This window comes from Serratia sp. FGI94 (assembly GCF_000330865.1).
Lineage (GTDB): Bacteria > Pseudomonadota > Gammaproteobacteria > Enterobacterales > Enterobacteriaceae > Serratia_B > Serratia_B rubidaea.
The window spans coordinates 3,321,180-3,376,788 of the sequence record NC_020064.1 but is presented as its reverse complement, the minus strand read 5'-3'; the positions used below and the strand labels follow the sequence as shown (position 1 = coordinate 3,376,788).

Sequence of the window (55,609 nt, the reverse complement as noted above, 5' to 3'; positions counted from 1 at the left end):
CCCATTGCAGTAGCAAGCGTGCAATTCCTTTTTAAAGTTGTGGTGATAAAAAAATGAGTAAGCCCTCGATTTTGCTTGATTTTGGTTTGCTGAAGACCAATCGGGCGTTCCGCGCCGTATTCTGCGCGCGCTTTATCTCTATTTTGGCGCTGGGACTGATGGCCATCGCCATTCCGGTGCAGATCCAGGCGCTGACCGGTTCGACGCTGCTGGTGGGTCTGGCGGTAACGCTGGCGGGCGGCGGCATGTTCGCCGGCCTGCTGATGGGCGGCGTCCTGGCCGATCGCTATGAGCGCCGCCGTCTGATCCTGTTTGCCCGCTCCACCTGCGGCGTCGGCTTTGTCGGCATGTGCCTCAACGCGGCGCTGCCGGAACCGTCGCTGACGGCGATTTACCTGCTGGCGGTGTGGGACGGCTTCTTTGGTGCGGTGGGCGTTACGGCGCTGCTGGCGGCGACGCCGGCGCTGGTCGGGCGTGAAAATATCGTGCAGGCCGGCGCCATCAGCATGCTGACGGTGCGCTTTGGTTCGATTCTATCGCCGGCGGCGGGCGGTCTGCTGATCGCGCACGCCGGGGTGGCGTGGAACTACGGGCTGGCGGCGCTCGGCACCTTGTTGACGCTGGTGCCGCTGCTGCGTCTGCCGCAGCTGCCGCCGCCGGAACAGCAGCGCGAGCACCCGCTGAAAGCGCTGGCCGGCGGTTTTGCCTTTCTGTTCCAGAACAAAGTGATCGGTATGGTGGCACTGATCGGCGCGCTGCTGACCATGGCCAGCGCGGTGCGCATCCTGTACCCGGCGCTGGCCGGCAACTGGGGCGTTGACGCGTCGCAACTGGGCTTTATGTATGCCGCCGTGCCGCTGGGCGCCGCCCTCGGCGCCTTCACCAGCGGCCGGGTGGCGCAGGTGGCGCGTCCGGGCTGGATGATGCTGTTGACCGCCATCGCCGCGTTTGTCGCCGTCGGCCTGTTTGGCCTGATGCCGTGGTACGGTCTGGCGCTGGCCTGTCTGGTGGCCTTCGGCTATCTGAGCGCGCTGAATTCTCTGCTGCAGTACGGGCTGATTCAGAACCTGACGCCGGATGCGTTCCTTGGCCGTATTAACGGCCTGTGGACCGCGCAAAACGTGGTGGGGGACGCGCTGGGCGCGCTGCTGCTGGGGGCGATGGGGGCGTTGATGCTGCCAGCGATGACCTCGACCGGTTTCGGCTTCGGCGCGGCGCTGCTGGGTGTGGTGCTGTTAGTGATGATGGGCAGTTTGCGGCAGGTTACGCGCAGCGAACCGGAGGCGACCCTCCAGCCCGCTGCGGCGCAGGCTAGCGGGAAGTAAAGCGTTTTTCCAACAGCGTCAGCAGGTTGCTGGCGCTGTAGTAATCCAGACGGAAGGTTCCGTTGCCGAGCGCATAAACCCGTTGGTTTTGCACCGCCGGCAGCTGCGCCAGGAATTTATTATTCATCAGACGCTGTACGTCGCTTTCGTCATTGGCGAACAGCAGCAGCGTCTGACCATTCAGCCCCGCCGCCAGACTCTCGCCCGACAGTTGAACAATATCTTCACGCGCCCCCTGGCTGGTGCTGGTGTGCAGGCTGGCCGGCGGTTGCGCCAGCGTGAAACCCAGCTGCTGCAGCATTTTTCCCTGTGAGGATTGGGCGGTCCACAGATTGGCGGCCTTGCCGTCCTGGCGGAACACCAGGGCGGAAACCGGCTGCGGCGGCAGCGTGATGCGCTGTTTCAGCGCCTGTTCGCGGGCGGCGAAGTCGGCGGTCAGTTTCTCGGCCCGGGCTTCGTGTCCGGTGGCGTAGCCCAGCTCCTTCGCCAGCTCCTGCCAGCTTTTATCGTCATAGTTGACCACCAGCACCGGCGCGATAACGGACAGCTGATCGTACAGCTGCAGCGCGGAGTCGCCGCCGGTGGCGGAGATAACGATCAGGTCCGGCGCTTCGCCGGCAATGCTTTCGGCATTCGGCTCGCCGACGTACAGACGCTTCACCCCGCGCTGTGCGGCAATCTCTCCCCACTGGAGGAAGAAGCCCTGCTTATCGGTAAAGCGGCCGTTGGGGTTGGTGGCGCCGCTGGCGATCACCGGGGCGTCAATCGCCAGCAGGGTGCCGGTCAGGGTCACGCTGGTGGAGACGATGCGCGTCGGGGGCTGTTTGAGGGTAATGGGGCCGTGAGAGGTGTTAATCGTGCGGGGCCACTGTGGGGAAGCCGCCTGTGCCGCGGAGAGGGTTAACAGCGCCAGCCCCAAAAGCAGGATCTTCTTCATCCGGATAATCCTTGTCGGTGTCATTGACGAGTTCGCCTCGCCGTTAAATGCAGAAAGCTTAATGGTTATCATTTATCTAGAGAATACCACAATGTTTATACCATGATTATCAGAGTAAAGAAGTGTTTACGTTTATTGACATAGCGGGAGACGGAGGGTAATTTAGCGCCACGAAACACAAATGATAATCATTATTATATTGGTTATTATTGTCGAATAACAGAGGGCGTACCCATGGATACAGCCGTGAATGGTGCTCAGCAGAAGGCACCGCACGTGAAAGAGAACGAACAGGCGCACTTCGGCGTAGATCCGGCGTCAGGCTTCTTTTTCACATCTCCGTTTCGCAGTCTGACGACGCAAGGGTGCTTTGCCAATATCACCCTGCCGGCCGCCGGTGGCGATGATATCGACGGCGAGTTTCAGCAGGCCGTGCGCCATGCTTTTGACGAAGCACGGCGGGCCGGTATCAAAAAGCCGGTGCTGTGCGGTGCGATCCCGTTTGATAGCCGCCAGCCGTCGTCGCTGTTTATTCCGCAACACACCCAGTGGTTTGAGCGCGAAGCCTTTATGGCGGCGCAGCCGGCGGCCAATAACGATGGCCCGGAAATAGGCGTGCTGAATGAACTGCCGGCGCAGGCGCCCTTTATGCAGATGGTCAGCGATGCGGTGGCGGAGATGACCGACGGCGAGCTGGACAAGGTGGTGCTGTCGCGTCTGCTGGAGATCGAAACCCAGGAGCCGGTTGACCGTCAGGCGCTGATGGCGCGCATTATCGCGCAGAATCCGAACGGCTTTCATTTCCATGTTCCGCTGGCAGACGGGGCGCTGTTGGGCGCCAGCCCGGAACTGCTGCTGCGTAAATCCGGCGGGCAGTTCTGCTCCAACCCGCTGGCCGGCTCCGCCCGGCGCGACGCCGATCCGCAGCGCGACCGCGAAGTGAGCGAGAAGCTGCTGGCGTCGAGCAAAGATAACGTCGAACACGGCTATGTGACCGAAGGCATGCGTCAGGTGCTGACCGGCCGCTGCCGTTATCTGAATATTCCGCACGCCCCCGAGCTGCTGAGCACCAGCACGCTGTGGCATTTATCGACGCCGATCGACGGCGAAGTGGACTGCCGCCGGGAGAATGCGCTGTCGCTGGCCTGTCTGCTGCATCCGACGCCGGCGCTGTGCGGCACGCCGACGCTGAAGGCGCGCGATCTGATTGCCGAACTGGAGCCTTTCGACCGCGGCCTGTTCGGCGGCATCGTCGGCTGGTGCGACGCCGAAGGCAACGGCGAGTGGGTGGTCACCATCCGCTGTGGCACCGTACAGGGGCGTCAGGTGCGTCTGTTTGCTGGCGCCGGCATCGTTAAAGATTCTTCGCCGGAGTCCGAATGGCATGAAACCGGCACCAAGCTCAGCACCATTTTGCGTGCGTTTGGACTGAACCAAGGATAACAACACCATGAGTATTGCATTTACCCCGTGGCCGGCCGAGTTTGCCCAGCGTTACCGCGAACGCGGCTACTGGATTGATAAACCGCTGACCGATATTCTCGACCGCCAGGCGGACAGCGACGCGACCGCGCTGATCGATGCCGAGAATCGCCTGAGCTACCGCCAGCTGCATCAGCAGTCGGATCGTCTGGCCGCCGCGCTGCTGCGCCGCGGCATTCAGCCGGGAGAAACCGCCCTGGTGCAGTTGGGCAATGTGGTGGAGTTTTATGTCACCTTCTTCGCCCTGTTGAAAATTGGCGTGGCGCCGGTTAATGCGCTGTTCAGCCATCAGCGCAGCGAGCTGCACGCCTACGCCGAGCAAATCAAACCGGCGGTGCTGATTGCCGACGCTCAGCATGCGCTGTTCGGCAATGACGATTTTCTGGCGACCTTCCGGGCGCAGCATCCGTCGCTGCGCGTGGTGGCGCTGCGCAGCCACGCGCAGGGCGAGCAGTCGCTGGCGGCGATGCTGGCGGAAGAGAGCGGCGATTTCCGCGCGACGCCGTCCGCGGCCGATCGGGTGGCGTTCTTCCAGCTGTCTGGCGGCAGCACCGGCACGCCGAAACTGATCCCGCGTACCCACAATGATTACTACTACAGCATTCGCCGCAGCGTCGAGGTGTGCCGTTTTGACCGCGAGACGCGCTATCTGTGCGCGCTGCCGGTGGCGCACAACTACCCGATGAGCTCGCCGGGCGTGCTGGGCGTGTTTTATGCCGCCGGTCAGGTGGTGTTTGCCGCCGATCCGGACGCCGGCCAGTGCTTCAGACTGATTGAACAGCATCACATCAACGTCACCGCGCTGGTGCCGCCGGCGGTCACGCTGTGGCTGCAGGCGATTGAAGAGTGGGGCAGCAACGCGCCGCTCGCCAGCCTGCAGCTGCTGCAGGTCGGCGGCGCCAAGCTGGGTGAAAGCCTGGCGGCGCGCATTCCGGCGGAAATCGGCTGTCAGCTGCAGCAGGTGTTCGGCATGGCGGAAGGGTTGGTGAACTATACCCAGTTGGACGATGACGATCGCCATATCCTCACCACGCAGGGCTGCCCGATGTCGCCGGACGACGAAGTCTGGGTGGCCGATGACGACGGCAATCCGTTGCCGGCCGGCCAGGTCGGCCGTCTGATGACCCGCGGCCCGTACACCTTCCGTGGTTACTACCAGAGCCCGGCGCACAATGCCGACGCGTTCGACGCCGACGGTTTCTACTGCTCCGGCGATCTGATCCGCATGACTGAAGACGGCTATATCTGCGTGGAAGGGCGGCAAAAAGATCAGATCAACCGCGGCGGCGAGAAGATCGCGGCGGAAGAGATCGAAAACCTGCTGCTGCGTCACGGCGCGGTGATTAACGCCGCGCTGGTTTCCATGCCGGATGCGCTGATGGGTGAAAAGAGCTGCGCCTATTTTATCGCCGGCGAGACGTTAAAGCCGGTGGTGCTGCGTCGTCATCTGCGTGAGCAGGGCGTCGCCGAATTTAAATTGCCGGACCGCTTTGTGCAGGTGGAGAGCCTGCCGCTGACGGCGGTCGGTAAAGTTGATAAGAAACTGCTGCGCCAGCGCCTGCTGGAGGCGCAGCAAGCCACCCAGGTCCAGGGAGATTGAACGATGGCCATTCCTAAACTCAATGATTATGCGCTGCCGGCCGCGGCTGAATTACCGGCCAATAAGGTTAACTGGACGGTTGAGCCACAGCGCGCCGCGCTGCTGATTCACGATATGCAGCAGTATTTCCTTAACTTCTGGGGTGAAGACAGCCCGATGATCAACCAGGTGGTGGAGAATATCGCCAACCTGCGTCGTTACTGTAAGGCTCAGGGGATCCCGGTGTTTTATACCGCGCAGCCGAATCAGCAGAGCGATGAAGACCGGGCGCTGCTGAACGATATGTGGGGGCCGGGGCTGAACAAACATCCGGAGCAGCAGGCGGTGGTGGCCGCGCTGGCGCCGGAAGAGGATGACACCGTACTGGTGAAGTGGCGCTACAGCGCCTTCCACCGTTCGCCGCTGCAGGACATTCTGCAGGAAACCGGCCGCGACCAGCTGATTATCTGCGGCGTGTACGCGCATATCGGCTGCCTGACCACCGCGATCGATGCCTTTATGCGTAACATTCAGCCGTTTATGGTGGCGGATGGGCTGGCGGACTTCTCGCGCGACGAACACCTGATGGCGCTGCGCTATACCGCCGGCCGCTGCGGCCGCGTGGTCAGCACCGCCGAGCTGCTGCTGCAAAGTAACGGCATCGCCAGCAAAGAGGCGCTGCGGGCGCTGATCCTGCCGCTGCTGGATGAAGATAGCGAAGACATGGGCAACGACGAGAACCTGATTGATTACGGTCTGGATTCGGTACGCATCATGGAGCTGGCGACGCGCTGGCGTAAAATCCGCGGCGATATCGACTTTATCGCGCTGGCCAAGAACCCGACCATTGACAGCTGGTGGGCGCTGCTCGCCGGAGAGCAGGCCGGATGAGCCGCTGGGATTTTAGCGGCAAACGCGTATGGGTAACCGGGGCGGGTGCCGGTATCGGCTTGCAGACCGCGCGGCAGTTTGCCGCCGCGGGCGCCGAGGTGGTCGGTTTTGATCTGCGGTTCAGCGAGGCGGAATATCCATTCCACACCGAAGTGCTGGATATCGCAGACGCCGAGGCGGTAGAGCGCGTATGCACGCGGCTGCTGGCGCAACACGGCGAGCTGGACGTGCTGGTCAACGGCGCCGGCATTCTGCGTATGGGGCTGACTGACGCCACCAGCAGCGCCGACTGGATGGCCTGCCTAAACGTCAACGCCGGCGGGGCGTTCAATATGTTCCGTCACACGCTGCCGGTATTCCGCCGCCAGCGTCGCGGTGCGATCGTCAGCATCGCCTCCAACGCGGCGCACGTACCGCGCGTCGGCATGGCAGCCTACTGCGCTTCCAAAGCGGCGCTGCGCAGTCTGTGCCAGACGGTGGGGCTGGAAATGGCCGAATTCGGTGTGCGTTCGAACATGGTGTCGCCAGGCTCGACCAATACGCCGATGCAGCGCGGCATGTGGCAGGATGAAACCGGCGAGCAGAAAACTATCAACGGTTTCCCCGAACAGTTCAAGCTGGGGATTCCGCTGGGGAAAATCGCCCAGCCGCAGGAAATCAGCGATGCCATTTTGTTCCTGGCGTCGGATATGGCCAGCCATATCACCATGCAGGATATTGTGATTGACGGCGGAGCAACGCTGGCGGCCTGAGGCTTGCCCGGGTAGTGACGACCAGATAGCGGGGCGCGGCGCAGGCTGCGCCCTTTTTTGTCGTGGCGACAGCGAGGGCAGAGTCAGTAGGGCAGAATATCGTGCGGAGCGCACATGCGAAAAAAGCGCCAAAAGGCGCTTTTTTCTAATATGGTGGGTCGTGCAGGATTCGAACCTGCGACCAATTGATTAAAAGTCAACTGCTCTACCAACTGAGCTAACGACCCATAGAAGTGGTGGGTGATGACGGGCTCGAACCGCCGACCCCCTCCGTGTAAAGGAGATGCTCTACCAACTGAGCTAATCACCCACTTCGGGACTTCCAGGTACTGCTTGAGCATGAAAATGATGGTGGGTGATGACGGGCTCGAACCGCCGACCCCCTCCGTGTAAAGGAGATGCTCTACCAACTGAGCTAATCACCCTCATTTTTCTTACTGCTCTCAACAAGATGGTGGGCGATGACGGGCTCGAACCGCCGACCCCCTCCGTGTAAAGGAGATGCTCTACCAACTGAGCTAATCGCCCCGTCTTGTTGGAGTCGCATTATAGGGATAGTTCAAAGTGAGTCAACGCTTTTTAAAATGATTTCAATCGTTCGCCGCAAATTTAAGCAGGATGCGATATTTATCGCCAGCAACGCCGATTCTTTGCGCATAATAGGATGAAATAGGACGTCGGCAGGGTGAAATAACCTTGGTGAACGCCGCGTCGGCGTTGAGGAATTAACGCGTAGTGATACAATGTTGCCCACTTTTTCCAATTCCGAGCAATTGTCGACACCCGTCGACGCGACGTTGCGTAATAAGGCAGTGATCCCAATGAAAATCAAAACCCGTTTTGCACCTAGCCCAACCGGCTACCTGCACGTCGGCGGCGCCCGTACCGCGCTTTACTCCTGGTTGTTCAGCCGTCATGCCGGCGGTGAGTTCGTGCTGCGTATCGAAGATACCGATCTGGAGCGCTCCACCCAGGATGCTATCGATGCGATTATGGATGGTATGAACTGGTTGAATCTGGATTGGGACGAAGGCCCGTATTACCAGACCAAACGTTTTGATCGCTATAACGCCGTGATCGACCAGATGCTGGAGCAGGGCACCGCCTACCGCTGCTACTGTTCTAAAGAGCGCCTGGAAGCGCTGCGCGAAAAGCAGATGGAAAACGGCGAGAAGCCGCGTTATGACGGCCGCTGCCGCGACAGCCAGTGCAGCCATACGGCGGATGAGCCGCACGTGGTGCGCTTCCGCAACCCGCAGGAAGGCTCGGTGATCTTTAACGACCAGATCCGCGGCCCGATCGAATTCAGCAACCAGGAACTGGACGATCTGATTATCCGCCGCACCGACGGTTCGCCAACCTACAACTTCTGCGTGGTGGTGGACGACTGGGATATGGAGATCACCCACGTGATCCGCGGTGAAGACCATATCAACAACACCCCGCGTCAGATTAATATTCTGAAAGCGCTGGGCGCGCCGGTGCCGGAGTATGCGCACGTTTCAATGATCCTCGGCGATGACGGTAAAAAGCTGTCCAAACGTCACGGCGCGGTCGGCGTGATGCAGTATCGCGACGACGGCTATCTGCCGGAAGCGCTGCTCAACTATCTGGTGCGTCTGGGCTGGTCCCACGGCGACCAGGAGATCTTCTCTATCGACGAGATGAAGGAGTTCTTCACGCTGGACGCCATCAGCAAATCCGCCAGCGCCTTCAATACGGAAAAACTGCAGTGGCTGAATCACCACTACATTAACCATCTGCCGGCCGAACAGGTCGCGGTGCATCTGGCCTGGCACGTTGAGCAACTCGGGATTGAAACGCGCAACGGGCCGGAGCTGAAAGATATCGTCAAGCTGCTGGGCGAGCGCTGCAAAACGCTGAAAGAGATGGCGGCGGCCTGCCGTTACTTCTATGCAGACTTCAGCGAGTTTGACGCCGACGCGGCGAAGAAACACCTGCGTCCGGTAGCGCGTCAGCCGCTGGAGACCGTACGCGCCAAGCTGGCGGCCATCAGCGACTGGACGGCGGAAAACGTGCATGACGCTATTCAGGGCGCGGCGGACGAGCTGGGCGTCGGCATGGGCAAAGTAGGGATGCCGCTGCGCGTCGCCGTGACCGGCGCCGGTCAGTCGCCGAGCATGGACGTCACGGTGCAGGCAATTGGCCAGCAGCGTTCTCTGCAGCGTATCGATATGGCGCTGGCCTATATCGCCGAGCGTGAAGCGCAAGCCTGATTGTACAGCTGGAAGCATTAACAACCCCGGGAGCGCTCCCGGGGTTTTTTTTCGCCCGAACTTAACGGCAATGCCTGCAAGCGGGAGAGGACAACGGTGCTGCCGCTATATAAAGCTCCGGCTTACCGCTGAGCCGGCCGGGCAGCGAAGGCAGCGCCCGATCGAATAACGGAACAAACGGCGCATTTTTGCCCGTAACGGTTAATCTTTAACTGCAAACGCGCTGATTTGGCGGCTTTTTCAGCGCTTGATCGAGGAATTCAATTTAGCCGTTGACAGCGTACGGCGGGTTTCATATTATGCGCCCCGTTCACAGCACAAAGTGATTGTGAGTCGGGGCTATAGCTCAGCTGGGAGAGCGCTTGCATGGCATGCAAGAGGTCGACGGTTCGATCCCGTCTAGCTCCACCAACCTTCTCCTCAGAAAGGTTGGCGAAGACACCGTAACGCCGGTTAATGCGTACCACATTTGTGGGGCTATAGCTCAGCTGGGAGAGCGCTTGCATGGCATGCAAGAGGTCAGCGGTTCGATCCCGCTTAGCTCCACCACCATTTAGAAAAGCCGACCTTTAGGTCGGCTTTTTGCTTTGCGCGTTTGGTACTATATCGCCCGTTATTCTGGCCAATAAAAAAGGCCGCCGTAGCGACCTTGTTTACCGCAGTGCGGCGTTTAGCTCAGCACCAGACCGGCGATAGAGGCGGACAGCATGCTGACCAGCGTAGAGCCGTACACCAACTTCAGGCCGAAGCGGGAAACCACGTTGCCCTGGTGTTCGTTCAGGCCTTTAATCGCCCCGGCAACGATGCCGATGGATGAGAAGTTGGCAAACGATACCAGGAACACCGACAGCATCCCCTGGCTGCGCGGCGTCAGCTCGGCGCTGATTTTCTGCAGCTCCATCATCGCGACAAACTCATTGGACACCAGCTTGGTCGCCATAATACTGCCGACCTGCAGCGCTTCATGCTTGGGAATGCCCATAATCCAGGCGAACGGATAGAAGAAGTAGCCGAGCAGCTCCTGGAAGCTCAGCCCGAAGGCGGCGCTGAACAGGGCGTTGACGGCGGCGATCAGCGCAATAAAGCCGATCAGCATCGCGGCGACGATAATCGCCACCTTAAAGCCCGCCAAGATGTATTCCCCCAGCATTTCAAAGAAGCTCTGGCCTTCGTGCAGGTTGCCTAGGTGCAGTTCTTCTTCCTGGCTGGTGTCGTACGGGTTGATCAGCGATAGCACGATAAAGGTGCTGAACATATTGAGCACCAGCGCCGCCACCACGAACTTGGCGTCCAGCATCGACATATAGGCGCCGACGATTGACATGGACACCGTTGACATGGCGGTCGCCGCCATGGTGTACATGCGTTTTTCTGACATCTTGCCGAGAATATCTTTATAGGCGATGAAGTTTTCGGACTGGCCGAGGATCAGCGAGCTGACGGCGTTGAACGATTCGAGCTTGCCCATCCCGTTCACTTTCGACAGCACGGTGCCGATGATGCGGATAACCACCGGCAGCACTTTGATATATTGCAGAATACCGATCAGCGCGGAGATAAAGACGATCGGGCACAGCACCTTCAGGAAGAAGAACGCCAGGCCTTTATCGCCCATGCCGCCGAATACAAACTCAGTCCCTTGTCCTGCAAATCCGAGCAGCTTGTCAAACAGCGCGGCGAATCCTTTTACAAAGCCCAATCCCGCTTCCGAATGCAGGAAGAAGTAGGCCAGTAACACTTCGATAACCAATAATTGAATAACATAGCGAATGCGGATGCTTTTGCGATCGCGGCAGACCAACAGCGCCAGAATCGCCACCACCACTAACGCTAACGCAAAGTGCGCAATATGGGACATGTGTGCTCCAAACTTGAGGCAGGCTGAATTTCGGTTGTCATTCTATGTAACACCAGGTTTAAAAACGAGACTTCAATTACAAATATGGAAAATTACACTGAGATTTTTCCCAAAACAGCACAATAAATCGACGGAAATCAACATGTTAATAATTATGCGCATTGGTAGGAATTTTGTGTTAATTTGAGTATTAGGCGTATTTCGTCCTGCATCTGTGCTGTTTTGTGGAGGACGAAGCGTTTGAATTTGCTGCGATCTGTTCTTCAACCTTCGTTGCCGTCTATCACAGAGATAAGCATTACCGCATTAAATGCGATTGATAATTATTATCATCTTGGTAGGATGATGGTTAGCTTAATAATAGTAAGGGTTTCACGATATGCTGAACAGTCGCGCGGTTAACTCCTCAACATCTACCGACCGCCCGTCCAGAAAGATCAAACTTTCTCTGATGGGGCCGGCGTTTATCGCCGCCATCGGCTATATCGATCCCGGCAACTTCGCCACCAATATCCAGTCCGGCGCCTCCTTCGGCTATAAACTGCTGTGGGTGGTGGTCTGGGCCAATGTGATGGCGATGTTGATCCAGCTGCTCTCCGCCAAGCTGGGGATCGCCACCGGCAAAAATCTGGCCGAACATATTCGCGATCGCCTGCCGCGTCCGGCGGTGTGGGCCTATTGGGTACAGGCGGAAATTATCGCCATGGCGACCGATCTGGCCGAGTTTATCGGTGCGGCGATAGGGTTCAAACTGCTGCTGGGCGTGACGCTGCTGGAAGGGGCAATCCTGACCGGTATTGCCACCTTCCTGATCCTGATGCTGCAAAAACGCGGACAAAAACCGCTGGAGCTGGTGATTGGCGGGCTGCTGCTGTTTGTCGCTGCGGCCTATATTGTCGAGCTGGTGTTTTCGCAGCCGCAGCTGAGCGGGTTAGTCAAAGGCATGGCGATCCCGGACCTGCCGAATGGCGATGCGGTGTTCCTGGCCGCCGGCGTGCTCGGCGCCACCATTATGCCGCACGTGATTTATCTGCACTCATCGTTGACGCAGACCGCCGGCAGCAGCTCCAAGGCGCAGCGCTATGCGTCAACCAAGGTCGACGTGGCGCTGGCGATGACCATTGCCGGCTTCGTTAACCTGGCGATGATGGCTACCGCCGCGGCGGCCTTCCACTTTAGCGGCCACAGCGGCATCGCCGATCTCGATCAGGCCTACCTAACGCTGCAGCCGCTGCTGGGGCATGCGGCGGCCACGGTATTCGGCCTTAGCCTGGTGGCGGCCGGCCTCTCTTCCACCGTGGTAGGGACGCTGGCGGGGCAGGTGGTGATGCAGGGCTTCGTCCGCTTCTATATCCCGCTGTGGGTGCGCCGGGTGGTGACTATGCTGCCGTCGTTTGTGGTGATCATGCTGGGGATGGACGCCACCCATATTCTGGTGATGAGCCAGGTGTTGCTGAGCTTCGGCATCGCGTTGGCGCTGGTACCGCTGCTGAAATTTACCGGCAACCGCGAGTTGATGGGGGAGATGGTCAACGGGCGCGTCGTTCAGAACATTGGCTGGCTGATCGTTGCCATCGTCGTGGGGTTAAACGGCTACCTGCTGCTGAGCAGCCTGTTCTAACCGGCGGCGCCGGCCGCAAAAATACAACAGGGCGCGAATTCGCGCCCTGTTTGTTTGTCAGTCATCATCGTGGTGGTGACGATGGTGATGTTTATACTCTTTGTAACGCTCTTTTTGGTATTTCCGGTAGTCTTTTTCACGCTCTTTCTCGTACTTTCTGTACGCTTTTTCACGCTCTTTCTGGTACTTCTTATACCTTTTGTACTCATGCTCATCGTATTTGCGGTAGCGGCCGTCATGGTAGTAGTAATTTTTACGCCAGTAGTCGTGGTCGCGCCAGCGATAGCCGTCCCAGTAGTAGCCACGCCGGCTGCGCTCGCCCAGCTCTCGGCCGCGGTGGCTCTCCCACCAGTCGCGGTCACGCCAGTCATAGCCGTCCCAATAGTTGCCGCGCCGGTCCTGATCGCCGATACGCAGAGAAACGCCGGGAAGTAAATCGATACTCAGGCCGTCCGCCTGCGCCTGCGGCGCTACGGGAACGGTAGCGGCCACGAAAACGGCGGCCAGTAGCAGAGGTTTGAACATGCTTTCTCCTTATTATCGACGGCGATAGGGAATAATGATGCGTCGTTTATTCTCTCTAAGCCGGCCTTATAGTTTTATGGTGCGTATATTAGCGACATCCTCGACGTAACCCTTTGAGGGAGAGTCTGAAAAAAGTTAACCCGCGGTTAGATTGAGAATTTTCTGTTGTGTGGCGGACGTTATTGGCCGCTTGGTCAGCGAGGTTGAGAACTTAGGTCGCTGTGTTTTCGCTCGTAATTTGCGCCTGCTCGACGATACTTAAGGATATATACCGCAATCAGGCAGGTGACGCTTATGAACACCCACTATACGGTAGCTGATTATCTTCTCGATCGTTTAGCACAGATAGGTATCCGCCATCTTTTTGGCGTGCCGGGCGATTACAACCTGCATTTTCTGGATCATGTGATCGATCATCCGCATATTCGCTGGGTGGGCTGCGCCAATGAGCTGAACGCCGCCTACGCGGCCGATGGTTATGCGCGCTGTCAGCCGGCCGCGGCGTTGCTGACCACCTTCGGCGTGGGGGAGCTGAGCGCCGTCAACGGCATTGCCGGCAGCTACGCCGAGTATCTGCCGGTGATTCATCTGGTGGGGGCGCCGACGCTGCGCGCCCAGCGCGCCGGAGATAGGGTGCACCATACGCTGGGGGACGGCGACTTCGGTCACTTTGCGCGCATGGCGCAAGAGGTGACGGCGGCGCAGGCCAGCCTGACGGTAGAGAACGCCAAAACGGAAATCGACCGCCTGCTGGGCGTGGCGTTAACCGAGCGGCGGCCGGTTTATCTGCTGCTGCCGGGCGACGTGGCACAGGCGCCGCTGACGCCGCCGCTGTCGCCGTTGGCGCTGCCGGTAACGGATTCTTCACCGGAGGCGCTGGCCGGGTTTATCGCCGCCGCGCGTGAACTGCTGCAGCCGGCGCGCCACGTCACGCTGGTGGCGGACTTTCTGGCCGAACGCTTTGGCGTACGACAGGCGCTGGCGCAGTGGATGAATGAGGTGCCCCTGCCGCACGCCACCTTACTGATGGGCAAAAGCGTGCTGGATGAAACCCGCGCCGGATTTATCGGCATCTACAGCGGTGCGGCCAGCGATTCGCAGGTCAGGCAGCGGGTGGAAGAGGCGGATGCGACCATACTGGTCGGCGTACGTTTGACCGACACCATCACCGCCGGCTTCAGCCAACGGTTAAGCGCGGAGAGGTGCATTGATATCCAGCCGTCCGTCGCCCGCGTCGGCCGGCAGGCGTTCAGCCCGCTGGCGATGCCCGATGCGGTGCAGGCGCTGCATCAGCTGACGTCGGCGCTGTGCGGGCAGTGGCCCCGGCTGACGGTGAGCCGCCCTGAATTACCCGCCTCTGATGGTGATACGCTGGATCAGCACGCGTTTTGGCGTCAGCTGCAGGCATTTTTGCAACCCGGCGACGTGATCATCGCCGATCAGGGAACCGCCTGTTTTGGCGCGGCGGCGCTTAGCCTGCCGCAGGGCTGTCTGTTTATCAACCAGCCGCTGTGGGGGTCGATCGGCTACACTCTGCCGGCGGCCTTCGGCGTGCAGACGGCGCAGCCGGATCGTCGGGTGCTGCTGCTGATCGGCGACGGCGCCGCGCAGCTGACGATCCAGGAATTGGGATCGCTGCTGCGTGACGGTCTCAAGCCGGTGATTTTGTTGCTGAATAATGCGGGCTATACCGTTGAGCGCGCTATCCACGGGCCGCAGCAGCGCTATAACGACATTGCCGCCTGGGACTGGTGTGCGCTGCCGCAGGCGTTTGGCTCGGCTGCGGCCACGGTGCGGCGGGTCAGTACGCTGCAGCAGCTGCAGAGCGCGCTGCAGACGGTCAGCGACAGCAGGCAGTTGGCGTTGATTGACGTGCTGTTGCCGCCGATGGATGTGCCGGAGTTGTTGGACAGCATCTCGCAGGCGATTCAGTTACGTAATGACGCCGCCTAGTCTGCCGTCCCCGCCAGCAGATGTTCCAGCAGCCACAACCCCGCCGGCCCCGGCGGGGTAAGCTTTGACCAGACCGCATCTACCGAGATCAGCATCGGCCAGCCGCGCGGGCGCAATTCGCTCAGGCGGCCGTGGCCGTACTGCTGCACCAGCCAGTGCGGCAGAATCGCCCAGCCGAATCCCTGTTCCGCCATTTCCAGCAGCATCAGATAGCTGGGTGCCGACCAGACGCGCCCCTGCGGCTTATTGCGGCTGTCGATATAGCTGTTGAGGTACAGCTGCCGGCTACTGGCGAGCTGCTCCGGCGTTGGCTGTGGGATGCCGGCCAGCGGATGATGATGGGCGACGAAGATGCCCATTTCGGTGCGCTCCGGCAGCCGCGCCGCGGCGATATCGGGCGGGTAGTGTGGCTGAGCCGCCAGCATGCCCAGGTGAGCGCGGCCGCTCTGCAGCAGGTCCAGCACGTCTTCCCCCTCGTCGACCATGCACTCCAGCTCAATATCCTGATAGCGCTGCTCAAACTCCAGCATCAGGCTTTCGTGGTGGCCCGGCTGATAAGTATCGGAAAACACGATGGTCAGCCGCGGCTCCACCTTGTCCGCTAGGCGGATACTCAGGGCATCCAGCCGCTCGCTGGCGGCGAGGATCTCCTGCACGTGCCCCAGCACCTTGTGGCCGGCGGCGGTCAGCGTCGGCAGGCGTGCCTGACGGTCGAACAGGATTAAATCGAGATCCGCCTCCAGATTGGCAATGGCGGTGCTGATGGTCGACTGGCTTTTGTTCAGCTTACGGGCGGCGGCGGAGAATGAGCCGAGCGCCACGGCCTCAACAAACGCCAGCAAGGCTTCGGGAGAATAGCGCATAGACATATCTACTTTATCGATGGAACCTATTTTTAATCTACGTAAAAAAACGATGATAATCACCTCACTTTTCCAACAATGAGTAAAAAACAGGTGAGTTATGCAACTGCAAAACAAGTCTTTCAGCGAACGTATCGTCCATGCGGTGGGGTTTGAGGCGATTGCGGTGATGATCTGTGCGCCGCTGGGGGCGTGGATCCTGGGGCGTTCCATGACACAGGTCGGCGCTCTGGCGGTGATGCTGTCCAGCGTCGCCATGCTGTGGAACATCATTTACAACGCGGGGTTCGACCGCCTGTGGCCGGTGAGCCGGGTGACGCGTAACCTGACGGTGCGGATACTGCACGCGGCCGGTTTTGAGACCGGTTTTATTCTGATTGGTGTGCCGATTGCCGCCTTTATGCTGAACCTGACGCTGGTGCAGGCGTTTATGCTGGAATTGGGCTTTTTCCTGTTCTTCCTGCCGTATACCGTCGTGTATAACTGGGCTTATGACGCGCTGCGTCAGCGCTGGCTCGCTTCTCGGCTGGCGGTGAAATAACCGATCGTCAAGCGGCGGCGGCTCAGGTAATGTCGTTATTATTTGTAACGTACAGCGGGGAGCGACGATGAAAGTGCTGGGACTGTTGGGCGGGATGAGCTGGGAATCCACCATTCCTTATTACCGTATGATCAACGAGCAGGTGAAAACGCAGCTGGGTGGCCTGCACTCGGCGAAAATCGTGCTGTACAGCGTTGATTTTCATGAAATTGAACAGCTGCAACACCGCGGCGATTGGGAAGGCGCCGCACGGGTGTTGGCGCAGGCGGCGACCTCGCTGCGTGCGGCGGGCGCGGAGGCGATCGCGATCTGCACCAACACTATGCATAAAGTGGCGGATGCGGTGGAGCAGGCCAGCGGCCTGCCGCTGATCCATATCGCCGACGCCACGGCGCAGCAGGTGCTGCAGCAAAATATCCGCCGCGTCGGGCTGCTGGGTACGCGCTTTACCATGGAGCAGGATTTTTACCGCGGGCGGCTGCAGGAGAAATTTGGCATTGAAGTGGTGACGCCGGTGGCGGCGGATCGCGACAGCGTGCACCGCATTATCTATGAGGAGCTGTGTCTGGGCCATATCCACGTCGCCTCGCGGGAGGAGTACCGGCGCATTATCAGCGATCTGGAACAGCAGGGCGCACAGGGAATTATTTTCGGCTGTACGGAAATCGGCCTGTTGGTCGGCCCGCAGGATGCCTCGGTGCCGGTGTTTGACACCACGGCGATTCATGCGCGCGCTGCGGCGGAGTATATGCTGGCGCGTTAGAGCGCACGTTTTACGCGCGGTTTCCTGGCCGGCTGAAACGATTTTTGTGATCCGGATCACTATTGGGTCGCCATGCCGCGGGCAGCGATTGTTGTTTTCCCGGCGGGGTTTTACAGTGTGGGCAACTTGCCGTTTATTTAATTTTTTTGCGGAGAAAACATCGATGACCTATGCCCTCGTGGGGGACGTTGGCGGCACAAATGCCCGTCTGGCGCTGTGCTCGAAAGAGACGGGTGAAATCAGCAGGGCGAAAACCTACTCGGGCCTGGAGTTCGACAGCCTGGAAGCGGCGATCCGCCAATATCTGCAGGAGCATCAGCTGGAGGTGCAGGACGCCTGCATCGCCATCGCCTGTCCGGTGACGGAAGACTGGGTGGCGATGACCAATCACACCTGGGCGTTTTCGATCAAACAGATGAAAGCGAATCTGGGGCTGGCGCACCTGGAAGTCATCAACGACTTCACCGCGGTGTCGATGGCGATCCCGATGCTGACGGACGCGGACGTGCTGCAGTTCGGCGGTGCTCAGGCGCAGCAGGATAAGCCGATTGCCGTGTACGGCGCCGGCACCGGGCTGGGGGTGGCGCATCTGATCCACGTCAACCGCCAGTGGGTGAGCCTACCGGGCGAAGGCGGTCACGTCGACTTCGCGCCGAACAGCGAAGAAGAGGACATTATCCTGGAAACGCTGCGGGCGGAGATGGGCCACGTCTCGGCAGAGCGCGTGCTGTCCGGTCCAGGGCTGGTTAACCTGTACCGGGCGATCGTCAAATCCGACGGACGGCTGCCGGAGAACCTGGCGCCAAAAGATATTACCGAGCGCGCACTGGCCGACAGCTGCATTGACAGCCGCCGTGCGCTGTCGCTGTTCTGCGTGATCCTGGGGCGTTTCGGCGGCAATCTGGCGCTGACGCTGGGCACCTTCGGCGGCGTGTATATCGCCGGCGGCATCGTGCCGCGCTTTATGGAATTCTTTAAAGCCTCCGGTTTCCGCGCGGCGTTTGAAGACAAGGGGCGGTTTAAGGATTACGTGCAGGATATCCCGGTGTTTATGATCACCCATGCGCAGCCGGGTCTGCTGGGCGCCGGCGCTCACCTGCGCCAGACGCTGGGTATTCAGCTGTAACGCGACAGACATGAGAAAGGGGCGCAGCCGTCAGGCTGCGCCCCTTTTTTATTGGCGGTCAATCAGGCTTTGACCAGATCCGCCGGCTGGTGTTCCTCCTGCTCGGCCGTGGCGGCCGGCTGCGGCGTTTTAATCAGCAGGGTGATCAGCAGGGACAGCAGCGACAGCACGCCAATCACTATGAAGGTAGCGTGGAAGCCGCCGAAGTATTTGGCGATAAATGAGCCGGCCAGCGCGCCCAGGCCGAAGCCCTGATAGATGATGCCGTAGTTTTTGCTGTGGTTTTTCAGGCCGAAGAAGTCGCCGACAATCGCCGGGAATACGGTGATATTGCCGCCGAAGCAGAAGGCGACGGCGCCGACGCACAGGAAGAACAGGCTGTGGCTGAGGGTAAAGCTGCTCAGGGCGACAATCGCCAGCACGGTCACCAGCATGGTGAAGCTGATAACGCGCATCCGGCCGACTTTATCCGACAGGGTGCCGAGGATAATGCGCCCCGCGGTGTTGAAAATCGCGACGGCGGAGACGGTGTTGGCAGCGGTGGCGACGTCCATCCCGGCCAGCTGCACCCCCATATCCTTGACGATGCCGATCAGGTACAGGCCGCTCATACAGGCGGAGAAGAAAATCGCAAACAGCAGGTAGGCTTCTTTGGTCGCCAGCATCTGGCGCACGCTGTAGTCGGCGCTCTGGCCGCGTTGTGCCGCCGGGGTACGGGCCGCGGCCGGCTCTTTCAGCAGCAGCGAGCCGAGGACGATTAACGCCATCACGATCGCGCCCCAGTAGAAGAAGGCGGCGGAGACGCCCGCGTTGGCGATCAGCGCCGCGTTAACGTATTTGAACAGCAGGCTGCCGCTGCCGAAGGCACCGACGGAGATGCCGGAAATCAGCCCCTTATTGGCCGGGAACCATTTGATCAGGTTGGACAGGGTGGAGATATAGGCGATGCCGACGGCAAAACCGACCACCACGCCGGCCAGCAGATAAATCATATCCAGCGAGCTGACATAGGCGCTGGCGATCAGCCCCAGCCCCACCAGCACGCCGGCGGCCAGCGTCAGATTGCGGATGCCGAGGCGCTCCTGCAATTTACCGGCGAACAGGGTAGAAAACGCCAGGAAGAAACTGGTGATGGAGAACGTCGTGGCGACATCCGCCAGGCCCCAGTGGAATTTCTCCACCAGCGGTTGGTTAAACAGGCTCCAGGTATAGATAGTTCCCAGGCCCATCTGGCAGATGATGGTGCCCAGAACGATAAGGCTGCGATTTACCGGTTTTGTTCTCATGGCCGGTTTCTCCTGTTATTTGAGAGTGCGTTATCCGTGGTGAAAATGTGCGGAGCAAAGCGGCTCCGTAGTATGGAGTTATTATATGGCCGGGGCTGCGGCCGGCGGCGGATTGGGCATGAGTTGCCCCGGCGAGGGAATGAAATGCATCTGAGGGGGCATGAGTTGCCGTTTTTGGCGCAAAAACGTCGTCAAATGCCGCCCTGGAGATGTGATCTGAATCAAAGTTATCAACGATTTATTGCCCGGCGACGGCGGAAGATTGTGGGGGAATTGTGAAGGTTTCGTGCGGATGAGGTAAACCGGCGTTTGTCCGATGGAGCTGCCGCGGGCGTGGCATTAGGGTAACGGCAGGCGGATTTAATCCGTTAATGCAGGAGCCATAATATGAAAACCAAAGCACTTTTATTGGCGGCGCTGCTGGCGCTGCCGCTGGCGAGCCAGGCCGGAATTTTTATTAACGTCGCCCCGGACAGCGCATGGCGCGTCGGCGACCGCGACCATCGTGGCCACTACTGGGACGGCCACCGCTGGCGCGAAGCGCGCTGGTGGCGTGAGCACCATCGCGAGCCTCGGCCGCCGCGCCACTACCGCGAGCATTTTCGCCCGCCGCACCGGGCGGATCACCGGCCGCCGGCGCGGCATCACCATCGCCACGACGATCGCCGCGGTTAATTACAGGCGCATCAGCTGGCGGAACGCCTTGACCTTGCTGCGGCTGACCGGCACTTCAAACTCCAGGTCGCTCAGCCGCAGAATATAGGTGTTATTGAACCAGGGCACGATTTCGCGGATTTTCGCCAGATTGACGCAGTAAGAGCGGTGGCAGCGGAAGAAGTGCTCTTCCGGCAGCCGGGCGTAAAATTCGCTGATATTCATCGGCATGACAAACTCTTCACGGCGGGTGTAAACCCGCGTCACTTTTTCGTCGGCCGCCGCATAGTAAATATCGTTGATGTCGGTAACGATGATGCGATCGTTTTTGATCAGGTTAATGCTGTGGCCGCCGCGTCCGGTCGGCTGCTGCTGTTCGGGCTGCGCCTGCGAGCGCGAGTGCTGTGCCTCCAGCTTTTGCAGCATGGTGACGATGCGCGCCTCGTGGTACGGCTTGAGGATATAGTCGAAGGCTTCGATCTCAAAGGCTTCCACCGCGTGTTCTTTATAGGCGGTGATAAAGATAATCGCCGGCCGCTGGGCGAATTTGCTGATGTTCTGCGCCAGCAGTACGCCGTCGAGCGACGGAATATTGATATCAAGGAAGATGGCGTCCACCTGGTGGTTTTGCAGGTATTTCAGCACCTCCAGACCGTCATCGAAGGTGGCTTCGATGGTGATGCTGCTGTGCTGTTTAATCAGGTAGCTCAGTTCTTCCTGCGCCAGAAACTCATCTTCCACAATGATGGCTTTCATACTTTCCTCACGCTTCCTCTGCCGGCCGTTCGGCGGCAGGGCGCCGTTTAGCGCCGTCTTTGGTGATATAAAACGCAATTTCGGTGCCTGGCTCCAGACGGCGAATCTTCAGCCCGGCGCCGTACAGCAGCGAGACGCGGTGGTGCACATTGAGCAGGCCGATATGGTTGCCCGGCATTTCGTTACGCGCCACGCGGTCGATCACTGCCTGGCTGATGCCGTGGCCGGTGTCTTTCACCGAAATCCGGATGCGTTCACCGTGATCCTTGACCGCAATCACCACCACGCCTTTGCCGCGGCAGGGCTGAATGCCGTGCACGATGGCGTTTTCCACCAGCGGCTGGATCAGCAGGCTGGGAATACGCAGCGCGATATCGTCGTCGATATCGTAGATCACCGTCAGTTTGTCGCCGAAGCGCGCCTGTTCGATCGCGATATAATCCTGTACCTGGTGCAGCTCTTTACGGATGTCGATCGGCTCGTCGTTCAGCTCCAGGTTGTAGCGCAGGTAGCGCGACAGGTTGATAATCAGCTGGCGCGCGGTGTCCGGGTTCAGGCGGATTAACGACGAGATGGCGTTCAGCGCGTTAAACAGAAAGTGCGGGTTGATCTTGCTCTGCAGCGCGCGCATTTCGGCCTTATCCGCCATCTGGCGCAGCTGTTCAATGCGGGACACCTCCATCTGGGTGGAGATAATCTGCGACAGGCCGACCGCCATCACCTTCAGGGTATTGGTGATCTGGTGCGCGTGGCAGTAGTAGATTTTCAGCGTGCCGCTGACTTCGCCCTTTTCCCACAGCGGGATCACCAGCTGCGAGTGGATCTGCGGCGTGGCGGGGCTTTCGTGGTTGTTCTTGATAATAATTTTGCCGTGACGGATGCTTTCGCGCGTCACCCGGCTGAGGCTTTCCCGCCCGACCGGATAGTGCTCCTCGCCGACGCCGACGTAGGCCAGCACGCGTTGGCTATCGGTCATCGCCACCGCGTCGGCCTGAATATCGTGGCGGATAATATCGCAGATGGTGGTCAGCGATTCGCTGTTGAAGTTGCGGAAATAGGGCAGGGTTTTACGCGCGATATCCAGCGCCAGCTTGGCCTGGCGGGCGGCGATCACCTCTTTTTCATCCTCCACGCTCTGCACCAGCAGCACGATCAGGCCGATGCACACCGTACCGAGGATCATCGGCAGGGCGATTTGCGCCACGATCTCCAGCCCCAGCTCGGTCGGCGACGCCCACAGCACGATCAGCAGCATGGTCAGGCTCTCACACAGCATGCCGCCGAGAATGCCGATGCGCCAGCGGCGCTCTTTTTTCACCTTCAGGTGGATATAGGCGGCGCTGATGCCGGCGATAATGCTGGTGATCAGGCAGGGCACCGAGGTAATGCCGTCGATATCGATCAGATAGCGGTGCACGCCGGCGATGATGCCGGTGGCCACGCCGACCCACGGCCCGAACAGGATGCCGCCGGCCATGATGGCGATCACCCGCACGTTGACCAGCGAGCCTTCAACGTTGATGCCGGAATAGGTGCTGAACAGTGCGAACAGCGAGAAAATGGCGGTGACCGCCGCCAGCTCCAGCGGCGTGTGTTCCTCTTTTTGCAGCAGCTGGCGGAACAGCCGGGTGCGCGTCAGGAAGAAGAGGCAGATTAACATCAGCGCGGCACGATCGAAGACCGCTAACAGCATTTCAAAAAAAGGGTGCACGGCGGCGACTCACTGCGGTGGAACAAGATGACGGCCAGTATACCACAGCGTCGGGCGTCGGCTCAGAGAGCCCGCGCCCGTATCCCCTTGGCGGTCAGGGTTTAAAGCCCGGAATAAAGCGCGTGACGTCCACCTCCATAAAGGCGCTGCGCTGGAACTGTTCTTTCAGCGCATAGGGCACCGTGCAGTCAAAAATGGCCTTGCAGGCGATGCCTTCCGCGCGAATCGACGGGCTGAAGGCCGGCGACGACGAAGGATCCAGCGGATGGCAGCGCACGCCGGGAATAAATACCGTGCTGACGTCGCCCTGATAGCGGGTGGTCATCGCCCACATCACGTCATTCATATCAAACAGGTCGACATCCTCGTCCACCAGCATCACGTGTTTCAGCTCTGAGAAGGCGGCGAACGCCAGCAGCGCCGCCTGCCGCTGCCGGCCTTCGTCGTTCTCCGAGCGTTTTTTCACCTGCAGCACCGCCAGATATTTGCCGGTGCCGGGGGAAGGGCAGTGTACGTTCTGCACAAAGCCGGGCAGCGCCCGTTCGACCATCTGCAGAATGCTGGCCTCGGTGGGAATGCCCGCCAGATTGGTGTGCTCATCGCTGGCGCCGATGCAGGTTTGCAGGATCGGATGCTTACGGTGGGTAATCGCCTTCACCTTGATCACCGGCAGCGCCGCCTTGGCCTCCCCGGTATAGCCGGGGAACTCCGGCATCGCCTTGCCGCTGTGGGTGTGCTGATCTTCACGCACCCGCACCCCCGGCAGCAGCTCGCCCTCGATCACCACTTCGGCGTGGGCGATGGCGCGCGCCGCCACCGTCAGGCACGGCGTCAGCTCCACCGGCCGGTTGCGCAGCGCGCCGGCCACCGACAGCTCATCGAAGCCCAGCGGCGTGGTGGGCGGCTCGAAGCAGGCGCCGATCTCAATGGCCGGGTCAACGCCGATGCTGATAGAGATCGGCAGTGCCTGGCCCGCCGCTTCGGCCTTCATGCGGAAGGTGTCAAGGTGGCGGCCGGGCACGAAGTACATCGAGATTTCATCCTTGCCCTGAACGCACAGGCGGTGGATCGTCACGTCGTGCTCGCCGGTTTCCGGGTCGGCGGCATAGCACATGCCCAGCGTAAAGTAGGGGCCGGCGTCGTCCGGCGTATTGGTCGGCGCCGGCAGCAGTTTGAGGATGTCGAAGTCCGGGTCGCTGGCCAGATGCACCACTTCCTGGCAGGCGGCTTGCTCACGCGGAATTTCGATTGGTGCAATCGGATGGCTGACCGACTCTTTCAGCAGCTGGGCCAGCCGGTCCGGCGTGCTGCCCAACAGGTGGGCCACGCGCTTGCGCGACGCCAGCAGGCCGATCAGCACCCGCATATCGTCGTAGCCTTTAATGCGATTGAACATCATGGCGGGGCCGACGCGCGTCGGCCGCATCACGGTGCCGTGCGCGCCGACGTAGCGGTACACGCCGGACAGCTCGGCCATCGGGTCCACCGGTTCATCGGTGGCGATCAGTTCATCTTCAAGCTGGCTCAGCAGCGCCAGGGCGGAACGCAGGTCGTGAACCTGCGGCAGTTCGTTGGGTGTGGTCATCGGCACGATCCGTTAATGGTCAGAGTAAGAGGGGGATGGGTTGTTATCTATTATCAGTGTCGGGCGGGGATTGATTTCTGTCTAATAGGGTTTAGCCTGTTTTTAATCATCATTCGTTATCACAGGACGGCTTATGAGCGACATCCGCCAGCTGTACTCGTTTATTGCCCTGGCCGACGAGATGCACTTCGGGCGTGCGGCGGCCAATGTGCATATTGCCCAGCCGGCGCTGAGCCAGCACATCAAACTGCTGGAACAGCGCCTGGGGTTGCGGCTGTTTGAGCGCGATCGCCGCCACGTGGCGCTGACGCCGGAAGGGCGCGTGCTGCTGGAGAAAGCGCGCGATGCCATAGGTCGCTATGAGGGGCTGCTGCAGGCCGCCGCCAGCCTGCGCAGCGGCGCCGACGGCGCGATCCGGCTGGGGTATGTCGGATCGGCGATTTACGATCCCGCCCTGATGGCGCTGATGCGCGACTACCGTCAGGCGCGGCCGGGCATTGAGCTGGCGATGGAAGAGCATGATGTGAACCGTCAGCTCACCCTGCTGCAGAGCGGCGACCTGGATGCGGCGCTGGTGCGTACGCCGGTGCCGCAGTTGCCCGGGCTGGTTTACCGGCAGGTGGTGCAGCGGGCGCTGATCGCGGTGCTGCCGAAGGATCATGCGCTGAGCGGGGGCGGTACGCTGTCGCTGCGGCAGCTGGCGCAAGAGCCGTTTTTGATCCAGAACGATCCGCCGGGCGTCGGGCTGGCCTGGTCGGTATTGGCCGCCTGCCGCCGCGCCGGCTTTACGCCGCATCCGCTGAAAACCACGCGCGACGTGGCGGTAACCATCGGGCTGGTGGCCCTGGGGATGGGCGTCGCGCTGGTGCCGGAGACGCAGGCGCTGGCGCGGCGTGAGGATATCAGCTATCACCCGCTGGACGATCCGCTGGCGGTGAGCACGCTGACGCTGGCCTACCGGCAGAATACCCAGCAGGCGGCGGTGAAGGATTTGGCCCGCTTTGTTCTGGCGCGCGCCACGGGCTGAGCGGCGCGCGCGGGGCGGTTATTTCAGGCCGAGCTGTTCTCTGCCGAGCGGCGTCAGCATCTCTTCACCGCCGCGGCCGACGAAGTCCACCTCAAAATCATCCGCGGCGAAGTCCGGCGGCGTGCGGCCGCTCAGGAAGCTGGGCAGCTGCCGCTGCAGATAGGCGTCGTTCTTTGCGCAGCCCGGCGCGGCGGCGATATACATCACGTTGCTGTCGAACTCGCCGTGGTGCTCATTTTCCACCGCGTGGATCACGTCGCAGTGCCAGAATACGCAGTCGCCCGGCTCCAGATCCGGAATAGGGGAAATCCCCTGCAATAAAAGGGGATGCCATTTCTCCGAAATTGACAGCGCGCGTCCCGGTGCGGCATCGCACAGATCGTCATCCGCCACGTCGTCCTGCAGCGCGCGCAGCAGCACGTAAGCCATGGCGTTGGCGATCGGTACCAGGTTCAGCGTCCCGGCGTGGGTGCGCTGTGGTGTCAGCGCCGTCCAGCCCTGAAAGGTGCGGAACATTGAGCAGACCGCCGGCGAGGCGATTTCGCGCACCTCGGTGCGACCGTCGGCGGCGAAAGGGTCGTAACGTTGCCACTCGCCGGAGAACACGTGGCGATAGACATAGCGGAAATTCTCGTCCAGCCAGCGTTCGATGGTGCCGCTGTCGACGTGCGGCGACAGGCCGAGTGAGGAGGAGTTCGGCGGGCGGCGGCGGGTGCGGTCGGCATAGCTGGCGACGCGCTGCGGGTCGAAGTGCTGCTTACCGTCGCTTTCGCTTGCCCACAGGCTGTTCATGAAGACCTGCACCGCGTGCATGCGTCGATCCTGGCGCGCCTCCACCTGCGGCTTTGACCAGTAGATACCGTAAATCTGCGGTTTGCTGGCGGCCAGTTTACCGAAGTAATTATCTTCGGCGGCGTTTTTCAGCCGTTCGACAAAGTTGTTGCGGCTCAGATAGTCGCCGATTTCGCGGTTCCAGCCTTCGGCGGTGGCGCGCGGGAACACGCCGCGGATGGCGCAGGCGCCGCGCTGTCTGATCAGCGCCTTCTGCTGCTCGCTCACCCGCTGTTGCAGAATATCCTCGGCGTCGATTTGCGGCACCGGATTGTGGCCGGCGGCCAGCTCATGGCGGATCTGTTCCACCTGCTGGCGAATGTTGTCCTCCAGCGCCAGAAACACCTCGCGGTAGTTGGGCAGCGCCTGGCGCAGCTGCCGTTTGACGTGCTTGATGGCGGCGGGGATATCGTCGATAACCAGTGCTGTCATAAGGTTCTCCTTACTATCGCCGGTGGGCGTCGTCGGTTACAGAGAGTAGGTAATACATTTGTTGTTTTTACGTTAATGATTATCTGGACTTTAACGAGGAAAATAAAGCGATATCTTTCATTCGAAACTTCCTGTTTTTTGAATTTCGGAGATTACTGTCCCGAGGACGATGATGAAAAAGTTATCGTTTAGGGGATGGACAGCCTGAATCTGCTGCGATATGTTCAAGAACAGGCCAAAAACTGGCCAGCGTCGCTCGGACGGTCCGGGCGCTTACGTCTCTTCGAGGAATCTATGGCTGATAATCACAGTCCGCGCCGCTTTACGCGCATTGAACGTCTTCCCCCGTACGTGTTTAACATCACCGCCGAACTGAAGATGGCCGCCCGCCGTCGCGGCGAAGATATTATCGACTTCAGCATGGGCAACCCCGACGGCCCGACGCCGCCGCACATTGTGGAAAAACTCTGCACCGTGGCGCAGCGTGAGGATACGCACGGTTACTCGACCTCACGCGGTATTCCGCGCCTGCGCCGGGCGATCTCGCGCTGGTATCAGCAGCGCTATCAGGTGGATATCGATCCGGAAAGTGAAGCCATCGTCACCATCGGCTCCAAAGAGGGGCTGGCGCATCTGATGCTGGCGACGCTTGACCATGGCGATACCGTGCTGGTGCCGAACCCGAGCTACCCGATTCATATTTACGGCGCGGTGATCGCCGGCGCGCAGGTGCGTTCGGTGCCGCTGGTGGAAGGCGGCGATTTCTTTGGTGAGCTGGAGCGCGCCATCCGTGAAACCATCCCGCGGCCGAAAATGATGATCCTCGGTTTCCCCTCCAACCCGACCGCGCAGTGCGTGGAGCTGGATTTCTTTGAGCGGGTGGTGGCGCTGGCGAAGCAGTACAACGTGCTGGTGGTGCATGATTTGGCCTATGCCGATATTGTCTATGACGGCTGGCAGGCGCCGTCGATCATGCAGGTGCCGGGGGCGAAAGACATCGCGGTTGAGTTTTTCACCCTGTCGAAAAGCTATAATATGGCTGGCTGGCGCATCGGTTTTATGGTGGGCAATCCGGAACTGGTCAGCGCGCTGACGCGCATCAAGAGTTACCACGATTATGGCACCTTTACGCCGCTGCAGGTGGCGGCCATCGCCGCGCTGGAGGGCGACCAGCAGTGCGTGCTGGACATTGCCGAGCAGTATCGCCAGCGGCGCAACGTGTTGGTGAAAGGCCTGCACGAAGCCGGCTGGATGGTGGATAACCCGAAGGCCTCAATGTACGTCTGGGCGAAAATCCCGCAACCGTATGCCCATTTGGGATCGCTGGAGTTCGCCAAACGCCTGCTGGCGGAGGCGAAGGTCTGCGTATCGCCGGGCATCGGCTTTGGTGAGTATGGCGACGATCACGTGCGTTTTGCACTGATTGAAAATCAGGATCGTATTCGCCAAGCGGTTCGCGGCATCAAGGCGATGTTCCGCGCCGATGGACTGATCTCGCCGGCGGCGAAATAGCTTACCGGACTGCAAAAACAACCAAGGGGCGCCGGTGCGCCCCTTGTTGCCGTTTTCGGGTTTGGTGGTCCGTCAGGAAACCATAAACATGAAGGTACCAACCCATGCAACCAGCATGAATGAAATTCCCATCAAAAAGTATTTCACTGAATAACTCCCCTCATGGAGTGCTCGCAAGTCAACGATCCCGATTGTTGTGCTGAGTATTGTATAGGATGTTCAGTTCGCCCGGCCGTTTCTTTTTGTTATGAAAACAGTCCGTTGGCAGCCTGAACTTCCCGGTCGCCGCATTTTTCCGTTTGTGACAACGTGGGAAATGCGACAGGATCGGCGCTCAATGTACTCCCAATCTTTGTATTATTTCAATACTGTGTTTTTGATCACGTTTTTTGCCGTTTTTTTAATCATCGGTCGCTGTTTATTCACTGATTTTTCTTCAGAGAGGGGCAGCCAAGAGTGGGTGGTGAGAGGCCACCAGTGGAGGCGGCCGCAACCTTACCAAAGTAGAATAACGATGGTCGCTACGGCAGACCAGAACAGTAGGCAAATGACCAGTACCGTTAGCCAGATATGGCGATATATCCACTTCATGTTTAACCTTTATCTGCGCCGGTGAAAGGGGTAACCCCCATCATCGGCAGTCGCAGGAGAATATTTAGTCCGGCGACGCACAATTTTTACTGTTTATCGCAGAGATGAACCGAGGCTCGGATTTCGTAGCCCAGTAAAAAGAGTGCCTGTTCCAGCGCTTCGGCTTTGGAAGCATAGGCGATATCCAACAGGCGATTCATCTGACCGGCGTTAAACCCCAGTTTGCGCGCCAGTAATGCTTTCGGCATCCGTTGTGCCAGTAGTGCGTTATGCAGCGCAATTTTAAGCTGCGCCAACAGCGACAACGGCACACGCAGCTCTGCTGCGTCGCATGACGAGGGCGGCGGCACCGTGCGGCCTTCATCAAGCTCAATCGCGATGGCGGTCAGCAGTGCGTCTTGTGCTTCCAGTTCGATGTCTTCGCGTTTATAGCTGGCGGTTTGAAATTCCGGGAAATCACGAAAGCCGATATGCCAGCAGTCGTTTTCATCATCAAAGTGGTAGTAGGCCGGGTAGTGGCTAGGCATAGCGGCTCCTGATTAGTGGCAAGATTACAATGCGCAGCAGAGTAGCATGACTCAGGAGATAAAAGAGGAGGGACAGTGTGAAATGTTGTCCTCATTGATGAGGGGTTTATGTAAAAAGTCATCGTTAAATGATTCCATAACAAAGAATTATACGATCGAAGATATGTTTGTTTTTTGAACTGCATGAGCTGTGTGTCAGAGCATTATAAATTAATTTAATAAATATTCATAATATCTACAGTTTATTCTGCGTAAGAAAACGTGTTGTTAGTCGAATTTTCTAGGATTTTTCCAACTTCAAGGGCGATAAATCAACAAATCTTACACTAAAGTTTTGTATTCTTAAGAGGTAGAGGCTGATCAAGATTAATAGTCAGTAAATCATAATTTTATTTAATGTAAAAAGAGTGATCCAAATTTATGTACGGGCTTTGTGAACGGTTTTATCTTAGCTTTGTTAAAGCCATTTCCGATGTTTGTTATTGATTTTATTATTAATTATTTTAGTGGCGTGGCGAAAACGTTTCGTGAAATTATCTTTTCCATTTAATACTGTTTTTCATTGCATTACATCCCGTTGGTTCACCCGAGATGCTGGCAGGTCGGGAAAGAGGGGGGGGGAGGGTATTTCGGGGCGTGACTTAAATGCTTTTTGCTGCGGTTGATTAACCATTAAAGCGATCTTGGCGGGAGGGGCGTCAGCGATGACGATTTACACCACGGTCGGATGGCGCTCGTCGTGAAATTGGCAGGAAAAATAGGGTGAGAATAATATATATAATAACCAGCTCTAACTGTTTCATTAATCACTTGGTTTTTAGTTGCCTGCACTTTTTGTTGGTAGGGGGAAATATGTTCGTTACCGATAAATGCGTTACGCCATCGGAGCGATGGTTTTTCGTCCATAGTATGGCCGTAGTGCAATATTTCTGTTTATCACTCAATAGGGAAGATGGAGGTGCCGGCGTGCTGAAAAGCGTGAATGGTACCCCCGACTGGAATCGAACCAGTAACTAGCCCTTAGGAGGGGCTTGTTATATCCGTTTAACTACGGAGGCATAGTGACGCTGACAGGCATTATACCCGTTTTTCTTCCCAGAATAAGCAGTTAGCGGTGCGTTTGGCTAATCATTCGCCAGTGACGGCTTCCTGCGGCGGCGGGGAGGGGACGGAAGGCCGGGTGGCGCGGGGTTAATACGCCGGTGGTACTCCGGAAGTTGGGTGCGTCATCCTGCCGCCAAGCGGGAGAAATAAGTTGGTCAAATTGCAGAAAAAAGTAACAAGGGTTTAACGTTGGCGCATTTTTCTACGCATTATTGATCTGATGCGCAATATTACCCCTATCGGAGTAGTTTCTGCGCCGGCCACAGGCTACGAGCCGCCGATCGCTTGTGCTATCATGCGCACACCCAAAGAAAAATAGCCGAGCCCTACCCATGCTGGAAGCCAAAAACCTGAGTTGTGTCCGCGATGAGCGCACCCTGTTTAGCGGGCTGAGCTTTTCGGTGAATCCGGGCGACCTGGTGCAGGTGGAGGGACCGAACGGCGCGGGTAAAACCAGCCTGCTGCGCATTCTGGCCGGTCTGGCGCGCCCGGATGACGGCGAAGTGCGCTGGCGGGGCGAAAATACCCGCCGCAGTCGCGAACGCTATCATGCGGAGCTGCTGTTCCTCGGCCATCAGCCGGGCATCAATGCGATGCTGACGCCGTTTGAAAACCTGCGCTTTTATCAGCGCGCCGCCCGCAGCGGCGACGGCCAGGCGATCTGGCAGGCGCTGGAGCAGGTGGGGCTGGTGGGGTATGAGGACCTGCCGGTGGCGCAGCTGTCCGCCGGGCAGCAACGGCGCGTGGCGCTGGCGCGCCTGTATCTGAGCGACAGCCCGCTGTGGATACTGGACGAGCCGCTGACCGCCATCGATAAACAGGGCGTGGCTGAATTGATCCGCCATTTTGAACAACATGCGCAGCAGGGCGGCATGGTAGTGTTGACCACCCATCAGGAACTGGCCGGCAGCCAGCGGCCGGTGACGAAAATTCGTCTGCTGGACGCGGGGAGGGAGACGGCCTGATGTTTTTTACCCTGTTGCGTCGTGAACTGAAAATCGCCTTTCGCAAAGGCGCAGAAATCGTGAACCCGCTGTGGTTCTTTCTGATCGTTATCACGCTGTTTCCGCTGGGCGTCGGCCCGGAGCCGCAGCTGCTGGCGCGTATCGCGCCGGGCATCATCTGGGTGGCGGCGCTGCTGGCGTCGCTGCTGTCGCTGGAAAGATTGTTCCGCGATGACTTTCTTGACGGCTCGCTGGAACAGCTGTTGCTGCTGCCGACCCCGCTGCCGCTGGCGGTGTTAGGCAAAGTATGTGCTCACTGGGTGGTGACGGGGCTGCCGTTGCTGCTGCTGTCGCCGCTGGTGGCGCTGCTGCTGTCGCTGGACATGCAGACCTGGTTGGCGGTGGCCGCTACTCTGCTGCTCGGCACGCCGACGCTGAGCCTGATCGGCGCCATCGGCGTCGGGCTGACCGTCGGGCTGCGCAAAGGCGGGGTGCTGCTGAGCCTGCTGGTGCTGCCGCTGTATATTCCGGTGCTGATCTTCGCCACCGGCGCGATTGACGCCGCTGCGATGGGAATGCCGATCGACGGCTATCTGGCGATACTCGGTGCGCTGCTGGCGGGCAGCGTGACGCTGGCGCCGTTCGCCACCGCCGCGGCGCTGCGGGTAAGCGTGCACTAGCTAACAGATAAGAGCCGGGCAACGCCGACAAGAGCGGCCCTGGCGTATACATCATTGGCCGCTTTGCAGCGCAGGGCGGCGGACGTTTTCATTTACCGTGAGCAATGACAACAATGTGGAAATGGTTACATCAATTCGCCAGGCCCGAGCGGCTCTACCAGGTTTGTGAGCGCTTAGTACCCTGGCTCGGCGCGGCGGGCGTCGTTTGCCTGCTGCTTGGCTGGATATGGGGCTTTGGCTTCGCGCCCAAGGATTATCAGCAGGGCGATAGCTTCCGCATTATGTATATCCATGTGCCGGCGGCGATGTGGTCGATGGGCATTTACGCCTCCATGGCGGTGGCCGCCTTTATCGGCCTGGTGTGGCAGATGAAAATGTCCGATACCGTGGTCGCGGCGATGGCGCCGGTGGGCGCGGTATTCACCTTTATTGCGCTGGTGACCGGTTCCGCCTGGGGCAAGCCGATGTGGGGCGCCTGGTGGGTCTGGGACGCGCGTCTGACCTCCGAACTGGTGCTGCTGTTCCTGTATATGGGCATCATCGCGCTGTACAACGCCTTTGAAGACCGCCGCCTGGCCGGCCGCGCCGCCGGTATTCTGGTGCTGGTCGGCGTGGTCAATATTCCGATTATCCACTTCTCGGTCGAATGGTGGAACACGCTGCATCAGGGCTCCACCAATATGCAGCAAAGCATCGCGCCAAGCATGCGTACGCCGCTGCGCTGGGCGATCCTCGGCTATCTGCTGTTCTTTATTACCCTGACGCTGATGCGTCTGCGTAATCTGATCCTGGCGCAGGAGCGCCACCGTCCGTGGGTAGCCGCCCTGATTAACAAGGAGCGTCAGTCATGAATGCCGCATTTCCCTCCTGGACGGCGTTTTTCGCCATGGGCGGTTACGCCTTTTATGTGTGGCTGGCGGTGGCCGCCACGCTGATTCCGTTGCTGGGGCTGGTGTGCCACACCCTGTGGCAACGCCGGCAGCTGCTGGCCGATGTGCGCCGTCGTCAGGCGCGCGAACGCCGTATCCGCCAATCACAACATGCTAAAACATCGGCTGCGCCGCAGTCCGCCGCTGCGCGGGAGAAATCATTGTGAATCCACGTCGTAAAAGTCGCCTCTATCTGGCCCTGGTGGTGCTGGTCGGCATCGCGCTAACCGCCTCTCTGGTGCTGTATGCGCTGCGCTCCAACATCGATCTGTTTTATACCCCGGGCGAAATCCTGCAGGGCAAAGGAGAAAATCATGAAAAGCCGGAGGTCGGGCAGCGCCTGCGCATCGGCGGCATGGTGATGCCGGGGTCGGTCAAACGCGATCCTGAGACGCTGAAGGTCAGCTTCAAGGTGTATGACGCGCGCGGCGCGATAGCCGTCACCTATGAAGGCATTCTGCCGGACCTGTTCCGTGAGGGGCAGGGCGTGGTGGCGCAGGGCGTGCTGGGAGAAGGCAACGTGGTGAACGCCAAAGAGGTGCTGGCCAAGCACGATGAGAAATACACCCCGCCGGAAGTGGCCGATGCGATGAAAGAGAACCATAAAGGGCCGGCGTCGGCCTACCGCGCGCCGCAGGAGGACAGCCAGTCATGATGCCGGAGCTGGGAAGTTTTCTGTTGTGCCTGGCGCTGGCGGTATCGCTGCTGCTGAGCATCTACCCGCAGTGGGGAGCCGCGCGCCAGGACAGCCGCATGATGGCGGTGGCGCGTCCGCTGACCTATGGCATGTTCGCCGCCATTGCGCTGGCGTTTATCTGCCTGGTGCACGCCTTTATCGTTAATGATTTCACCGTGGCCTATGTCGCCGCCAACTCCAACACCCAACTGCCGGTCTATTACCGCATCGCCGCTACCTGGGGGGCGCATGAAGGTTCGCTGCTGCTCTGGGTGCTGCTGCTGAGCTGCTGGTCGCTGGCGGTGGCGCTGTTCAGCCGCTCCATGCCGCAGGATGCGGTGGCGCGCGTGCTGTCGGTGATGGGGATGATCACCGCGGGTTTCCTGCTGTTTATCATCATGACCTCCAACCCGTTCACCCGCACCTTGCCGAATTTCCCGATCGACGGTCGCGATCTGAACCCGCTGCTGCAGGACGTCGGGCTGATTTTCCACCCGCCGCTGCTGTATATGGGCTACGTCGGCTTTTCGGTGGCGTTTGCGTTCGCCATCGCCTCGCTGATGGCCGGCCGGCTCGACACCGCCTGGGCGCGCTGGTCGCGGCCGTGGACCACCGCCGCCTGGGTGTTCCTGACCCTCGGCATCGTGCTCGGTTCCGCTTGGGCTTACTACGAGCTGGGCTGGGGCGGCTGGTGGTTCTGGGACCCGGTGGAGAACGCCTCCTTTATGCCGTGGCTGGCGGGCACCGCGCTGATGCACTCGCTGGCGGTGACGGAAAAACGCGGCACCTTCAAGGCCTGGACGGTGCTGCTGGCGATCACCGCCTTCTCGCTGTGCCTGCTCGGCACCTTCCTGGTGCGCTCCGGCGTGCTGGTGTCGGTGCACTCCTTTGCCTCCGATCCGGCGCGCGGCATGTTTATCCTCGCCTATCTGGTGATTGTGATCGGCGGTTCGCTGCTGCTGTACGCCTTTAAGGGCGGCCAGGTGCGCAGCCGGGTGCAGCATGAAACCTTTTCCCGCGAGACCTTCCTGCTGGGCAACAACGTATTGCTGATGGCCGCCATGCTGGTGGTGCTGCTGGGCACCTTGCTGCCGCTGGTGCATAAACAGCTTGGCCTGGGCAGCATTTCGATCGGCGAGCCGTTCTTCAACACCATGTTCACCTGGCTGATGGCGCCGATGGCGCTGCTGCTGGGCATCGGTCCGCTGGTGCGCTGGCGCCGCGACGAGCCGAGCAAGCTGTGGCGCCGTCTCGGGGTGGCGCTGGTGGTGACTCTACTGCTGTCGATACTGCTGCCGTGGCTGCTGCAGGACAGCATCGCCGGTATGACGGTGGTCGGGCTGCTGATGGCGGTATGGGTGATTGTGCTGACGCTGATGGAGCTGCATGAACGCGCCACGCACCGTCACGGTTTCTGGCGCGGGCTGAGGCACCTGTCGCGCAGCCACTGGGGCATGGTGCTGGGGCACCTGGGCGTGGCGGTGACGGTGATCGGCATCGCCTTCAGCCAGAACTACAGCGTGGAGCGCGACGTGCGGATGAAGGCCGGCGACAGCGTGGATATTCACGATTATCACTTTGTGTTCCGCGACGTGCACGATATCCGCGGGCCGAACTACACCGGCGGCGTCGGCATTATCGACGTGACGCGCAACGGCAAGGCGGAAGCGACGCTGCATGCGGAAAAACGCTACTACAGCGTGGCGCGCAGCATGATGACGGAAGCGGCGATCGACGGCGGCCTGACGCGCGATCTGTACGCGGCGCTGGGCGAAGAGCTGGATGACGGCTCCTGGGCGGTGCGGCTGTATTACAAACCGTTCGTCCGCTGGATCTGGTTCGGCGGCGTATTTATGGCGCTGGGCGGGCTGCTGTGCATCCTCGATCCGCGCTATCGGATGAAGAAAAAACTGGCGCGTCAGGGCAAGCAGGAGGCGCAGGCATGAACCGTAAACTGTTATTTATCCCCTTAATCCTGTTCTTATTGCTGGTGGCCGCCTTTATGGTGCAGTTGACGCGCAACGCCGGCGGCGAGGATCCGACCATGCTGGAGTCGGCGCTGATCGGCAAACCGGTGCCGACCTTTAAGCTGGAATCGCTCGATCAGGCGGGCAAAACCTACGATCAGGCGGTGCTGCGCGACGGCAAGCCGCTGCTGCTGAACGTTTGGGCCACCTGGTGCCCGACCTGCCGCGCTGAACATCAGTATCTGAACCAGCTGGCGAGCCGCGGCGTGCGGGTGGTGGGGCTGAACTACAAGGACGACCGCGCCAAGGCGGTCAACTGGCTTAACAGCCTGGGCAACCCGTACGCGCTCAGCCTGTTCGACGGCGACGGCATGCTGGGGTTGGATCTCGGCGTGTACGGCGCGCCGGAAACCTTCCTGATCGATGGGCAGGGCATTATCCGCTACCGCCACGCCGGCGATATGAATGAGCGGGTCTGGCAGCAGGAAGTGTTGCCGCTGTACCGCAAGTACGGGGGGCAGGGATGAAGTTCGCCGCCGTGATATTGGCCGCACTGCTGAGCTTCAGCGCCGCTGCGGCCATCGACACCTACCGTTTTGACTCGGTGGAGCAGGAGCAGCAGTACCGCGAGCTGACCGAGCAGCTACGCTGCCCGAAATGCCAGAACAACAGCATTGCCGATTCCAACGCCATTATCGCCGCCGATATGCGCGCCAAAGTCTATGAGCTGATGATGCAGGGGCAGAACAAACAGCAGGTCATCGATTATATGGTGGCCCGCTACGGCAACTTCGTCACCTATGAGCCGCCGGTGACGCCGGCGACGCTGATCCTGTGGGTCGGCCCGCTGCTGTTTGTGCTGATTGGCGGCGCGGTGGTGATTATGCGCAGCCGTCGCCGTGCCCCGGTGAATAACGACGAATTCTCCGCACAGGAGAAGCAGCGTCTGGCGGCGCTGCTGGAAGAGACTGACAGGAAGAAACGCTAATGGCTTTTTGGCTGATGATTATTGTGCTGCTGCTGGTCGCCGCCGCGCTGTTGCTGGTGCCGGCCCTGCGGCACAACCGGGCGGACAACGCTACCAGTCGCGACACGCTGAACAAGGTGCTGTATCAGGAGCGCCTGGGCGAGCTGGAGCAGGATGAACAGCAGGGCGTGGTTGGCGAACGCCCTGAACTGGTGAAAGAACTGCAGCAAAATCTGCTGGATGATATTCCCGGCCAGACGACGGCGCAGAGCAAACCGATCAACCGCTGGGCGCTGCTGCCGGGCGTGTTGCTGCTGGTGGTGGTGGCGGTCGGCTTCTACCTGAAAACCGGCGGCCTGGCGCAGGTGGCGGCCTGGCGGCAGGTGCAGGATCAGATGCCGGAACTGCGCGCCCGGGTCGCCAACGAGCATGCGCAGCCGCTCAGCATGGAAGAGATCGCCCGTCTGGGGTTGGGGCTGCGCACCGCGCTGCAGCAGGACGGCCGTAATATTAACGACTGGATGATGCTGGGGCGGGTCGGCATGGCGCTGAATAATGCCACTACCGCCACGCAGGCGTTCGCCCATGCCTATCAGTTGGATCCGAATAATCTGGAAGTCCGGCTGGGGTACGCCGAGGTATTGACGCGTTCCAACGATCCGGAGGATAACCGGCAGGCGTCGCAGATGCTGCGCAAAATGATCGCCGAAGATCACAGTAATCTGCGTATTCTCAGCCTGTTGGCGTTTAACGCCTTTGAGCAGGGCGACTATCGCCAGGCCATCGGCGCCTGGCAGGTGATGCTAAAATTATTACCGGCGGACGATCGCCGTACGGAAGTGCTAAAGCGCAGTATTGAACAAGCAAAAGTACAGGCCGGCGAGGAAACTGTTAAACTTGGTGTCAATGTCACGTTGTCTCCAGAGGCAGCCAACGCATTACCCCAACAAGGGACGCTGATAATTTCGGTCACCGATGGCAAAAGCCCGGTGCCGGTTGCTGTAAAACAATTACCTCTGAGCCGTTTCCCGCTGTCGTTCTCGCTGGATGATGGCAACGCCATGATGCCGGAGCGTTTGCTGTCGTCGCTGCATCAGGTGAAGGTGCGCGTACGGGTTTCTCATGACGGTCTGGCAACGCCGCAGGCCGGCGACTGGTTCGGTGAGAGTGCGCTGCAGACGTTCAGCGGTAACGGGCAGGTTAGCGTTCAGATAGATAAACAGGTCCCTTAATAAAAGACTGAACGTATTGTTTTTTATGGAGAAAAATATGAACTTTCGCCTGACTGGGCTGGCTTTCGCAACGGTGTTGCTCGTCGGGTGCGCCAGCACCCCTGAGAATGAACCCCAAGGGCGATCCGATCCTTTGGAAGGATTCAACCGGACGATGTTCGATTTTAACTACAACGTGCTGGATCCCTATGTGCTGCGGCCGGTGGCGGTAGCTTGGCGTGACTACGTGCCGCAGCCGGCGCGTAACGGCCTGAGCAACTTCACCTCCAACCTGGAAGAGCCGGCCAGCATGGTCAACGCCTTCCTGAAGGGCGATCCGTACCGCGGGATGATCCACTTCAACCGCTTCTTCCTGAACACCATCCTCGGTATGGGCGGCCTGATCGACGTGGCCGGCATGGCCAACCCGAAACTGGCGCGTGAAGAGCCTAACCGTTTCGGCAGCACGATGGGCCACTACGGCGTCGGCTACGGCCCGTATGTGATGCTGCCGGGCTACGGCAGTTTCACCCTGCGTGACGAGGGCGGCGACTGGGCCGATTCGCTCTATCCGGTGCTGAGCTATCTGACCTTCTGGATGTCGGCCGGCAAGTGGGTGGTGGAAGGCATTGAGACCCGCGCCCAGCTGCTGGATTCCGACGGGCTGCTGCGCAACTCTTCCGATCCGTACCTGATGGTGCGCGAGGCATACTTCCAGCGCCACGACTTTATCGCCAACGGCGGCGTGCTGAAGCCGGAAGAGAACCCGAACGCCAAGGCGATTCAGGGCGATCTGGACGATATCGATTCGGCGGAATAACCGCGACGTTAAGCGATATAAAGAAAAACCCGCCAAACGGCGGGTTTTTTATCGCGGATGCGGTCGGGCGTAACTTAGAAGGTGTAGTTGAAGTTAGCGCCGTACAGCCAGGCTTTACCTTCAGACTCGAAGGTGTACGGACCTTCTTTGACGGTCACGTGCTGGCCGTGCATGTAGGAGACGCCTACGTCCACCGAGGCGTTCTGGTTAAACGCGTAGGTGGTGCCGGCGCTCAGCCAGAAGCGGTCCTGATCCGGGATGGAGATGGAGCGGTTCTGCGCCGGTACCGGGCTGTCATCGAAGGCGATACCGGTACGGAAGGTCCAGTTATCGTCATAGTAGTAGGTGGTGCCCAGCGCGATGCGGTAGGCGTCCTTGAAGCCTTCATGCTTCTCAAACAGCGTCTGGCCGTTGCTGCCGGTGGCTCTCAGCTCTTGGAACTGGCTCCAGCTGGTGTACGCCAGGCTGTAGTGAATGGCCCACTTTGGCGCCACCTTGTTATAACCGGAAATTTCCCACATCTCAGGCAGATGCAGCGACAGAGAGCCAGGAATGGTGTTGCCGTCGGTGCCCCATGGCAGACCGGTCATGCCCTGCATCGGGTTATAGGCCGACGGGATGCTGCTCTTGTAATCGCCGTCGAAGTCGACTTTGATTTCAGAGCGGTAGGTCAGGCCGTAGCGGTTGTTTTCATCCACTTCATACAGGATGCCGGCGTTCCAGCCGTAGCCCCACTCGTCGCCTTTCAGGTGCGAAATCTGGGTGTCGGCAGGCATGCCGACCGCTGCGCCGCTTTCGCCGGCGTAGCGTTCCAGCTTGGCTTTCGCGTACAGCGCATCAAAACCGAGGCCGAAGCTGAAGTGTTGGTTCAGGCGGTAGGCGGCGCTCAGATTGAGGTTAACGGTGGTCAGATCGGTTTTACCGCCGTACGGGCCTGCGGTATAGCCGTCGTTAAATTCGGTCGCCAGGCCGTAGTTGCTGGTGACCGAGCCGCCGACGGCCCACTGGTCGTTCAGCGGGTGAATATAGTGCAGGTTCGGGATCCACTGCGCCGGCGCGATGTTTTTCGCATTCAGGCTGTTGCCGGAGCGCGAGGTGCCGGAAATATCCACGTCCGGGTCAACAAAGATGGCGCCGGCGGAGAAGGTTGGGCGGTCAAACATCATCATGGTCGCCGGGTTGCGGCTGGCTGAGGTGGCATTGTCGGCGACGGCGCCTTCACCAGAAAAAGAACGGCCTAAACCAGAAGAAGAGTATTCATTCAACTGGAATCCTGCGGCATACACGTTCGAAGAAATAATCGCCACTGCAGCTGCAAGAGCTGTTTTCTTGAATAGGTTTTTCTGGCTCATGACCAAAACCTCATTATGTGTTTATTATTTAAACTATGTTACACGCGGTAACAAGGAGCGCGGGATTGTAGGGTCCGTTATCCATCAGACAAATCAGACCAGTGGCTGAATTATAGGTCTGACCTGTTAAGATGTTGCAACTTTGTTTTTGAAATATTTCCATATTGATATCAAAAAAGAGATCTGCTTAACAAAACGCCAGCGGTAAATAACAAAATTCCTATGTTTATTGATCAATCGGCTATTTTTATTTGTGATTTCCATCACTTAAAACACCCACAGAGAGTAAGTGCTAGTGATCTCATCGGGCGGGGAGTAAAATGGCTTACAGAATCTTGGGTCTTTGCGCCGGGTCACATTCCTGGCGTCGTGAGGAGAATTGACTATGTCAGATGCAATTAATAAATGCAGCGCGCAGGAAACGGCGGCGTGCTGCTGCGTGGATGTCGGCACCGTGATGGATAATACCGACTGCACCGCGTCCTACAGCCAGATTTTCAGCAGCGAGCAGGAAGCGCAGCAGACGCTGGCGGCGCTGACGGAAAAAGCGCGTTCGGTAGAGTCCGATCCTTGCGCGATCGGCAGCAGCCTGCAGCCGGTGGACGGCGGCGTGCGGCTGAACGCTGATTTCACCTTTGCCTGCCAGGCGGAAACGCTGATTTTCCAGCTGGGCCTGCGTTAATCCCGCACGGTATTCTGCGCGGCGTCCGCCGCGCAGCCTCTTTTTAGCCCCTTGCGGGCCAATCCCCCGTTTTAAAGTTGCTCCTGCTCGCAGATTTCATCTCTGACGGTTTGCCAAATGTAAACATCTGGTTAACAATGACCTCATCAGGTCAGACCTGTTTGCGGATTGCGCTGACGTTACTTTCTTCAGGAGCATTTATGAGTAAGGCACTGCCGCTGGTCACCCGTCAGGGGGACAGAATTGCAATTGTTAATGGATTACGCACCCCGTTCGCCAAGCAGGCGACCGCCTACCACGGCGTGCCGGCGGTGGATCTCGGTAAAATGGCGGTCAGCGAACTGGTGGCGCGCAGCGGCATCGATGCGGCGCTGATCGAGCAGCTGGTGTTTGGCCAGGTGGTGCAGATGCCAGAAGCGCCGAATATCGCGCGCGAGATCGTGCTCGGCACCGGCATGAGCGTGCACACCGACGCCTACAGCGTCTCCCGCGCCTGCGCCACCAGTTTTCAGGCGATCGCCAACGTGGCGGAAAGCATTATCGCCGGCAGCGTCAGCATCGGCATTGCCGGCGGCGCCGACTCCTCTTCCGTACTGCCGATCGGCGTCAGCAAGGCGCTGGCGCGCACGCTGGTGGACGTTAACAAGGCGCGCACGCTGTCGCAGCGTCTGAAGCTGTTCAGCCGGCTGAAATTCCGCGACCTGCTGCCGGTGCCGCCGGCGGTGGCGGAATATTCCACCGGCCTGCGGATGGGCGACACCGCCGAGCAGATGGCGAAGACGCACGGCATCGGTCGTGAAGAGCAGGATGCGCTGGCGCACCGCTCTCACCAGCTGGCGGCCAACGCCTGGGCGCAGGGCTGGCTGCATGACGAGGTGATGACGGCGTACGTGCCGCCGTATAAGGCGGAGCTGGCCGAAGACAACAATATCCGCAAAGATTCCAGTCTGGCCTCCTATGCCAAATTAAAACCGGCGTTTGACCGCAAACACGGCAGCGTAACCGCCGCCAACAGCACGCCGTTAACCGACGGGGCGGCGGCGGTGCTGATGATGAGCGAATCCCGCGCGCGGGAGCTGGGGCTGCAGCCGCTCGGCTATCTGCGCAGCTTTGCCTTTGCCGCCATCGACGTCTGGCAGGATATGCTGCTGGGGCCGTCGTACGCGACGCCGCTGGCGCTGGACCGGGCGGGCATTACGCTGGCCGACCTCACGCTGATCGATATGCATGAGGCCTTTGCCGCGCAGACGCTGGCCAATCTGAAAATGTTCGCCAGCCCGGCGTTCGCCCGCGAGAAGCTGGGGCGCGACGCGGCGATCGGCGAGGTCGATATGGAAAAATTCAACGTGCTGGGTGGATCTATCGCCTATGGGCACCCGTTTGCCGCCACCGGCGCGCGGATGATTACCCAAACGCTGCATGAGCTGAAACGCCGCGGCGGCGGTCTGGGGCTGGCGACCGCCTGCGCCGCCGGCGGCCTGGGTGCGGCAATGGTTGTGGAGGTGGAATAATGAGCGCAGCGACCAACGCACTGCATGAACAGCGGGCGCCGCAGACGGCGTTCCGCCTGACCCTGCGCCCGGACAATATCGGCGTGATTACCATCGACGTGCCGGGGGAAAAGGTCAACACGCTGAAGGCCGAGTTTGTCGAACAAATAAATGATGTATTGATCCAGGCGCAGCAGTACAGCGCGCTGGAGGGCCTGGTGATTATCTCCGGCAAGCCCGATTCCTTTATCGCCGGCGCCGACATCTCTATGATCGCCGCCTGCAGCAGCGCGCAACAGGCGCAGGCGCTGGCGAAGAAAGGGCAGAGCACGCTGGCGCAGCTGGCCGCTTTTCCGGTGCCGGTGGTGGCGGCCATCCACGGCGCCTGCCTTGGCGGTGGGCTTGAGCTGGCGCTGGCCTGCCACAGTCGCATCTGCACGTTGGACGACAAAACCGCGCTCGGCCTGCCGGAAGTGCAGCTGGGCCTGCTGCCCGGCTCCGGCGGCACGCAGCGGCTGCCGCGGCTGGTTGGCGCCGGCAAGGCGTTGGATATGATGCTGACCGGCAAACAGATCCGCGCCCGCCAGGCGTTGCGTATGGGGCTGGTGGACGATGCGGTGCCGCACGCCATTTTGCTGGAGACGGCAGTAGCGCGCGCCAGGCAGGGCTGGTCGGCGCGGCGCGAACTGCCGTGGCAGGAACGTTTACTCAATGGCCCGCTCGGACGCAGCGCGCTGTTCGCCATCGTACGCAAGAAGACTCTGGAGAAGACGCACGGTAATTATCCGGCGGCGGAGCGGATTATCCAGGTGGTGCGCACCGGTCTGGATCAGGGCAGCGCCAGCGGCTATGAGGCCGAGGCGCGCGCCTTCGGCGAGCTGGCGATGACGCCGCAGTCAGCGGCGCTGCGCAGCCTGTTTTTTGCCTCCACCGCGCTGAAAAAGGAGCGCGGCGCCGATGCACAGCCGCACGCTATTGCGCGGGTCGGCATTCTGGGGGGCGGTCTGATGGGCGGGGGCATTGCCTGCGTGACGGCGACGCGCGGCGGTTTGCCGGTGCGTATTAAGGATATCAATACTCAGGGCATTAACCATGCGCTGAAATACAGCTGGGAAGTGCTGGGCAAGCGGGTGCGCCGCAAGCGCATGCGTCCGGCGGAGCGGCAAAAGCAGATGATGCTGATTTCCGGCACCACCGATTACTGCGGCTTCGAGCAGGTGGATATCGTGGTGGAGGCGGTGTTCGAAGATCTGGCGCTGAAGCAGCAGATGGTGGCGGAGGTGGAGCAGCACGCCGCGCCGCATACCGTTTTCGCCTCCAATACCTCTTCGCTGCCGATTAGCCAGATTGCCGCCAAGGCGCAGCGGCCGCAGCAGGTGATAGGCCTGCACTACTTCAGCCCGGTGGATAAAATGCCGCTGGTGGAGGTGATTCCGCATGCCGCAACCAGCGCCGAGACCATCGCCACTACGGTGGCGCTGGCGCATAAGCAGGGGAAAACGGCCATCGTGGTGGCCGACCGCGCCGGTTTTTATGTCAACCGCATCCTGGCGCCCTATATCAATGAGGCGGCGCGCTGCCTGCTGGCCGGCGAACCGATCGAAGCGCTGGATCGGGCGCTGGTGGATTTCGGTTTTCCGGTGGGGCCGATTACGCTGCTGGATGAGGTCGGCATCGACGTCGGCACCAAAATCATCCCGATTCTGGTGGAGGAGCTGGGACCGCGCTTCGCCGCGCCGGCGGCGTTTGATGCGGTGCTGAAAGACGGCCGCAAGGGGCGCAAGAACGGCAAGGGCTTCTACCTGTACCCCAGCGAAGGCCAGCAGCGTCAGCGCAGAAAGCGCGCCGATACCTCGGTCTATACCTTGATCGGCGTCACGCCGAAGGCCCATCTGCCGCCGGCGGAAATCGCCCAGCGCTGCGTGATGATGATGCTGAACGAAGCGGCGCGCTGTCTGGAGGAGGGGGTGATTCGCAGCGCCCGCGACGGCGATATCGGCGCGGTGTTCGGCATCGGCTTCCCGCCGTTCCTTGGCGGGCCGTTCCGCTATATGGACGAGCTGGGTGCGGAGAAGGTGGTGAAAACCCTGCAATATCTGCAGCAGCAGCACGGCGAGCATTTTGCGCCGTGCGAACGTCTGCAGCGCATGGCACAACAGGGCGAGCGCTTCTACCCCCATTAGATAACGGCATGGCGGCCCGATTTGCACTACAGTAACAACAGGGCCGCGATGTGATCGCTATCACTCCTTGCGACAGCTGTAATCCCGGACGCTGTACAGGGGGATCGGTGCGAGGTAACGTAGGCAGTCAGCGGCGGAAGGTGCGCCGCCGGCGTGAAATTTCGCGCATTGCGCGTGAATTTTAACCTGTTGAATTGGTTGTAAAGTGAACGATGGCTTCGCGCAAAGTCGCGCCGACGGCGAAAAAACGACGTTTTCTTTGCGTGAACTTTCAGGCAAAATGCCCGGCCGCCATAGAGAGACGGCGCGTTATCGTTTGGAAGCACAATGTGCTTTTGCGTTAATCAGGGGCCCGGCTAATGCGCCGGAGCCATTGAAGCGGCTGCTGCAATTACGCAGTTATTTTGTCAACAACAGCGGTGCACTATGCAAGTTTTGATTATGCGTCACGGAGAGGCGGCACTTGATGCGGCCAGCGATGCGGTAAGGCCTCTTACCCTCTGCGGCCGTGATGAGTCACGTCAGATGGCGGCCTGGTTGAACACCAAGTCTGTGGATATTGAACGCGTGCTGGTCAGCCCTTATCTGCGCGCCGAGCAGACGCTGGAAACGGTGCGCGACGCGCTGGCGTTGCCGAAAGAGGCAGAGGTGATGGCGGCGCTGACCCCGGGCGGTGACGCCGCGCTGGTGGTCAGCTATCTGCAGGTATTGGCGCAGCAGGGCGTGGAGTCGGTGCTGATCGTGTCCCACCTGCCGCTGGTCGGCTATCTGGTGGCGGAACTGTGTCCGGGCGAGTGTCCGCTGATGTTCGCCACCTCGGCGATTGCCTATGTCGAACTGGCGCAGGACGGCAGCGCCGGCAAGCTGGAGTGGCAGGTCAGCCCGTCACAGCTGATGGCGAAAGTCTGATAGCGCAATGCGCGCAAACCGCAAAGGGCGATGGTGAACATCGCCCTTTGTCATTTCTGCCGCCTAGTCGGCCAGCTCGACCAACAGCAGGATGGCGGCGCTGCCGCCCCATTCTTTCGGCGCCTGATGGAACGCCAGCACGTCCGGGTGCTGCGCCAGCCACAGCGGCGTCTGCTGCTTAAGAATATGTTTACCGTGTCCGTGCATCACGCAGGCGCAGTAGACGTGTTCGCGTTTACAGGCGGCGATCAGCGCCCCCAGCTCCTGTTTGGCCTGCAGCTGCGTCAGCCCGTGCAGGTCGAGGAACAGATCCGGCACATAGTCGCCGCGGCGCAGCTTTTTCAGCTCAAACGGGCTGGCGCCGGGGCGCACGTAGCGGGTCGGGCCGTCTTCGTCCAACTGCGGCTGAAACTCATCGGAAAAATAGAAACTGGCGTCGACCTGTTCCTGCAGCAGGCGCTGCGGCGGCGCCTGCTTGATTTTCGGCTTGGGCGGGCGATGGACGATGGTGTCCTGACGCAGCTTCTTGGCGCCCGTCACCGAGTCTCTGAAGAGCTGCAGTTCATCCTGGCTCAGCGGCGGTTTGTTCTTCATGGTTTTCATTCACTGACGGCTATTTTCGGCTAGTTTATCGCGTCGCGCGCGATCTGACGACGCAAAACTGTTGCCGTCAGGTTAAGCCAGGTTAATCAGAAGCGGCTAATCTTAACGCGATGGCCGCTTATTTCGCCCGCGGGCGGCGCATCGGCAACTTGCGGCGACGCGTATATAGCTGCTGATTTGTCGCGGGCTTCGTGGCAAACTATGCGGCTATCTCATGAATCACAGCCGCCTGCCGGAGGGCACATTGGACAAAATTTTCGTCGACGAAGCAGTGAACGAACTGCACACCATTCAGGATATGCTGCGCTGGACCGTCAGCCGCTTCAGCGCCGCCAATATCTACTATGGTCACGGAACCGATAATCCGTGGGACGAAGCGGTGCAGCTGGTTCTGCCGAGTTTATATTTGCCGCTGGATATTCCGGAAGAGATGCGCAGCGCGCGTCTGACCTCCAGCGAGCGCCATCGCATCGTCGAGCGGGTGATCCGCCGTATTAACGAGCGCGTGCCGGTGGCCTACCTGACCAACAAGGCCTGGTTCTGCGGCCTGGAATTTTACGTCGATGAGCGCGTGCTGGTGCCGCGTTCGCCGATTGGCGAGCTGATCAACGACCAGTTCAGCGGCCTGATCCCGCACCCGCCGCGCCATATTCTGGATATGTGCACCGGCAGCGGCTGCATCGCCATCGCCTGCGGCTACGCCTTCCCGGAAGCGGAAGTGGACGCGGTGGATATCTCCAGCGACGTGCTGGCGGTGACCGAGCGCAACATTCAGGCGCTGGGGGTCGAACATCAGGTGATCCCGATCCGTTCCGATCTGTTCCGCGACGTTCCCGCGATCCAGTACGATCTGATCGTCACCAACCCGCCGTATGTGGATGCCGAAGATATGTCCGACCTGCCGGAAGAGTTCCGCTTTGAGCCGGAACTGGGCCTGGCGGCGGGCAGCGACGGCCTGAAACTGGTGCGCCGCATTCTGGCCTGCGCGCCGGACTTCCTCAGCGATGACGGCGTGCTGATTTGTGAAGTCGGCAACAGCATGGTACATCTGATGGAGCAGTACCCGGATATTCCGTTCACCTGGTTGGAATTTGCCAACGGCGGCGACGGCGTATTTATGCTGACCAAGCAACAGCTGGTGGACTGCAAGGCACATTTCAGCATGTATCGCAGCTGATGATTTTCCCTGGCCTGCCGCGGCAGGCCTGATAACAAAACAACGGTAAGGAGCCGTGATGGCAGGGAACAGTATTGGGCAGTTATTCCGCGTCACCACCTTTGGCGAATCTCACGGGGTGGCGCTGGGATGTATCGTCGACGGGGTGCCGCCGGGCATCGCGCTGACGGAAGAAGATTTGCAACACGACCTGGACCGCCGTCGTCCGGGCACCTCGCGCTACACCACGCAGCGCCGTGAACCCGATCGGGTGCGCATTCTTTCCGGCGTGTTTGAAGGCGTGACCACCGGCACCAGCATCGGCCTGATGATCGAAAACACCGATCAGCGTTCGCAAGACTACGGCGCGATTAAAGACGTGTTCCGCCCGGGCCATGCCGACTACACCTACGAACAGAAATACGGCGTGCGCGACTACCGCGGCGGCGGCCGTTCGTCGGCGCGTGAAACCGCGATGCGCGTGGCGGCCGGGGCGATCGCCAAAAAATACCTCGAGCAGAAATACGGCGTGAAGGTGCGCGGCTATCTGGCGCAGATCGGCGACGTCAGCTGCGAGCTGAAGGACTGGGAGCAGGTTGAACAGAACCCGTTCTTCTGCCCGGACCCGGACAAGCTGGAGGCGCTGGATGAACTGATGCGCGCGCTGAAAAAAGAGGGCGATTCCATCGGCGCCAAAGTCAGCGTGGTGGCGGAGAACGTCCCGGTCGGCCTCGGCGAGCCGGTGTTTGACCGTCTGGACGCCGATCTGGCGCATGCGCTGATGAGCATCAACGCGGTGAAAGGCGTGGAGATTGGCGACGGCTTTGCCGTGGTCACCAAGCGCGGCAGTGAAAACCGCGATGAAATTACCCCGGAAGGCTTCCAGAGCAACCACGCCGGCGGCATTCTCGGCGGTATCAGCAGCGGCCAGCCGGTGATTGCCCACCTGGCGCTGAAGCCGACCTCCAGCATTATGGTGCCGGGGCGCACCATCAACCGTCAGGGTGAGGCGGTGGATATGGTGACCCGCGGCCGTCACGATCCGTGCGTCGGCATTCGCGCGGTGCCCATCGCCGAAGCGATGATGGCGATCGTGCTGATGGATCACCTGCTGCGCCAGCGCGGGCAGAACGGCGACGTGCTGTCCGACGTACCGCGCTGGTAACCGCGCCCTATCCGGGCATCGTCACGATGCCCGTTGTTCCGACGGCGCAGCATGGCGCCGGTCCGCATGGCGAAATCAATGGATATCACGATGAAAAAAGGGTTGTTGGCTCTGATGGCGCTGCTGGCGTCAAGCTCCGCGCTGGCGTTGACGCCGTGGCAGAAGATCGATCATCCGGTGTCGGGGGCGGCGCAGGCCATCGGCGGTTTCTCTAACGGCTGCGTGATCGGCGCCCGGCCGCTGCCGCTGAATGCGGCGGACTATCAGGTGATGCGTCAGGACCAGCGTCGCTACTTCGGCCACCCGGATCTGCTGGCGTTTATCCAGCGTATGACCCGCGCGGCCGGGCAGCAGGGGCTGGGCACGGTGCTGATTGGCGATATGGCGATGCCGGCCGGCGGGCGCTTCAGCAGCGGCCATGCCAGCCACCAGTCCGGTCTGGACGTGGATATCTGGCTGCAGCTGCCGCATCAGCGCTGGAGCGAGCGACAGCTGCTGAAACCGCAGCCGATCGACTTGGTGAGCGGCGACGGCATGCGGGTGCGTGATAATCAATGGCGGCCGCAGATTGGTTCGCTGATCAAACTGGCGGCGCAGGACGACGAGGTGGCGCGCATCTTTGTCAACCCGGCGATTAAACAGCGGCTGTGCGACGATGCCGGCAGCGACCGCGCCTGGCTGCACAAGGTGCGGCCGTGGTTTGGCCACCGCGCGCATATGCACGTGCGGCTGAGCTGCCCGCCGGACAGTCTGGAGTGCAAGGATCAGGATCCGCCGCCGCCGGGCGACGGCTGCGGGGCTGAACTGGCCAGCTGGTTCGAACCGCACCAGCCAAGCTCGAAACCGGGCAAGCGGGTTGTGCCGCCGTTGCCGCCTTCCTGTCAGGCGTTGTTAGATAACCATTTTTCTGCGGAATAATTCATGGACTGGTTGATGGTCAGCCCCGAAATGCTCGGGGTGTTGTTTGCCGTGGCGTTACTGGCCGGTTTTATTGATTCTATCGCCGGCGGCGGCGGGTTGTTGACGGTGCCGGTGTTGCTGGCGGCGGGGGTGCCGCCGGCGCAGGCGCTGGCGACCAACAAGCTGCAGTCGGTGGGCGGCTCGCTGTCCGCCAGCCTGTATTTTATCCGCCGCAAGGCGGTCAATCTCGGCGATCAGAAGCTGACGATCCTGCTGACGCTGCTCGGCTCGATCGCCGGCGCGATCCTGGTGCAGCATATGCGCGCCGATCTGCTGCGGCAGATGCTGCCGCTGCTGGTGATCGGCATCGGGCTCTATTTCCTGCTGACGCCGCGCCTGGGGGAGAGCGACCGCCAGCGGCGTCTGAGCGCGCTGCCGTTCGGCCTGGTGGCCGGCGGCTGCGTCGGTTTTTACGACGGCTTTTTCGGCCCCGGCGCCGGTTCCTTCTACGCGCTGGCCTATGTGACGCTGTGCGGCTTTAACCTGGCGAAATCCACCGCGCACGCCAAGGTGCTGAACTTCACCTCTAACTTTGGCAGCCTGATCTTCTTTATCATCGGCGGTAAGGTGGTGTGGGGCATCGGCTTGCTGATGCTGGTCGGGCAGGTGCTGGGCGCGCGCATGGGCGCGCACATGGTGCTGACGCGCGGCCAGAAGCTGATTCGGCCGATGATCGTGGTGGTGTCGCTGGTGATGAGCCTGAAGCTGCTGTACGACAATCACGGCGCTGAAATCCAGCAGTGGCTGGCGATGCATATTTAACGGGTTAATCGGGCGGCGACGTGAAATAATAGCCGCCCTATTTTTGTGGTTACTTTGAGTTTTTTTATGTCAGACACGCACCAGTATTCTCAGCTGATTGAAATTTTTAATCAGTGCTTCAGCGACGATTACAACACGCGCCTGCTCAAAGGCGACGATGAACCGATTTACCTGCCGGCGGACGATGAGCTGCCTTACCACCGCATCGTGTTCGCCCACGGCTTCTACGCCAGCGGCCTGCATGAAATTTCCCATTGGTGCATTGCCGGCGCGGAGCGGCGCAAGCTGGTCGATTTTGGCTACTGGTACTGCCCGGACGGCCGCGATGCGCAGACGCAGAGCGAGTTTGAGGCGGTGGAAGTCAAACCGCAGGCGCTGGAGTGGCTGTTCTGCGTTGCCGCCGGCTTCCCGTTCAACGTCAGCTGCGACAACCTGAACGGCGACTGCGAGCCGGATCGCGTCGCTTTCCAGCGTAAAGTGCGCGCCCGGGTGCTGGAACTGCTGGAAAAAGGCATCCCTGAACGGCCGGCGCGCTTTATTCAGGCGTTACAATCGTTTTACAATACGCCGCCGCTGACGGCTGAGAATTTTCCCTATCCGGAAGATCTGAACTGATTTCACTTTAAACCCCGCCTCTGGCCGGCGCGATGCCGCAGGGGAACATGAGGACATGCGATGATCGCTGAATTTGAAGCGCGCGTTTTGGCGCTGATTGATGACATGGTAGACCACGCCAGTGATGATGAACTGTTTGCCGGTGGCTATCTGCGCGGTCATCTGACGCTGGCGGTAGCCGAAGCGGAAGAGCAGGGCGAACACAGCGCCGAACAGCTGAAGGTGCGGGTTGAAGACAGCCTGCATAACGCCATTCGCGCCGGCGAGCTGTCGCCGCCCGATCAGGTATTGGTGGAAGCGATGTGGGAGAATCTGTACCAGGCCGCGCTGCCCACCGCCTGATGCCGCATGTTGCCGCCCCTCTCGCCGTGCGGGGAGAAGGGCGCGCCTCCGCCCGGTTTACAGCGGGCGCCCCTTCAGCAGTTTTCTTACCCACATCCGGTTCGGATTGAGCGCCGCCAGCACCTCGGCGTCGGCCGGCAGCGGTTCGCCGAACAGCTGCGCCGCCAGGATCTCCGCCGCCAGCGGCGCGGAGCACAGCCCGCGTGAGCCAAGCCCGCCGAGCATAAACAGGTTCGGGTAGACCGGCGCCCGGTCAATCACTTCCCCGCGCTGACGCCGCTGCGGCAGATTCTGGTACTGCGCCAGCGTTTGCCGGTAGTCCGGTAGCGCGCCGACCATTGGCAGATGATCGCGGGTGGCGCTGCGCACGCCGCAGCGGGCCTGCCCGCCGCTGACGTCCGCCTGCTGCGTCCACGCCTGTTGCGGCAGGCAGCGCAGCAGCCGCGCGCGGTTTTCCTGCTGCTCCTGCTCGCTGTAGGCGGTATCGGTCACGCCGCGCTGGTAGCTGGCGCCGATGCAGTGCTGCTGATGCTGCGGGCTGACCGGCGTCAGATAACCTTCATAGCATAATACCTGTTGCAGCTGGCCCAGCGCCGGCGCGGTCGGAATATGGGACACCTGGCCGCGCACCGCGTACATCGGCAGTTCGCCGCACTGGGGCAGCGCCGCCAACTGATGGCCGTTGGCCAGCAGCACCACCTGATGCCGCCGGCTGGCGCCGTGGCTGAAGTCGAGCCGCCAGCCGCCGGATTCCGCCGTCAGCGCGCTGAGGCGGTGGCGGTAATGGCAGCTCAGCCCCTGGCGCTGCGCCAGCTCCAGCGCGCCGCGGGTCAGCTCCGCCGGGCAGAGCCAGCCGCCCTGCGGATAGTTGATGCCGCCGAAGCCGCTGTCGACGCCGCACAGCCGGCTGAGCGTATCGCGATCGGCGGCAAAGGCGAACGCTTCCGGCCAGTCGGTAGCCAGCATATTGCCGATTTTCGCCGCGCTTTTTTCATCATAGGCCAGCTGGCTGACGCCGCACCAGCGGTGTTCGAAGGCGACGCCGTGCTCTGCCAGCGCGTCGTACAGACGGCGGGCAAAGGGGAAGGCGGCGCTGAAAAAACGCTCCAGCACGTCGCCGCGGCCGTTGAGCAGCGGATACAGGGCGCCCTGACGGTTGCCGGAGGCGCCGGCGGCCGCTTCATCGTCCGCGCAGTACAGCGTGACGTTGGCGCCGCGCCGCAGCAGCGCCAGCGCGGTGAGGGCGCTGGCAATACCGCCGCCGATCAGCGCGATATCCTGCGTCGTACCCGCGGCCGGCCGATGGAGCCACGGCGTCGGGTCGGGCGTCGGCGCGCTGTCCGTCGGCAGCGTGCCGACCAGCATTTCGCGCTTCTGGCCGAAGCCTTTGGTTCTTTCCACCGTAAAGCCCGCCTGCTGCAGGCCGCGGCGTACAAAGCCGGCGGCGGTAAAGGTGGCGAAGCTGCCACCCGGCCGGGCGAAGCGCGCCATGGCGGCGAACAGCTGTTCGCTCCACATATCGGGGTTTTTCGCCGGGGCGAAGCCGTCGAGGAACCAGGCGTCGACCTGATTATTGATGCTGTGGTCGAAGCGCGGCAGCAGCGCGTTGACGTCGCCGAACCACAGGTCGAGCGTTATGCGGCCCTCCGCCAGCAGCAGACGGTGGCAGCCGGGCAGCGCCTGCGGCCAGCTGGCGCGCAGCTGATCGGCGTACGGCGCCAGCTCCGGCCAGCGGGCGTGCGCCGCCGCCAGATCCGCCGGCTGCAGCGGAAATTTCTCAAAGCTGATAAAGTGCAGGCGCTGCAGCGGGGCGTCGGGATTGGCCTGCAGATGGCGCTCAAACGCCTGCCACAGGGTTAAAAAGTTCAGCCCGGTGCCGAAGCCGGTTTCCGCCGCGATAAACAGCGGACGCGGATGTGCCGCGAAGCGCGCCGGCAGCCGGTTGCCGCCGAGAAAGACGTAGCGGGTTTCTTCCAGCCCATCCTGATTGGAAAAATAGACGTCATCAAACTGTTTCGAAACAGGTGTACCCTGTTCGTTCCAGGATAGCGCAGCGGTTTGGATGGGGGAGTTGCTCACGGTTGGTTGCTCGTCATTCAAGGAGGTAGCGCGATTTTAACGGCGCTGGCGCTGCGGCGCAAACTGGATAAGAATAAAGCTGAAAAACGCTGATCGGACTTGTTCGGCGTACATCTGTACGCTAAAGTGCGAGGCAAAATCCCGAATGTAAAATTGTGGAAGAGGTATTGAATGAAACGTGCAGTGATTACTGGCCTGGGTATTGTCTCCAGCATTGGTAATAACCAACAGGAGGTCCTGGCGAGCCTGCAGGAAGGACGTTCTGGGATTACTTTCTCTCAGGAGTTAAAAGATTCCGGCATGCGTAGTCACGTATGGGGCAATGTTAAACTGGACACTGCCGGCCTGATCGACCGTAAAGTCGTGCGCTTTATGAGCGATGCTTCCATCTATGCTTACCTGTCAATGCAGGAAGCGATTCAGTCTTCCGGCCTGAAGGAAGAAGAATACCAGAATAACCCGCGCGTCGGCCTGATTGCCGGCTCCGGCGGCGGTTCCCCGCGCTTCCAGGTGTTCGGTGCTGACGCGATGCGCAGCCCGCGCGGCCTGAAGGCCGTAGGTCCTTACGTGGTGACCAAGGCCATGGCTTCCGGCGTTTCCGCCTGCCTGGCGACGCCGTTTAAGATCCACGGCGTCAACTACTCCATCAGCTCTGCCTGCGCCACCTCTGCGCACTGTATCGGCAACGCGGTCGAGCAGATCCAACTGGGCAAACAGGATATCGTTTTTGCCGGCGGCGGCGAAGAGCTGTGCTGGGAAATGGCCTGCGAGTTCGACGCCATGGGCGCGCTGTCCACCAAATATAACGAAACGCCGGAAAAAGCCTCCCGTACCTACGACGCCGATCGCGACGGCTTCGTGATCGCCGGCGGCGGCGGCATGGTCGTGGTCGAAGAGCTGGAGCACGCGCTGGCGCGCGGCGCGCACATCTATGCTGAAATCGTCGGCTACGGCGCTACCTCTGACGGCGCTGACATGGTTGCGCCATCCGGCGAAGGCGCGGTGCGCTGCATGAAGATGGCGATGCAGGATCTGGATGCGCCGATCGACTACATCAACGTACACGGCACCTCTACGCCGGTCGGCGATGTGAAAGAACTGGGGGCCATCCGCGAAGTGTTCGGCGACACCACGCCGGCCATCTCCTCCACCAAAGCGATGACCGGCCACTCGCTGGGCGCCGCCGGGGTGCAGGAAGCGATCTACAGCCTGCTGATGCTGGAACACGGCTTTATCGCCCCGAGCATCAACATTGAAAATCTGGACGAGAAAGCGGCGGGGATGGACATCGTCACCCAGCCGACCACGCGTGAACTGAACACCGTGATGTCCAACAGCTTCGGCTTTGGCGGCACCAACGCCACGCTGGTGATGCGTAAACTGCAGAAGTAAGTTTATTCGTCTGCTGGATAGATTCAGCATCAAACCATGGGTTCGCTTTAGCGAACCCATTTTTTTTGCGCGCCAGTTGACGCATGCGCCGCCCGCCATTGACTGAAATCAAAGAATTTTATCCTGCCTCCGTCATGATGACCTCATTCCGTCTCCAGAGGCGAAAGGCATTCGCCGTTTAGCAATACTCTTGGTGACATATTTCCAGGAAGAATAAATGTCCGTTCAGGCCGCTCTGTCACAGTTTATGCACCGTCTGCGCTTCGTCAGCAAACGCGGCGGTGCATGGCTGTTGCTGCTGGTCTGGCTGCTGTTTAACGGCCAGCTGGCGCTGGCAGGCCACGGTTGCGACCTGCGTCCGCTCGGCAGCGCGGTTGCCGCCCAGCATATGGCGCACCTGCAGCCGGATGCGTCGGCGATGGCACACCCAGCGGGCGCTGATGCGCTGTGTGAAAAGCACTGCGTGCCGGACAACGCGCAGCAGGATCACGCCAGCCTGTCGCTGGCGGCCCTGCCGGCCAGTTTTGGCCTATCGCTCGCCGTACCGCGCTTCGCCCCGCAGATTTCCCGTTCCCACTGGCAAACGCCGCCGATAGCAGGGCCGCCGACAGAGGTTGTATTCTGTCGGTTCCGTGAATAGCCAACCTCGCGCTTTACCGTCCCAGCGGACGGCATTTCGTGTTGGTTAACTATTTTATGGAGCTATCGTTATGCGTAATTTATTGAGCGTTGCCGTTTTTTCACTGCTGTTATCTCCCGTCGTTCTGGCCGCCGAGCCGGCGGCGTCCCACTCTGCCGCCGTGCACGATACGGCGGTTACCCACAGCCAAGGCGTGCTGAAAGCCTGGAATAGTCACAAGGTGTCGATTGCCCACCCGGCGATTGAGTCCCTGGGCTGGCCGCCGATGACCATGAACTTCCTGCAGCCGCAGCCGCCGTTGGCGGCGCTGCCCGCCGATACGCCGATTGAGTTCAGCTTCCGTCAGGTAGACGGCGGCTATCAGCTGATCGCCCTCAGCGCCAGCCAGCAGTAAGGAGCAGCATGTTCAACTTATTTTCTCACCCGATGCGGGTGGGCTGGCTGCTGCTTGCCTGTTGTTCGGCGGGCGCGCAGGCGGCCGGCCTGACGCTGGATCAATCGCTGGCGGCGGCGGAGCATTACTCCGCCGAACTGTCCGCCAATCGCCATCAGGCCGCGGCGCTGCGCAATATGGCGGACTCCGCGCTGCAGCTGCCGGACCCCAAACTGAAGCTGG

Annotated in this window: 52 protein-coding genes and 7 tRNA genes (1 of these 59 running past the window's edge); 40 read left to right on the top strand and 19 right to left on the bottom strand. The window is 60.4% G+C overall.

The window, feature by feature from the left end:
- Positions 1-53: 53 nt before the first annotated feature.
- A complete protein-coding gene (entS, locus tag D781_RS15435) occupies positions 54-1,325 on the top strand; it encodes an enterobactin transporter EntS (RefSeq protein WP_015673263.1) in 1,272 nt (423 codons plus the stop codon).
- Here entS and fepB read toward each other — a convergent pair.
- On the bottom strand, positions 1,312-2,262 hold the full coding sequence (gene fepB / locus D781_RS15430; protein WP_015673262.1) for a Fe2+-enterobactin ABC transporter substrate-binding protein: 951 nt from the start codon (positions 2,260-2,262) through the stop codon (positions 1,312-1,314). The two genes, entS and fepB, sit on opposite strands and share 14 nt — an antisense overlap.
- Positions 2,263-2,496: 234 nt before the next feature.
- Here fepB and D781_RS15425 point away from each other — a divergent pair, with 234 nt between their 5' ends.
- The 4 genes from D781_RS15425 to dhbA are packed head-to-tail and all read left to right on the top strand — an operon-like array spanning position 2,497 to position 6,966.
- Positions 2,497-3,705, top strand: coding sequence for an isochorismate synthase (locus tag D781_RS15425; RefSeq protein WP_015673261.1), 1,209 nt, complete (start codon positions 2,497-2,499; stop codon positions 3,703-3,705).
- A 7-nt stretch (positions 3,706-3,712) separates the two neighbouring features.
- Positions 3,713-5,344: a (2,3-dihydroxybenzoyl)adenylate synthase gene (locus D781_RS15420; RefSeq protein WP_015673260.1), complete on the top strand. Its 1,632-nt coding sequence runs from the start codon at positions 3,713-3,715 to the stop codon at positions 5,342-5,344.
- 3 nt (positions 5,345-5,347) lie between these two features.
- Positions 5,348-6,214: an isochorismatase family protein gene (locus D781_RS15415; protein ID WP_015673259.1), complete on the top strand. Its 867-nt coding sequence runs from the start codon at positions 5,348-5,350 to the stop codon at positions 6,212-6,214.
- Positions 6,211-6,966 (top strand): 2,3-dihydro-2,3-dihydroxybenzoate dehydrogenase, encoded by a 756-nt coding sequence (gene dhbA / locus D781_RS15410; protein ID WP_015673258.1) that lies wholly within the window; start codon positions 6,211-6,213, stop codon positions 6,964-6,966. The genes D781_RS15415 and dhbA overlap by 4 nt, the downstream gene beginning before the upstream one ends.
- 151 nt (positions 6,967-7,117) lie before the next feature.
- Here the strand turns inward: dhbA and D781_RS15405 are convergent.
- From D781_RS15405 to D781_RS15390, 4 genes are all read right to left on the bottom strand, one after another.
- Positions 7,118-7,193: transfer RNA gene (locus D781_RS15405), tRNA-Lys, on the bottom strand.
- 7 nt (positions 7,194-7,200) lie between these two features.
- Positions 7,201-7,276 (bottom strand) — tRNA-Val (locus D781_RS15400).
- A gap of 39 nt (positions 7,277-7,315) precedes the next feature.
- Positions 7,316-7,391: transfer RNA gene (locus D781_RS15395), tRNA-Val, on the bottom strand.
- 27 nt (positions 7,392-7,418) lie between these two features.
- A tRNA-Val gene (locus tag D781_RS15390) sits at positions 7,419-7,494 on the bottom strand.
- 293 nt (positions 7,495-7,787) lie between these two features.
- Between D781_RS15390 and gltX the strand changes: the two genes are divergently transcribed.
- From gltX to D781_RS15375, 3 genes are all read left to right on the top strand, one after another.
- The gene (gene gltX, locus D781_RS15385; RefSeq protein WP_015673257.1) at positions 7,788-9,203 is read left to right on the top strand and encodes a glutamate--tRNA ligase; all 1,416 of its coding nucleotides are present in this window, start codon (positions 7,788-7,790) and stop codon (positions 9,201-9,203) included.
- Between the two features lie 335 nt (positions 9,204-9,538).
- Positions 9,539-9,614, top strand: a tRNA-Ala gene (locus D781_RS15380).
- Positions 9,615-9,676: 62 nt separating this feature from the next.
- A tRNA-Ala gene (locus D781_RS15375) sits at positions 9,677-9,752 on the top strand.
- A 121-nt stretch (positions 9,753-9,873) separates the two neighbouring features.
- On the opposite strand, the gene D781_RS15370 is transcribed toward D781_RS15375, so the two are convergent.
- A complete protein-coding gene (locus tag D781_RS15370) occupies positions 9,874-11,061 on the bottom strand; it encodes a NupC/NupG family nucleoside CNT transporter (RefSeq protein WP_015673256.1) in 1,188 nt (395 codons plus the stop codon).
- 379 nt (positions 11,062-11,440) lie between these two features.
- On the opposite strand from D781_RS15370, the gene D781_RS15365 reads away from it, so the two are divergent.
- Entirely contained in the window at positions 11,441-12,682 is a 1,242-nt protein-coding gene (locus tag D781_RS15365) for an Nramp family divalent metal transporter (RefSeq protein ID WP_015673255.1), read from the top strand.
- A 57-nt stretch (positions 12,683-12,739) separates the two neighbouring features.
- On the opposite strand, the gene D781_RS15360 is transcribed toward D781_RS15365, so the two are convergent.
- Positions 12,740-13,207, bottom strand: a complete 468-nt coding sequence (locus tag D781_RS15360; protein ID WP_015673254.1) for a DUF2502 domain-containing protein — start codon at positions 13,205-13,207, stop codon at positions 12,740-12,742.
- 294 nt (positions 13,208-13,501) lie between these two features.
- On the opposite strand from D781_RS15360, the gene D781_RS15355 reads away from it, so the two are divergent.
- Positions 13,502-15,160 (top strand): thiamine pyrophosphate-binding protein, encoded by a 1,659-nt coding sequence (locus tag D781_RS15355; RefSeq protein WP_015673253.1) that lies wholly within the window; start codon positions 13,502-13,504, stop codon positions 15,158-15,160.
- Here D781_RS15355 and D781_RS15350 read toward each other — a convergent pair.
- A complete protein-coding gene (locus tag D781_RS15350) occupies positions 15,157-16,023 on the bottom strand; it encodes a LysR family transcriptional regulator (protein ID WP_041411842.1) in 867 nt (288 codons plus the stop codon). The genes D781_RS15355 and D781_RS15350 overlap by 4 nt on opposite strands.
- A 100-nt stretch (positions 16,024-16,123) precedes the next feature.
- Between D781_RS15350 and D781_RS15345 the strand changes: the two genes are divergently transcribed.
- The 3 genes from D781_RS15345 to glk all read left to right on the top strand — a co-directional run bounded on the left by D781_RS15345 (position 16,124) and on the right by glk (position 18,453).
- Entirely contained in the window at positions 16,124-16,564 is a 441-nt protein-coding gene (locus D781_RS15345; protein ID WP_015673251.1) for a multidrug/biocide efflux PACE transporter, read from the top strand.
- A 67-nt stretch (positions 16,565-16,631) separates the two neighbouring features.
- The gene (locus D781_RS15340; RefSeq protein WP_015673250.1) at positions 16,632-17,327 is read left to right on the top strand and encodes an aspartate/glutamate racemase family protein; all 696 of its coding nucleotides are present in this window, start codon (positions 16,632-16,634) and stop codon (positions 17,325-17,327) included.
- A gap of 163 nt (positions 17,328-17,490) precedes the next feature.
- On the top strand, positions 17,491-18,453 hold the full coding sequence (gene glk / locus D781_RS15335) for a glucokinase (RefSeq protein ID WP_015673249.1): 963 nt from the start codon (positions 17,491-17,493) through the stop codon (positions 18,451-18,453).
- Between the two features lie 62 nt (positions 18,454-18,515).
- Here the strand turns inward: glk and D781_RS15330 are convergent, their stop codons facing one another.
- Entirely contained in the window at positions 18,516-19,739 is a 1,224-nt protein-coding gene (locus D781_RS15330) for an OFA family MFS transporter (protein ID WP_015673248.1), read from the bottom strand.
- 387 nt (positions 19,740-20,126) lie between these two features.
- On the opposite strand from D781_RS15330, the gene D781_RS15325 reads away from it, so the two are divergent.
- The gene (locus D781_RS15325) at positions 20,127-20,414 is read left to right on the top strand and encodes a DUF2502 domain-containing protein (RefSeq protein ID WP_015673247.1); all 288 of its coding nucleotides are present in this window, start codon (positions 20,127-20,129) and stop codon (positions 20,412-20,414) included.
- Here the strand turns inward: D781_RS15325 and D781_RS15320 are convergent, their stop codons facing one another.
- The 3 genes from D781_RS15320 to D781_RS15310 form a co-directional block, all read right to left on the bottom strand.
- Positions 20,415-21,149, bottom strand: a complete 735-nt coding sequence (locus D781_RS15320; protein WP_015673246.1) for a LytTR family DNA-binding domain-containing protein — start codon at positions 21,147-21,149, stop codon at positions 20,415-20,417. It abuts the gene before it with no gap.
- Positions 21,150-21,156: 7 nt separating this feature from the next.
- Positions 21,157-22,842, bottom strand: a complete 1,686-nt coding sequence (locus tag D781_RS15315) for a sensor histidine kinase (RefSeq protein ID WP_041411841.1) — start codon at positions 22,840-22,842, stop codon at positions 21,157-21,159.
- 112 nt (positions 22,843-22,954) lie between these two features.
- A complete protein-coding gene (locus tag D781_RS15310) occupies positions 22,955-24,445 on the bottom strand; it encodes a UbiD family decarboxylase (RefSeq protein ID WP_015673244.1) in 1,491 nt (496 codons plus the stop codon).
- Between the two features lie 133 nt (positions 24,446-24,578).
- Between D781_RS15310 and D781_RS15305 the strand changes: the two genes are divergently transcribed.
- Positions 24,579-25,472, top strand: coding sequence for a LysR substrate-binding domain-containing protein (locus D781_RS15305; RefSeq protein WP_015673243.1), 894 nt, complete (start codon positions 24,579-24,581; stop codon positions 25,470-25,472).
- 18 nt (positions 25,473-25,490) lie between these two features.
- On the opposite strand, the gene D781_RS15300 is transcribed toward D781_RS15305, so the two are convergent.
- A complete protein-coding gene (locus tag D781_RS15300) occupies positions 25,491-26,735 on the bottom strand; it encodes a DUF1479 domain-containing protein (RefSeq protein ID WP_015673242.1) in 1,245 nt (414 codons plus the stop codon).
- A 294-nt stretch (positions 26,736-27,029) separates the two neighbouring features.
- On the opposite strand from D781_RS15300, the gene alaC reads away from it, so the two are divergent.
- On the top strand, positions 27,030-28,247 hold the full coding sequence (gene alaC, locus D781_RS15295) for an alanine transaminase (RefSeq protein ID WP_015673241.1): 1,218 nt from the start codon (positions 27,030-27,032) through the stop codon (positions 28,245-28,247).
- Between the two features lie 72 nt (positions 28,248-28,319).
- Here the strand turns inward: alaC and ypdK are convergent, their stop codons facing one another.
- The 3 genes from ypdK to D781_RS15280 form a co-directional block, all read right to left on the bottom strand.
- Positions 28,320-28,394 (bottom strand): membrane protein YpdK, encoded by a 75-nt coding sequence (gene ypdK / locus D781_RS23470; RefSeq protein WP_102025020.1) that lies wholly within the window; start codon positions 28,392-28,394, stop codon positions 28,320-28,322.
- 530 nt (positions 28,395-28,924) lie between these two features.
- Complete coding sequence (locus tag D781_RS15285) at positions 28,925-29,365, bottom strand: hypothetical protein (RefSeq protein WP_015673240.1); 441 nt, start codon at positions 29,363-29,365, stop codon at positions 28,925-28,927.
- 983 nt (positions 29,366-30,348) lie between these two features.
- Positions 30,349-30,423, bottom strand: a tRNA-Arg gene (locus tag D781_RS15280).
- Positions 30,424-30,801: 378 nt separating this feature from the next.
- Here D781_RS15280 and ccmA point away from each other — a divergent pair.
- From ccmA to mlaA, 10 genes are all read left to right on the top strand, one after another.
- A complete protein-coding gene (ccmA, locus tag D781_RS15275) occupies positions 30,802-31,434 on the top strand; it encodes a cytochrome c biogenesis heme-transporting ATPase CcmA (protein WP_015673239.1) in 633 nt (210 codons plus the stop codon).
- Entirely contained in the window at positions 31,434-32,093 is a 660-nt protein-coding gene (gene ccmB / locus D781_RS15270; protein WP_015673238.1) for a heme exporter protein CcmB, read from the top strand. The genes ccmA and ccmB overlap by 1 nt, the downstream gene beginning before the upstream one ends.
- A 113-nt stretch (positions 32,094-32,206) precedes the next feature.
- Positions 32,207-32,944, top strand: coding sequence for a heme ABC transporter permease (locus D781_RS15265; RefSeq protein ID WP_015673237.1), 738 nt, complete (start codon positions 32,207-32,209; stop codon positions 32,942-32,944).
- Positions 32,941-33,189: a heme exporter protein CcmD gene (gene ccmD / locus D781_RS15260; RefSeq protein WP_015673236.1), complete on the top strand. Its 249-nt coding sequence runs from the start codon at positions 32,941-32,943 to the stop codon at positions 33,187-33,189. The genes D781_RS15265 and ccmD overlap by 4 nt, the downstream gene beginning before the upstream one ends.
- Complete coding sequence (ccmE, locus tag D781_RS15255; RefSeq protein ID WP_015673235.1) at positions 33,186-33,677, top strand: cytochrome c maturation protein CcmE; 492 nt, start codon at positions 33,186-33,188, stop codon at positions 33,675-33,677. The genes ccmD and ccmE overlap by 4 nt, the downstream gene beginning before the upstream one ends.
- The gene (locus tag D781_RS15250) at positions 33,674-35,644 is read left to right on the top strand and encodes a heme lyase CcmF/NrfE family subunit (RefSeq protein WP_015673234.1); all 1,971 of its coding nucleotides are present in this window, start codon (positions 33,674-33,676) and stop codon (positions 35,642-35,644) included. Before ccmE ends, D781_RS15250 begins: the two co-directional genes overlap by 4 nt.
- Positions 35,641-36,192 (top strand): DsbE family thiol:disulfide interchange protein, encoded by a 552-nt coding sequence (locus tag D781_RS15245; RefSeq protein WP_015673233.1) that lies wholly within the window; start codon positions 35,641-35,643, stop codon positions 36,190-36,192. The genes D781_RS15250 and D781_RS15245 overlap by 4 nt, the downstream gene beginning before the upstream one ends.
- Positions 36,189-36,653 carry a cytochrome c-type biogenesis protein gene (locus tag D781_RS15240; RefSeq protein WP_015673232.1) on the top strand — a complete coding sequence of 155 codons (465 nt, stop codon included), beginning with the start codon at positions 36,189-36,191 and terminating at the stop codon, positions 36,651-36,653. Before D781_RS15245 ends, D781_RS15240 begins: the two co-directional genes overlap by 4 nt.
- Entirely contained in the window at positions 36,653-37,864 is a 1,212-nt protein-coding gene (ccmI, locus tag D781_RS15235; protein ID WP_015673231.1) for a c-type cytochrome biogenesis protein CcmI, read from the top strand. The genes D781_RS15240 and ccmI overlap by 1 nt, the downstream gene beginning before the upstream one ends.
- 37 nt (positions 37,865-37,901) lie before the next feature.
- Complete coding sequence (gene mlaA, locus D781_RS15230) at positions 37,902-38,663, top strand: phospholipid-binding lipoprotein MlaA (protein WP_015673230.1); 762 nt, start codon at positions 37,902-37,904, stop codon at positions 38,661-38,663.
- Positions 38,664-38,737: 74 nt separating this feature from the next.
- On the opposite strand, the gene fadL is transcribed toward mlaA, so the two are convergent.
- The gene (gene fadL, locus D781_RS15225) at positions 38,738-40,015 is read right to left on the bottom strand and encodes a long-chain fatty acid transporter FadL (RefSeq protein WP_015673229.1); all 1,278 of its coding nucleotides are present in this window, start codon (positions 40,013-40,015) and stop codon (positions 38,738-38,740) included.
- A 385-nt stretch (positions 40,016-40,400) separates the two neighbouring features.
- Here fadL and D781_RS15220 point away from each other — a divergent pair, with 385 nt between their 5' ends.
- The 4 genes from D781_RS15220 to sixA all read left to right on the top strand — a co-directional run bounded on the left by D781_RS15220 (position 40,401) and on the right by sixA (position 45,279).
- Complete coding sequence (locus D781_RS15220) at positions 40,401-40,697, top strand: YfcZ/YiiS family protein (protein WP_015673228.1); 297 nt, start codon at positions 40,401-40,403, stop codon at positions 40,695-40,697.
- A 200-nt stretch (positions 40,698-40,897) separates the two neighbouring features.
- A complete protein-coding gene (fadI, locus tag D781_RS15215; protein WP_015673227.1) occupies positions 40,898-42,208 on the top strand; it encodes an acetyl-CoA C-acyltransferase FadI in 1,311 nt (436 codons plus the stop codon).
- On the top strand, positions 42,208-44,370 hold the full coding sequence (fadJ, locus tag D781_RS15210; protein WP_015673226.1) for a fatty acid oxidation complex subunit alpha FadJ: 2,163 nt from the start codon (positions 42,208-42,210) through the stop codon (positions 44,368-44,370). The genes fadI and fadJ overlap by 1 nt, the downstream gene beginning before the upstream one ends.
- A gap of 426 nt (positions 44,371-44,796) precedes the next feature.
- Positions 44,797-45,279 carry a phosphohistidine phosphatase SixA gene (gene sixA, locus D781_RS15205; RefSeq protein ID WP_015673225.1) on the top strand — a complete coding sequence of 161 codons (483 nt, stop codon included), beginning with the start codon at positions 44,797-44,799 and terminating at the stop codon, positions 45,277-45,279.
- A gap of 63 nt (positions 45,280-45,342) precedes the next feature.
- On the opposite strand, the gene smrB is transcribed toward sixA, so the two are convergent.
- Entirely contained in the window at positions 45,343-45,873 is a 531-nt protein-coding gene (gene smrB, locus D781_RS15200; RefSeq protein ID WP_041412170.1) for an endonuclease SmrB, read from the bottom strand.
- Positions 45,874-46,126: 253 nt separating this feature from the next.
- On the opposite strand from smrB, the gene prmB reads away from it, so the two are divergent.
- The 6 genes from prmB to D781_RS15170 all read left to right on the top strand — a co-directional run bounded on the left by prmB (position 46,127) and on the right by D781_RS15170 (position 50,882).
- Positions 46,127-47,059 (top strand): 50S ribosomal protein L3 N(5)-glutamine methyltransferase, encoded by a 933-nt coding sequence (gene prmB / locus D781_RS15195; protein ID WP_041411839.1) that lies wholly within the window; start codon positions 46,127-46,129, stop codon positions 47,057-47,059.
- Between the two features lie 58 nt (positions 47,060-47,117).
- Entirely contained in the window at positions 47,118-48,203 is a 1,086-nt protein-coding gene (gene aroC, locus D781_RS15190) for a chorismate synthase (RefSeq protein ID WP_015673222.1), read from the top strand.
- Between the two features lie 90 nt (positions 48,204-48,293).
- A complete protein-coding gene (gene mepA, locus D781_RS15185; RefSeq protein ID WP_015673221.1) occupies positions 48,294-49,121 on the top strand; it encodes a penicillin-insensitive murein endopeptidase in 828 nt (275 codons plus the stop codon).
- A 3-nt stretch (positions 49,122-49,124) separates the two neighbouring features.
- Positions 49,125-49,925 (top strand): sulfite exporter TauE/SafE family protein, encoded by an 801-nt coding sequence (locus D781_RS15180; protein WP_015673220.1) that lies wholly within the window; start codon positions 49,125-49,127, stop codon positions 49,923-49,925.
- A 66-nt stretch (positions 49,926-49,991) separates the two neighbouring features.
- Positions 49,992-50,540, top strand: a complete 549-nt coding sequence (locus D781_RS15175; RefSeq protein ID WP_015673219.1) for an elongation factor P hydroxylase — start codon at positions 49,992-49,994, stop codon at positions 50,538-50,540.
- 60 nt (positions 50,541-50,600) lie between these two features.
- Positions 50,601-50,882, top strand: a complete 282-nt coding sequence (locus D781_RS15170) for a YfcL family protein (protein ID WP_015673218.1) — start codon at positions 50,601-50,603, stop codon at positions 50,880-50,882.
- A 57-nt stretch (positions 50,883-50,939) separates the two neighbouring features.
- Here D781_RS15170 and mnmC read toward each other — a convergent pair whose 3' ends face one another.
- The gene (gene mnmC, locus D781_RS15165) at positions 50,940-52,961 is read right to left on the bottom strand and encodes a bifunctional tRNA (5-methylaminomethyl-2-thiouridine)(34)-methyltransferase MnmD/FAD-dependent 5-carboxymethylaminomethyl-2-thiouridine(34) oxidoreductase MnmC (protein ID WP_015673217.1); all 2,022 of its coding nucleotides are present in this window, start codon (positions 52,959-52,961) and stop codon (positions 50,940-50,942) included.
- 171 nt (positions 52,962-53,132) lie between these two features.
- Here mnmC and fabB point away from each other — a divergent pair, with 171 nt between their 5' ends.
- From fabB to D781_RS15145, 4 genes are all read left to right on the top strand, one after another.
- A complete protein-coding gene (gene fabB / locus D781_RS15160; protein ID WP_015673216.1) occupies positions 53,133-54,353 on the top strand; it encodes a beta-ketoacyl-ACP synthase I in 1,221 nt (406 codons plus the stop codon).
- Between the two features lie 217 nt (positions 54,354-54,570).
- On the top strand, positions 54,571-54,993 hold the full coding sequence (locus D781_RS15155) for a hypothetical protein (protein ID WP_015673215.1): 423 nt from the start codon (positions 54,571-54,573) through the stop codon (positions 54,991-54,993).
- 70 nt (positions 54,994-55,063) lie between these two features.
- Entirely contained in the window at positions 55,064-55,387 is a 324-nt protein-coding gene (locus D781_RS15150) for a copper-binding protein (RefSeq protein WP_015673214.1), read from the top strand.
- 8 nt (positions 55,388-55,395) lie between these two features.
- Positions 55,396-55,609: the beginning of a TolC family protein gene (locus D781_RS15145; protein ID WP_015673213.1), read on the top strand. Its footprint extends 1,043 nt past the window's final position; only the first 214 of its 1,257 coding nucleotides appear in the window; the start codon lies at positions 55,396-55,398; its stop codon lies off the right edge, out of view.

What these genes read in the sequence shown, in the direction of transcription:
- sixA (WP_015673225.1), top strand. Translation starts at nt 44,797, where the DNA reads ATGCAAGTTTTGATTATGCGTCACGGAGAGGCGGCACTTGATGCGGCC.
- fadL (WP_015673229.1), bottom strand. Translation starts at nt 40,015, where the DNA reads ATGAGCCAGAAAAACCTATTCAAGAAAACAGCTCTTGCAGCTGCAGTG.
- D781_RS15175 (WP_015673219.1), top strand. Translation starts at nt 49,992, where the DNA reads ATGTCAGACACGCACCAGTATTCTCAGCTGATTGAAATTTTTAATCAG.
- D781_RS15330 (WP_015673248.1), bottom strand. Translation starts at nt 19,739, where the DNA reads ATGAGAACAAAACCGGTAAATCGCAGCCTTATCGTTCTGGGCACCATC.
- D781_RS15170 (WP_015673218.1), top strand. Translation starts at nt 50,601, where the DNA reads ATGATCGCTGAATTTGAAGCGCGCGTTTTGGCGCTGATTGATGACATG.
- ccmA (WP_015673239.1), top strand. Translation starts at nt 30,802, where the DNA reads ATGCTGGAAGCCAAAAACCTGAGTTGTGTCCGCGATGAGCGCACCCTG.
- mepA (WP_015673221.1), top strand. Translation starts at nt 48,294, where the DNA reads ATGAAAAAAGGGTTGTTGGCTCTGATGGCGCTGCTGGCGTCAAGCTCC.
- D781_RS15350 (WP_041411842.1), bottom strand. Translation starts at nt 16,023, where the DNA reads ATGCGCTATTCTCCCGAAGCCTTGCTGGCGTTTGTTGAGGCCGTGGCG.
- gltX (WP_015673257.1), top strand. Translation starts at nt 7,788, where the DNA reads ATGAAAATCAAAACCCGTTTTGCACCTAGCCCAACCGGCTACCTGCAC.
- ccmI (WP_015673231.1), top strand. Translation starts at nt 36,653, where the DNA reads ATGGCTTTTTGGCTGATGATTATTGTGCTGCTGCTGGTCGCCGCCGCG.
- alaC (WP_015673241.1), top strand. Translation starts at nt 27,030, where the DNA reads ATGGCTGATAATCACAGTCCGCGCCGCTTTACGCGCATTGAACGTCTT.
- D781_RS15370 (WP_015673256.1), bottom strand. Translation starts at nt 11,061, where the DNA reads ATGTCCCATATTGCGCACTTTGCGTTAGCGTTAGTGGTGGTGGCGATT.
- D781_RS15155 (WP_015673215.1), top strand. Translation starts at nt 54,571, where the DNA reads ATGTCCGTTCAGGCCGCTCTGTCACAGTTTATGCACCGTCTGCGCTTC.
- fepB (WP_015673262.1), bottom strand. Translation starts at nt 2,262, where the DNA reads ATGAAGAAGATCCTGCTTTTGGGGCTGGCGCTGTTAACCCTCTCCGCG.
- fadI (WP_015673227.1), top strand. Translation starts at nt 40,898, where the DNA reads ATGAGTAAGGCACTGCCGCTGGTCACCCGTCAGGGGGACAGAATTGCA.
- glk (WP_015673249.1), top strand. Translation starts at nt 17,491, where the DNA reads ATGACCTATGCCCTCGTGGGGGACGTTGGCGGCACAAATGCCCGTCTG.
- D781_RS15180 (WP_015673220.1), top strand. Translation starts at nt 49,125, where the DNA reads ATGGACTGGTTGATGGTCAGCCCCGAAATGCTCGGGGTGTTGTTTGCC.
- D781_RS15355 (WP_015673253.1), top strand. Translation starts at nt 13,502, where the DNA reads ATGAACACCCACTATACGGTAGCTGATTATCTTCTCGATCGTTTAGCA.
- D781_RS15310 (WP_015673244.1), bottom strand. Translation starts at nt 24,445, where the DNA reads ATGACCACACCCAACGAACTGCCGCAGGTTCACGACCTGCGTTCCGCC.
- entS (WP_015673263.1), top strand. Translation starts at nt 54, where the DNA reads ATGAGTAAGCCCTCGATTTTGCTTGATTTTGGTTTGCTGAAGACCAAT.
- D781_RS15220 (WP_015673228.1), top strand. Translation starts at nt 40,401, where the DNA reads ATGTCAGATGCAATTAATAAATGCAGCGCGCAGGAAACGGCGGCGTGC.
- ccmB (WP_015673238.1), top strand. Translation starts at nt 31,434, where the DNA reads ATGTTTTTTACCCTGTTGCGTCGTGAACTGAAAATCGCCTTTCGCAAA.
- D781_RS15325 (WP_015673247.1), top strand. Translation starts at nt 20,127, where the DNA reads ATGAAAACCAAAGCACTTTTATTGGCGGCGCTGCTGGCGCTGCCGCTG.
- D781_RS15345 (WP_015673251.1), top strand. Translation starts at nt 16,124, where the DNA reads ATGCAACTGCAAAACAAGTCTTTCAGCGAACGTATCGTCCATGCGGTG.
- D781_RS15250 (WP_015673234.1), top strand. Translation starts at nt 33,674, where the DNA reads ATGATGCCGGAGCTGGGAAGTTTTCTGTTGTGCCTGGCGCTGGCGGTA.
- D781_RS15240 (WP_015673232.1), top strand. Translation starts at nt 36,189, where the DNA reads ATGAAGTTCGCCGCCGTGATATTGGCCGCACTGCTGAGCTTCAGCGCC.
- fabB (WP_015673216.1), top strand. Translation starts at nt 53,133, where the DNA reads ATGAAACGTGCAGTGATTACTGGCCTGGGTATTGTCTCCAGCATTGGT.
- D781_RS15365 (WP_015673255.1), top strand. Translation starts at nt 11,441, where the DNA reads ATGCTGAACAGTCGCGCGGTTAACTCCTCAACATCTACCGACCGCCCG.
- D781_RS15265 (WP_015673237.1), top strand. Translation starts at nt 32,207, where the DNA reads ATGTGGAAATGGTTACATCAATTCGCCAGGCCCGAGCGGCTCTACCAG.
- D781_RS15315 (WP_041411841.1), bottom strand. Translation starts at nt 22,842, where the DNA reads ATGCTGTTAGCGGTCTTCGATCGTGCCGCGCTGATGTTAATCTGCCTC.
- D781_RS15245 (WP_015673233.1), top strand. Translation starts at nt 35,641, where the DNA reads ATGAACCGTAAACTGTTATTTATCCCCTTAATCCTGTTCTTATTGCTG.
- D781_RS15305 (WP_015673243.1), top strand. Translation starts at nt 24,579, where the DNA reads ATGAGCGACATCCGCCAGCTGTACTCGTTTATTGCCCTGGCCGACGAG.
- dhbA (WP_015673258.1), top strand. Translation starts at nt 6,211, where the DNA reads ATGAGCCGCTGGGATTTTAGCGGCAAACGCGTATGGGTAACCGGGGCG.
- D781_RS15425 (WP_015673261.1), top strand. Translation starts at nt 2,497, where the DNA reads ATGGATACAGCCGTGAATGGTGCTCAGCAGAAGGCACCGCACGTGAAA.
- fadJ (WP_015673226.1), top strand. Translation starts at nt 42,208, where the DNA reads ATGAGCGCAGCGACCAACGCACTGCATGAACAGCGGGCGCCGCAGACG.
- D781_RS15420 (WP_015673260.1), top strand. Translation starts at nt 3,713, where the DNA reads ATGAGTATTGCATTTACCCCGTGGCCGGCCGAGTTTGCCCAGCGTTAC.
- D781_RS15340 (WP_015673250.1), top strand. Translation starts at nt 16,632, where the DNA reads ATGAAAGTGCTGGGACTGTTGGGCGGGATGAGCTGGGAATCCACCATT.
- D781_RS15150 (WP_015673214.1), top strand. Translation starts at nt 55,064, where the DNA reads ATGCGTAATTTATTGAGCGTTGCCGTTTTTTCACTGCTGTTATCTCCC.
- D781_RS15285 (WP_015673240.1), bottom strand. Translation starts at nt 29,365, where the DNA reads ATGCCTAGCCACTACCCGGCCTACTACCACTTTGATGATGAAAACGAC.
- mlaA (WP_015673230.1), top strand. Translation starts at nt 37,902, where the DNA reads ATGAACTTTCGCCTGACTGGGCTGGCTTTCGCAACGGTGTTGCTCGTC.
- ccmD (WP_015673236.1), top strand. Translation starts at nt 32,941, where the DNA reads ATGAATGCCGCATTTCCCTCCTGGACGGCGTTTTTCGCCATGGGCGGT.
- aroC (WP_015673222.1), top strand. Translation starts at nt 47,118, where the DNA reads ATGGCAGGGAACAGTATTGGGCAGTTATTCCGCGTCACCACCTTTGGC.
- D781_RS15320 (WP_015673246.1), bottom strand. Translation starts at nt 21,149, where the DNA reads ATGAAAGCCATCATTGTGGAAGATGAGTTTCTGGCGCAGGAAGAACTG.
- smrB (WP_041412170.1), bottom strand. Translation starts at nt 45,873, where the DNA reads ATGAAGAACAAACCGCCGCTGAGCCAGGATGAACTGCAGCTCTTCAGA.
- D781_RS15415 (WP_015673259.1), top strand. Translation starts at nt 5,348, where the DNA reads ATGGCCATTCCTAAACTCAATGATTATGCGCTGCCGGCCGCGGCTGAA.
- D781_RS15360 (WP_015673254.1), bottom strand. Translation starts at nt 13,207, where the DNA reads ATGTTCAAACCTCTGCTACTGGCCGCCGTTTTCGTGGCCGCTACCGTT.
- D781_RS15300 (WP_015673242.1), bottom strand. Translation starts at nt 26,735, where the DNA reads ATGACAGCACTGGTTATCGACGATATCCCCGCCGCCATCAAGCACGTC.